This window comes from Rhizobium sp. RHZ01, assembly GCF_014851595.1.
Classification (GTDB): Bacteria; Pseudomonadota; Alphaproteobacteria; order Rhizobiales; family Rhizobiaceae; genus Rhizobium; species Rhizobium altiplani.
Genome location: NZ_JACUZZ010000027.1, coordinates 1 through 56,831 on the forward strand (window position 1 = coordinate 1; position 56,831 = coordinate 56,831).

Below are 56,831 nucleotides of genomic sequence, written 5' to 3' on the forward strand. Positions count from 1 at the left end.
CGAGCTTGGTGATAGCGGCTTCGAGCTGAAGCTCCCGCCGTGCGACCTGCAGCTTCTGCACGAGGTCGGTGGTGCGGGTGTACAATACCCGCCAGCCGTTCTCGATCAGGGCAAGGCCGATGGCTGCAGCGAGATGGCTCTTTCCGCCACCTGGCGGGCCGAACATGAGGATGTTGGCACCTTTTGCGAGCCAGCTATCACCGGCGGCGATAGCCATCACCTGGGCTTTCGAGATCATGGGGACGGCGTCGAACGCGAAGCTGTCGAGCGTCTTTCCCGGCGGCAAATGCGCTTCGGCGAGGTGACGTTCGATCCTGCGATGCGCCCGTTCGGCCAGTTCATGTTCGGCAATGGCCGAGAGGAAGCGGGCCGCTGGCCATCCTTCACGATCGGCCTGCTCGGCAAATTGCGGCCACAGCGTTTTGATCGTCGGCAGCCTCAGGTCATTGAGCATGATGCCGAGGCGGGCTTCGTCTATGGTGTTTGAACCATTCCTCATGCGACCTCTCCCGCATAGGCCGCACCGATCAGAGCTTCGTAGCCATTGAGCGATGCGAGTTGCACATGAACGGTCGGTAGCCTGGCCGGGTCGGGCGCGAAGAGAGCTCTCAGGACGGCAAGGTCAGGCAAGTCGCCGGCGTCGAGCGTTCTGGCAAGCTCCTCGGCCAGTTCTCGCTCGCATCCGCGATCATGAGCGAGTGACAGAAGCTCGACGGTGATCTTGCATGCCTGTCGCTCAGGCAGTCGATCGAGGAGAGTGTCGAAGGTCCTTCGGTATTCCGGCCGAGGGAACAGCTTGTCGCGATAGACGAGGTTGAGAAGTGCCATCGGCTTTTTGCGCAGCGAGTGGATGACATGGTGATAATTGACAACCTGATCGTGTTTGCCACTCGCATGGGCGCGACCTCGCGGCAACGTCAGTAGATGCGTGCCGCCGATGAAGACGTCGAGGCGATCGTCAAACAAACGCACCCGCAGCCGGTGGCCGATCAAGCGGGAGGGGACGGTGTAAAAGACCTTGCGCAAGGCGAAGCCGCCGGTGCGGGACACGGTGACGACCACCTCTTCGAAGTCCGTGGTGCGGCGATCGGGAAGCGCCTGCAGATGCGGGCGCTCGGTATCGATGCGCTTACCATGCGCGGCGTTGCGGCGGCTGACGATCTCATCAACGAAGGTTCGATAAGAGCCAAGATCGTCAAAGTCCCTGGTGCCGCGCATCAGGAGAGCATCGCGGACAGCTCTCTTGAGATGGCCGTGTGAACTTTCGATCGAGCCGTTCTCGTGGGCGACGCCCTTGTTGTTGCGCGTCGGCGTCATCCGGTAATGAGCGCACAGGTCTCCGTAGCGGTTTGTGAGATCGACCTTGGCATCAGCATCGAGGTTGCGGAAGGCGGCCGACAGGCTGTCGCTGCGGTGATAGAGCGGCGAGCCGCCAATGGACCACAGGGCGTTCTGCAGGCCCTCCGCCAAGGCGACGAAGCTTTCGCCGCCGAGAATGACATGGGCGTGCTCAAAACCCGACCAGACCAGCCGGAAGTGATACAGCAGATGGTCGAGCGGTTGACCTGCGATGGTCACACCAAGGCTTCCCATGTCGGTAAAATCCGACAGACCAAGTCGGCCAGGTTCATGTGTCTGGCGGAAGATCACATCCTGCTCCTGGCCATGAATGGCTCGCCACGACCGAATGCGTCGCTCCAATGTGCGGCGAATGCCCTCGGGCAGTTCCGGGTGGCGACGCAGCATCTCGTCATAAACGGCAACCGGCCGAATGCCGGGTGCGGCTTTGAGGAGCGGAACGACCTCCGCGTCGAAGATATGTTCAAGCGGATCAGGCCGACGGCGGCTGCGTGGCGGTTTGCTCTGCGACGGAAGGCGCTGTTCTTTCTCTATGCGAAAGGCCGTCGCCCGGCTGATCGACGCCTTTGCGGCGGCGACCTCAACAGAATGTGTTTGTCGGTACTTCATGAATAATCTCATCTGATGATCGGTTACATGACGACCCGGCACAAAGGTGGTTCTCCATTCCAGAAAACCGTCATCGTATCGGGCCGACCGCGATCATGAGACGTCAAAATTTGCGCCGCGGCGGTGGGTATAACTCCGGTCGGGCTACGCCCTCCCTTCGTCACACCCACCGCCGCCGAGTCTCATCTTGATTGACGCTGAATCTCACCTTGTTTGCCGCTACGCACCTGACCTTCCTGGCGGTGCATCTGCCGATCACCCTGCTGGCCGGAGCCGCGGGCATATGGCTTTTCTACGTCCAGCACCAGTTCGAGGAAACCCATTGGTCGAAAAAGCCCGAATGGCAGTTTTCACATGCAGCCCTTCATGGCGCGTCGCACTACGATCTGCCGCTCGCACTTCGCTGGATCAGCGGTAATATCGGCATCCATCACGTTCATCATCTGTCGAGCAGGGTGCCTTACTACAGGCTGCCGGAAGTGCTGCAGGATCACCCCGAACTGGCCGGCGTCGGCCGTATTACGCTGATGGAGAGCCTGCACTGCGTAAAACTGGTTCTCTGGGATGAGCAAAGCCGGCGCCTGATCTCGTTCCGCGATGCCGCAAAGTTGCGGTACGCGTAACAGTAGGCGATTTAACAGGCCATCGTGGATGAACCACGTTATTCCGTGGCGGGACTTTTTGCAGAGCTGCGGGAGCGTCCTCTCTTTGCTCTTTCCTCCGCGTTCGGCTTCTGCCTGATGCGAATCCTGAGAGGACTGCCTTCGGTTCGTTCGATGTCGAACTGGCCCGTCTTGCGGACGAGGTCGCTCAATTTCTTGAAGCCGAATGTCCGCGGATCGAAATCCGGTGCCAGATTGAGAAGCTGCTTGCCGACCGTGCCGAGGCTGATCCAGCCGTCATCAGTATCTTCCTGAGCCAGGACCCGCTTTATCAGAAGGCTGGCCGTATCCGGTGACTGCAGGGGCTTGCTGCTTGTGGCGGTATCGCCTTCCTCCTTGATCTTTCCCGGCAAGAGGTTTTCGGTATAGATGAAACGTCGGCATGCTTGGCGAAAACTCTCCGGAGTTTTCTGCTCCCCGAACCCGAAAACATCGATGCCCTGTTCGCGGATGCGTGCCGCTAGCCTCGTGAAATCGCTGTCGGACGAAACCAGGCAGAAGCCGTCGAAACGCCCGCTGTGCAGCAGGTCCATCGCATCGATGACAAGCGTGATGTCGGACGCATTCTTGCCTGTCGAATAGGCGAATTGCTGCTGGGGAATAATCGCGTGCTTTGCCAGGATCTCAGCCCAGCCCCGCGAACGCGTCCCCGAAAAATCGCCGTAGATGCGGCGCACGCTTGCCTCGCCGATCTTGGCGACCTCTTCAAAAAGACCGTCGGCAATTCTCGCTGAGGTGTTATCTGCGTCGATCAGAACCGCCAGACGCGGTGATCGTGGTTCAGATGGCATCTATTGCCTCCCCCTTGCTTCAGTTCAGCCTTGCTACATTTCTTCGGTGATTACCTCGAGACGGGCACTCCGAAGACCGTCGACAGGGCGACATCCGCCGCATCATGACCGACCGCCCTCTCCGATGCTTGAAGAAGGCGCGGTTGGATGAGGGCACCACCTTGAGCAATCGATGTAAGCAATCTGGTCGCGGGCCGCCACATTAACTTTGTGCAACGCAGCAACCTCTAGCGTTCTCGCTCGTTGAGGTAACAATCATCGCCGTCATGGCCGTGATCTTAGGAGCCAAGATGCGACCATTATCCGACACCATAGCTCGTCTGTCACGGTTAAACCGCCGTCCCCCTTTCCCAAGCGATGCCCTCCCCACACGGCTGAGCGACCTTGCAAATTTCGGTTCCAACCCTGGAGCCCTCTCCGCCAAATTCTATGCCCCGTCAGAGCCCCCGAAATCGCCAGCCCTTGCCGTCGTCCTTCACGGCTGCACGCAAACAGCGGCGGGCTACGACGGTTGCGCCGGTTGGTCCAAGCTTGCAGAGGAGTATGGCTTCTACGTCCTTTTTCCGCAGCAGAGGCGCGAGAACAACGCCAACCTTTGCTTCAACTGGTTTGAGAAAGGCGACACGGTCAGAGATCACGGCGAAGCGATGTCCATACGGCAGATGATTGAAACTCTGGCCGCGAAATGGAAAATCGATAGAAAGCGCATTTTCATAACGGGCCTGTCAGCTGGCGGAGCAATGGCGAACGTTATGCTTGCTACCTACCCTGAAGTGTTCGCAGGCGGGGCAATTATCGCGGGACTGCCCTATGGCGTAGCATCAACGGTCCCGGAGGCTTTCGACAGAATGCGTGGCCACGGAGTGCCTGACGGGAACAAGCTGCAAAACCTGCTACGTGGAGCGGCTCCGACATTGACGACGTGGCCGTCAATCTCGGTTTGGCATGGTACAGCAGACCAGACGGTGTCTGCCGTCAATGCCACCGCGATCGTTGACCAATGGCGTGGCGCCCATGGAGTTGAAGGATATCCGCCGACAGTTACAAAGGACGAAGATATGGTGCGCCAGGATTGGCATAACGAAAGCGGCCAGGTCGTACTATCTTATCATTCGATCGATGGAATGGGGCACGGAACGCCTGTCGATGCTTCAAACGATCGAGAAAACAGCGGCCCATTCATGTTAGACGTGGGCCTTTCCTCGACTTCAAAAATTGCTGCCGACTGGGGTCTCACACCGTCGTTTGAACCGAGGCCGCAGTCTACCCAAGCACAGACGGCGCATCTTGCGCCGCCGATAGCTCCCAATTTGTCATCCGGGATAAAGCAAACGATTGAGAACGCCCTGCGAGCTGCTGGGCTGATGAAATAAAGCCATTCGCACAAGCGCACGGACACATTGGGCTGTTGGCTTTTGCTGTCGAATCGACTCGTTGGCAATCCTGATTAACCCGTCAACCGTAAGGTCGCCGCCACTGGAACCAATAACGTCATCGCTCGCGCTGTTGGCGCTCTCCCACAGATTTGATGGTGCCCCTCGAACAATTCTGGTGGAAACCGGAACCATGGGGCGTTGGCGTGTTGGACTACGCCAACCTTATGCAGGGCTGGCAGTTACTTCCTCAAGCAAAGCTATGGGAACACTCTTCAAGCCGTTCTTCCGAGGCGAAGTGCGCGGCAGCCAGCAAGGACTGGGTCTGGGTCTCTACATCAGCCAGCGAGATCGCACGGGTCCACGGTGGGGCACTTTCCGTGAGATCGGATGAAAACGAGACGCGCTTCACTTTCGCTATGCCGCTCTAACCGCATGTCAACGGCCATCTTCCCGCGCGAGACGGACGTTGACATGCCGGGATGTCGATGAATGGGTGGCGGTCGTGCAATGGCTGCCCATCGAGATCATCACGTCGGCGACCACGACTCACAGCCGTCATCCCCTCCGGCGCGTGCGATTGCCTCGCCAAGCCATGGCATGAGCTGGTCATCGCCGAGATAAGGAAGGCGGTCTGATCAGCGTTTGCGGCGGGGGCCGTTCGGAAAGTGCTCCAACAGCGCTCCGAGAACCGTCTCAGCGGAGAACGGCTTTTGAATGAAACTTGCGTTGTCCGGCAGGTCGCAATCGTTCGGCAGCCGCGCCCCGGAGGCGACGACGACCTCGATGCCCGGCCAGCGTTCGGCCACCTTCCTGGCCAGTTGGAATCCATCCATATCCCCTCCCGTATACACATCCGTGAAGAGAAGCTGGAGCGAATTGTATTTGATCAGGAACGCAAAGGCATCATCGGCCGACGACGCCTCGACGACATAGTATCCCGCGCCGGAGATGATGTCCGCGGTGTCCATGCGGATCAGTGGTTCGTCGTCCACGACAAGGGCGATTGGTTGGGAGATTTCGTCGAATTGCTTGCTGCTCATGCCGGGTAACCTTCGCGCCGCGCGGTTGTTCCACGCAGCGCGAAAGCAATTCGGCGACACGTCGCGCGCAGCGCCAAACGGCAGGCCGGCAATGATCGCCACCCCCGCGAACGATTCGGGATAGTTGGCGACCAGCGCGGAGGTCATCCCCCCGTCGAAGGCGCGAACCACATGGAGCCTTACGACAGTTCATCAAACGACCCTCGACGGAGCCGGGCCACGAAGCAGCAGAGTAAACCCGTCCCGGCGCCATGCCTTCATAGGAGCTCTCACGAGGAGGGACGGCTTACCTGACTCTCTCAATCATGCTCTACCAAGCTTCTCCCGGACGTGAATCTAGAGGATTGCGGCTAGTTGCCCAGCAGACCCTGTATCTCGTAGCGATGCCGACAGGGACCTAGTCCCGGTCGCTTCCCGATTAAGCACGCACGCCATCTCCTCAGCATCGATTTTCGAAAGGTTTAATAGGGGAATGAATCGCGGCTTGGCGACACTGCTGGAGTGCGTGTCAAACACCGCCCAACTGCCGTTCACCTCGCGCCGATACGTGTAGGGCATTTCGGTCGTCTCGCTCATTTCACCATCTCCGGCATTGCGCCCTCTATAGACCGCAGCAACACGGACTTTGAGGGGACATGCAGAGGACCGGCGAGAGGCCGCATCTTGGAGGTCAAGTAGTGTGCTCGCTTGAGCAGCGTCTGAAGGATTTGTGCGTCACGTGCACGAAAGTCGACGTGCTGAATGTTGGAAGACACAGGGGTCCTCCTTTCAAATAAGGCCAGGGTTGGTGGCCCTGAAGTAGCAGCGCCTGTAAAAATTGCTGCTGAAGTGGCGACAATGGGCGCATGCCTATGTAATGGCAAGCGATCAATTGAGGTCACTTCGGCCTGACCCTCACAAGAAGGCCATCTCGCCGATCCGTTCCAGGCAGAACGAAACAGCATTGATTGGACGAGAATCTCGGCGTGATCGACATCGACCTTTCGACTGCCGAACGTCTCGAACAGAATATGCACTTGCCGGGATTGAGGTTCAGCGCGAGCGCTCCCCTATCGCCTGAGAGGACTGTAGAAAGTCGCGGCATCGCTGCTTAAGAACTACGCCGATTTCTTTAGCTTGGATGTGACTGCTCTGGGTCGGTGGCAGAAGAATGGCTCTCGTTTGTGCTCGCTTTCGAGAATTGCCGTCAGCCTCATCTTGTAATTGTGGTTGGCATCCCCATATTTGCTAAGGTAGCAGCCACAGCACGGGCGCTGCTTTCAAGGGCGCTTAGAAACGCTCTAGCCCCAATCAAGGAGGACACGATGTCTTCCACCCAATCCCTACACCGCGCAACTCGCTACCTCAGCCGGTTTCGGTATGTCGAATTCATCATCAAGTCGACACCAATAATATGCATGGCTTTCGTTCTTTACCTCATACTCCACGGCACGTTCGGGTAGCGGTAGCAGCGCGCATATTCACGGGCCGCAAGGCGCTTGCGGCATGACCAACCCAACAGACATGAGGTTTTCCCATGACCGAACGCACCACAGCATCTGAAATCACCTTTTCTCACCCGTTCATCCTAGGTTCGCTGGTCGTACCGCTTGATGCCGGCACCTACCGGCTGATAGTGGATGAGGAGTTGATCGAGGAACTCTCTTTTCCCGCCTACAGAAGAACCGGAACGCATCTCGAAATTCCGGCGGTGGGGGTCGAGATTGGCACCAGGCAATTGCTGCAGGTTCCTCGACAGGAACTGGAGGCGGCAATGCAGAGGGATGCAGAAGACGGTGAGGAAAGCCTTGCTTCCCAAGTATGAGGTCCCCGACGGGCGTCGATGAGGCGAAGCCTCTCAGGACGTTTGACGATGTTTAGTTTTCAGTTCGCACCGGATCGTAGTGCAGTGAATTCCCGCTTTCGCAGTGGGTAATGGTGGCCACCATGGCTGTCGGGCTAGCTCTCTCGATTCGTTGTGGATTGAGCAGCCCCAACAATTCTCGCGGAATAAACCAGCATGCCACCGCCGTCAGCTCGCACCAAACAGCGTCGCCGACCTCCTCTTGCATCAGCAACGTGAACATCGCGAAACCACACCTGGAGATCAACATCATGACCGCTGACAATACCCACAAATATGCGCCTGCAAAATTCGCAAGGGTTTGGAATATCCGTGATTACGCCAAGCGTTTCAGGCTTGATCGATTTGAAGAAAAGCGGCTGCTGAAGCTCCTGGGACCAACGGCGACAGAGCGCCAGCTTCTAATGAACGCGGGCCGCCGGCCGCTCTAGAACGCCGAGCGCGGCAGGAGATCCATAATCAAGAAAGCACCAGCAAACATTGAAAGTTAAGAGCGGGAAAGCCAACGCACTTGGGTCTGCCGAAGAAAGGAAGCCAATCCGCGTCCATTCCAAAGCGCCAAGCCCGGACCTGGAAGCATGTAGAAGCCTTAGACCAACCGCAGTGGAGCTCAGTCTCGTAAACGCGCAACGCTACACCTTCCAGATCAAGGATTGAAACAATGTGCCACAGCTCTGAGGAACCACGATCGACGCTCCGGCGCGTTCTTAGACGCGCCAACTACAAAACGTCGGAAATGCAAGCCGCCGAGGGTGATTTGCATCAGGCTGAAACTGTCATCATTCGCAGAATTGAAGCTGCGACCATTCCCACGAAGAACTATTCTCCGTTCAAACGGCAGCGACAGAGCCGCAATTCTGATGCTATTGCTACGTGGGAGAACGAGGGCGGCTCTGTGCAGGCGTCGAAACAGAAGCGATAGCAACCGCTCCAAAATGCCCTTCTCTAGCGCCATTGGCCGCGACGCACTTCGCCCTTTGCCTGCGTTCAATTGGAGCAATAAGCATAGACCGCAAACGTCGGTTGACCCTTCAAGGAGGGAGGCCTGCGAAGCCTCGTCAGAGATGAACGAACACGTTCTTCGTACATTCACCAACAACGTCCCGGCGCCAAACATCCCTGCCATAGAAAGTGAACGTCGCGCGCTATCGCCGGAGAGCCTGCTTTTTTGGAATGGTCGAGGCGGCTTCACCAAAGACGGACTCGAATACATTATCGCAGCCGATGCACCTCCGACGCCGTGGTGCAATGTTCTCTCCAATGAGGTGTTTGGCTGTCTGACAACTGACAGCGGCCTTGGATACACCTGGGCAGGCAATAGCCAGCTGAACCGGCTGACACCTTGGTCAAACGACCCGGGGTGCAATCGATGGCCAATCTTGCGCTCGATCCGCATTCGCAGCGTCGCCACCGTGGCACGCGCACACGGCAAAGGCCGAAGAGCGAATGGATCGTACGGGATCTGTAATCGTGAACCTGGCGAGAGCAATCGCAGTGCGGGCACTTCCGATCACGCTGGACGGCCTGATCCGTCTGAAACTGCATCAGCTCCTTCTGCAGCTGCAGCTGAATTTCTTTGGCTTCCTCGAGGGAAAGGCCAAAATCGTCGAGACGGGCATCATCGACACTTCGCTCAACGTTGGCAATTTCGCGACGCTGTCGAACGCCGTCCACCCCCACAAGCTCGACGGAGATGATCATCTTCAATTGTGCGGTCAACGAGTACCCTTTCCAAAAAGCACTCGATTACCTGGATATCCTTACCCCCACGTTTTTCCCACTCTCCCGGGCGATGCGCTCGTCGAGACGCGCCAGGACGAGACCCGCTTCAAAAGCCGGTCCCATTGCAGCGGTATTGCCGACCTGGCGGCATTTCGGCTAGCGGCGCGCGCCGGTTAATCCTCAAAGGCTCGCTAAGCGACTTGAGAAGCGAACTGGATGGTTGCCCGCACTGCTGCCTTCCACCCTCGAACCAACTGGAAATTCTGGTCAGCGTCCACGTATGGATGAAAGCCTTGTCCGATTTCCCGTTCGGCGGCGAACTGCTCCGGGCCTGGCCAGCACCCGGCGCCATGACCAGCCAGCCATGCAGCTCCGAGTGCTGTCACTTCGCTTGAATTTGATCGCTGGACAGTAAGACCGACGATGTCTGAAAGGCGCTGCATTGCCCAAGCGTTCTTCGACACACCGCCATCGACGCGAAGCAGCGATATGGAGGCATCCGGCCAATCGCTCCGCATTGCCTGCATCAAATCATGCGTCTGGAGACAGATCGAATCCAGGGCTGCACGTGCAAGCTCCGCCGGACCTGAATTCCTGGTCATGCCGAAGAGCGAGGCCCGGGCGCTCGGATCCCACCAGGGGGCGCCGAGGCCAGTAAATGCTGGAACAAGATAGAGCTGCTGCTCAAGGTCTGCCTGCTGGGCAAGGTCGGCGGTCTGATCGGCGCTGCCGATAATGCCGAGACCATCCCGCAACCACTGAACCGCAGCCCCCGCAATGAAGATGGAGCCTTCCAGTGCATAGGTCATCTGCCGCCCGATCTTGTAGCCTACAGTCGTCAGAAGACGGTTCTTTGAGACAACTCGATCGCTGCCGGTATTGAGCAACGCAAAACATCCCGTGCCATAGGTCGCCTTCATCCTGCCCGGCTCGAAGCACGCCTGGCCGACGAGGGAAGCGTGCTGATCGCCTGCCATCCCCCGTATGGGGACCGTGGCTCCGAGGATGTCGCGTTGCGCCACCCCGAAATCATCTATGTTATCAAGGATTTCCGGAAGAATGGAGCGAGGAATGTTGAAGCAACGCAGCAGCTCATCGTCCCACTGACCCAAGCCAATGTCGCACAGCATTGTCCGAGCGGCGTTGGTGATATCGGTTACATGTCGCTGACCGCCGGTCAGCCGGTAGACCAGCCAGCTGTCGACGGTCCCGAATGCCAGGTGACCTGCATCAGCTGCCTCTCGCGCGCCGCTGACGTGGTCGAGAATCCAGGCGATCTTGCTTGCCGAGAAATAGGCATCAATCAGCAAGCCTGTACGTGAGGCGATGAGGTCACTTGCTCCTTCAGCCCGAAGGCGGGCGCATGCATCGGCCGTACGACGATCCTGCCAGACAAGGGCGTTGTATATTGCCTTGCCGGTGCGACGATCCCACAGGATCGTTGTCTCCCGCTGATTGGTGATACCGATCGCGGCAATCTCCTGCGCTCCGACGGAGGCAGCTGCGATCGCATAGCGGGCCGTCTCGACAGTCGTACGCCAGAGGTCCTCAGGATCGTGCTCGACCCAACCCGAACGGGGAAAGTGTTGCGCAAACTCCTGTTGGCCGAACCCTTTTGCACTGTAGCTCTTGTCGAAGACGATGGATCGTGTCGACGTTGTGCCCTGGTCAATTGCAAGGATGTAATCGCTCATTGTGCCCTCAATCGTCAGGTTCAGCCGGCTGCTGCCTGGCTTGCAGACTGTTGGAGAAATGCCTCCAGTGCCTTGACGTCATCTGTGCCAAACCGGAGGCCGAGCTTGGTGCGCCGCCAAAGAATGTCATCGGTGGAGACGGCCCATTCTCGCCTGACGAGGTGGTCAATTTCATTGACGCCGAGATCCCCGGCTATGATCCTGCCGAGTTCACCCCGGGCACCGAGGATGTCAAAGGCCGACGTTCCATAGAGGCGGGCAAGACGACGGAGCGTCGCCTTCTCCACGCCCGGAGCATGACGGACGAGCCTGGCAACGAGTGCATCGAACCCATCGACGGGAAAGTCGCCTCCGGGCAGAGGTGCGGTTGCCGTCCAGCTCGGCTTGCGGGCGCCGAGAAGCTGCTCGATCTCGGACAGCACGGACTCCGCCAGGCGACGGTACGTGGTGATCTTGCCGCCAAACACGTTGATCATCGCCCCACGTGCCTTATCGCCATCGACCTTCAGGACGTAGTCGCGTGTCGCTTCCTGAGCGCTTGACGCGCCCTGTTCGAAGAGCGGGCGTATTCCCGAATAGGACCAGACGACATCCGTGGGAACGATCTGCTGCTTGAAGTAGGCACCAGCCGACGCACAAAGGTACTCGGTTTCCTCGGCGCTGATCTTGACGGTTTCGGGGGCGCAAATATGGTCGCGATCCGTCGTGCCGATCAAGGTAAAGTCATCCTCGTAGGGAATGGCGAAGATGATCCGCTTGTCGTCGTTCTGGAATATATACGCCTTGTCATGTGCAAAGAGTTTGCGAACGACAATATGACTGCCTTGAACAAGGCGAACATTGCGCGCTCCTTTTCCTTGCGCGGCCATTGACAGGACGCGGTCGACCCAGGGACCAGCCGCGTTGACGACGAGGCGCGCCGTGACCGAGCGGCTCGACTTCGTGATGCGGTTGACCAGGGAAACGGCAAATCCTTGCGCCTTGCGCGTCACCTCTGTGACCTCGGTGCGCGTGAGTATCTCCGCACCTCGTTCGGCCGCATCCCTTGCATTGAGCACGACCATGCGCGCATCCTGCACCGATGCGTCCGAGTACTCGAAGCCTTTCCTGAACTGATCTTTAAGCGGTGCGCCAGCAGCGTCCTTCTGCAAGTCGAGGACCTTGGTGGGCGGCAGCTTCTTGCGCCCGCCAATGTGATCATAGATGAACAGTCCAAGGCGCAGCATCCAGGCAGGCCGAAGCGCCGAATGATGAGGAAGGACGAAGCGCAGTGGCCAGATGATGTGGGGCGCGAGGCTCCAGAGCACTTCCCGTTCCATGAGCGCTTCGCGAACCAGCCTGAACTCGTGATGTTCGAGATAGCGCAGTCCGCCATGGATAAGTTTGGTGGAGGCAGACGACGTGCCGCTGGCAAGGTCGTTCATCTCGGCCAGCAATACCTTGTACCCGCGGCCTGCCGCATCGCGTGCGACGCCGCAGCCATTGATGCCGCCGCCGATGATGATCACATCATAGTCGAACGGCATCTCAGATCCCCGCGACGCAGACATACTTCAGCTCGAGGAAACCCTCGATGCCATACTTCGACCCTTCCCGGCCCATGCCAGACTGCTTGATCCCGCCGAAGGGTGCCATTTCGTTGGCGATCATGCCGGTATTGACGCCCACCATGCCGGCCTCAAGGGCTTCGGAAACGCGCCACACGCGCGCCATGTCGCGGGCGTAGAAGTAGGATGCGAGCCCGAACTCGCTGGCGTTTGCCATCGCGATGACATCCTCCTCGTCCTTGAAGGAGATGATCGGGGCGAGTGGCGCAAACGTCTCTTCCTTGGCAACCTTCATGGCCTGCGTGACGCCTGTGATGACGGTCGGCTGGTAGAAGTTGCCCCCAAGATCGCTCTTGCTGCCACCGGCAAGAAGCTTGCCGCCATTGGCGAGCGCGTCTGCAACATGCTCCTCCATCTTGGCCACGGCGCGCTCGTCGATGAGAGGCCCCTGACTGACGCCCTCCTCGGTCCCGCGGCCAAGCCGCAGCTCGGACACCTTGGCGAGCAGCTTCTCCGTGAAGCTCTCCACGACGCCCTCCTGCACATAGATGCGGTTGGCGCAGACGCAGGTCTGTCCCGCGTTGCGGAACTTGGAAATCATGGCGCCAGCCACTGCGGCGTCGATGTCGGCATCGTCGAAGACGATGAATGGCGCGTTGCCGCCAAGCTCCAGCGACAGACGCTTGATGCCGTCGGCTGCCTCCTTCATCAACCACCGGCCAACCCCTGTCGATCCGGTGAAGGTGATCTTGGCAATCTTCGGATTATGGCAGAACTCGAGGCCGATCGGCTTGGCTTCCCCCGTGACGACGGAGAAGACACCTTTTGGCACGCCGGCGCGTTCTGCAAGCACGGCAAGCGCCAGCGCCGATAGCGGCGTCTGTGACGCGGGCTTCAGGATCATGCTGCAGCCAGCTGCAAGCGCAGGCCCGGCCTTGCGGGTGATCATGCCGTTTGGAAAGTTCCATGGCGTAATGGCGGCGCAGACACCAACGGGTTGCTTCAGAACCATGATGCGCTGGCCGGGATTGGCACCCGGGATGATGTCGCCCTCGATGCGCTTTGCCTCTTCGGCAAACCATTCGAGATAGGCCGCGTTCGAGACGACCTCGCCCTTGGCTTCAGAAAGAGGCTTGCCCTGTTCCGTCGTCAGGATGAGAGCCAGGTCGTCGGCATTTGCGACGATCAGATCATACCAGCGCTTCAAGACCTGAGCGCGTTCCTTCGCGGTTTTCCGCGCCCACAATTTTTGCGCAGTATCGGCGACATCGATTGCCTTTTGGACAGTCTCGCGATCGAGGTCGGGGACCTTTGCGATCACCGTGCCATCGAACGGGTCGGTCACTGCGAATGTCTTGCCGGTTGGCGAGGAAATCCATTCACCGGCAACAAATGCCTTGTCGGTCAGAAGGGTCGAATCCTTGAGCGAGAGAGTGGATGCAGTCATGACAGACCTCCGATGATCTTGAAGAGAGCGGGTAAGGCGAGCGACAGGCCCGACAGGAAAAGCAGGCCGAAGGCCACCCTGCGAAGTGACAGGTTGGAAATCGGCGGCGGCCAACGCTTTGCAGCGAAGGTAAACAGGATGACCACGGGTATTGCGAGCAGCCCCCACCAGAAGCCGGCCTGCGGCATGTCTCCGGCCAAGGCGACGACGGCAAGTCGAATGACGGCATTGATGGCAAAGACGGCAACAAGGGTCTCGCGGATCGTCGGCTGTGGCAACGGCTGACGATAGAGGTGATAGACGAGCGGCGGTCCGGCTGTTGAAAACAGCCCTCCCATCAATCCCGCAATGGCGCCGAAGAATGCAAAGGATCCGGTGGATGAAAGTCGGGCAAGCGGCTGGGGTTTCATCGCCAATTGTATGCTCGAGACCACGATCACCAGACCGAGCACGATCTTCAGCCAATCGATCGAGTGAGCCGCCATCAGGCCGAGAAGCCAGTAGCCGACAAAAAGCAAGAGAATACTGGCGACAATGATCGGCACGAATTCACGCGCGGCAATGTCGCGCCAGCCTTTCACAAGAACCTGCGCGGCATTGACGAATGTGAGACAGCTGACGAGGACGGCGGCGTCGGGTACGGCGATAACGCCGGTGAGCCCGACACCACCCATCATGACGAGGCCGAATGCAAATCCGGTCAGCGTCTGCAGATAAGCAGCGACCGCTGAAAGAAGCAGCAGAATGGCCAACCCGTGAAGATCCATCCCTAGAGAGCCCGCAGCTCTGCGAAATGGTCGGCAAATGGCGAGTCCGAGCGATAAAAGACCGGTGGCTCACCAAGCGGCGAGGCAACCGTGATCTCGTTGCCACCACGATATTGCTCGCCACTCCAGGCGTGCGTCCAGTTCGAACCCTCAGGGAGGTACACGGTGCGCTCGTTTTGAGCGGCCTGCCAGACCGGTGCGACAAGCATGTCGGAGCCGTAGAGGTAGCTGTCCTGGATCCCGTAGGTCTTGCGGTCGTGTTCATAGTGCAGGAACAGCGGCCGCTGTACTGGCAGCCCCTTGTCCGAGGCTACCTGCGACAGCGATTTCAGGTAGGGCGCCATGTGGACATAGACGCCGGTCATGCGGGCGAAGTGCGCAAGGACGGCCGGATCCTGATCGATCTGGACGTTGTCGCGAGGACGATTGCCTTCATGGCTGCGCATGACGGGCGTGAAGGCTGCCATTTCAGCCCAGCGCATCAGCAGCTCGGGAGTGCGGACGTTACCAAAGAGGCTGGTATATCCACCGATGTCGGAGTGGTGATAGGCATTCCCCAGGAGACCGGCAGAAAGGGCCGCGCAGATGACGGTTACCAGGCCATCGTGTCGAGAAAAATCGACAGACTGGTCACCGCCCCACAAAAGCGGGCAGTGCTTCTGTACGCCGGTAAAGCCGGCACGCATGAAGAACAGCGCCTCGCCGGTTTTGCCACGGCTTGCAACCGCCTTGGCATTCACCTCGGCCCAGAGCGTCGGCCATTGATTGTGCATGATCTTCGCGTCGATGCCATTGGCCAGCTCGACGTCGATGGGCAGGTATTCGCCGAAGTCTGCCATCCATCCGGACAGACCGTAATCCAGCATCTTGCCGCCGATGACCACGTCGGCAAACCAGTCGGCCGCCTCCGGGTTGGTGAAGTCGACGACGCCGCAGTCAAATTCGCCGAAGTCGACAAGCGCGGTGCGGCCAAATTCGTCCTTTGCGAAGTAACCGGCTTGGTCGGCTTCCTCAAACAGCGGCCCGTCAACGCAGAGATAGGGATTGACGTAGCCCAGGAAGCGAACGCCCTCGTCGTGGAGCTGTGCAATGCGCTGACGAAGACTGGGGTAACGTTCCTCGTTTGCCTGCCAGTCCCAGAACAGTCGGGCGCCGAAGGAGGTATGACGAAGGCCAACCCAGTCTTCGCACCAGAGACCGGAAACCTTGACGCCGGCTTCCTTCATCTTCTCCAGGCGGGTAAATGAATTCGTCCCGTCCTTGAGGCCGATGATCGCACCGTTGTAGATCCATTCCGGTAGCTGCGGCTGCCTGCCAAAGCGTGCGGAGAGAATTTCCACGAGTTCGACGAAGGTCGCTGCTGCGTATAGCTCGATGCGCTCGGGCACCGCCCAAGCCTCGATCTCATGAAATGTCTTGCGCCGGAAGTCGAACACCGAATAGGCGCTCGTCTCGACGTGAAGCGCATATCGGTTGGAGGAGATGAAGGTCGGCTGCGGGTAGTTGGTGTTGTAATAGTCTCCACCTGCCTTGCCCTCGACGTTCGACTTGAAGGTGATTTCGCTCATCTTGTCGCGACCGACACCCGGTTCGGATGTCCAGAGCGGGAAGCGGCGCCCGCGCATGTCGAAATAGGACATCTGCTCGCCACCGCCCCAGACATGCTCGTCATGATCGGCAACGACGCGCATCCAGAAGCGGTTGATCGAAGGATCCTCCGCCGATAGCTCCAGTGCATTGTCCGTCAGCCTGAGCACCAGGCGGGCGGGCTGGCCTTCGCGCTCGCACAGTGTGACCGTATTACCGTCGACCACGGCGTAGCGGAGTGCACTGCGTTCGATCACGTAATCTTCGATCTCGAAGTTGCCGCGATACATGTCCATGCGCTCATCGCCATGGCCGACATAGATTGCCGGCGTCGATGCACTGTGGCGCAGGATTGCGTGGCCGTTCAGCGAAATGGTGAAACCGTTGGGTGTTGTTTCGAGTATCATGTCCGTCATGCTCAGTTTTGTGTGAGGCCAGCGTCGACGACGAAGTTCGCGCCCGTGCAGCCGGCGCTCTCGTCGGAACCAAGGAAGAGTGCCATGCGGGCGACATGGGTCGCGTCGAGCCGGAATTTCAGCGCCTGCAGATCGATGAACTGTTGGTTCTGTTCAGGCGAGGTCCAGAGCTTCAGCTGCCGCTCGGTGACGATCGCACCAGGCACGATGCAGTTGACGCGAATTCCGGATGGCCCAAGTTCGCGCGCCAATGTCCTGGTCATGCCGTTGATGGCCGCCTTCGCCGTCGTATAGCCGACCATCCCCGGGCGGCCGCGCATCCATGAAATCGACCCCAGCATGATCACCGAGCCGCGAGCCTGTTTGGCCATGCGGCGGCTTGCTGCCTGGGTTGCAAAGAATTGATGATCAAGATTGAGCGCCAGCGCATGACGCCAGTAGTCGGGCTCGACCTCACCGATCGGGTGACGATCGTCCTTGCCGGCGTTGTTGATCAGCACGTCGATGGCGCCATGCTTGTCTTCGACGGCGCTGATCGCGCTCCGCAGCCGATCGATATCTGTTATATCGCAGCTCAGGAAGTCTGCCCCAGCCGCTGCGGCCGTGCGCGCACCGGTCTCGGCATCGATGTCGATGAACGACACTCTCGCGCCCTGCTCGGCAAAGGCTTTCACCATTTCTTCGCCGATGCCCGACGCACCGCCGGTGATCAGCACATTGCGGCCATTGAGCGAGGCGTAGCGGACGGAATCGTAAGGCGACGACATGAGTGGATCTCACACTTCGGGATCAAACAGGTTTTTTGGAAGACCGACGACGTCGGTGCGCATGGAAAACAACGCGCCCGACAACGGGTATCTGGAAAGCTCGGCATCAGACCGCCCGACCCGCGCGCTGGTGCAATAGAGCGTTTTCATATCCGGGCCGCCGAAGGTCACCATGGTCGGGCACAGGGCCGGAACCGGATATTCCGCCAACAGCTTGCCGTTTTGATCGTAGCGCTGGACGCGTCCGCCCTCGAAAAGCGCCGTCCAGTAGCAGCCCTCCACGTCGACTGCACCACCATCTGGCCGCCCCTTGTCTGCATCGCTTCCGAACCGGGCGAAGACCTGCCGATTGCTGACCGAGCCGCGTGTCGGGTCATAATCGAAGGTGTAAAGCGTGTAGCGAAGCGTGTCGGAGTGATAGAGCCGCTTTGCACCCGGCGAGAATGCAACGCCGTTCGATGTCAGTAGGCCTGAAGCAAGCTCGGCAAGCCCGTCGCGATCGAACCTATAGAGGCTGGCGATCCCCCGTTCCCGCGTCTCATCGACGGTGCCGGCGACAAAGCGCCCGGCCGGATCGACCATGCCGTCGTTGAAGCGACTAATCGACTGGTCCTCGGGATTGTCGGCGAGCTTGCGCAGGAGCGCGCCCTTTTCGTCAAGCAGCCACAAGCCGGATCGGAGACCTGCAATGAACCCGCCACCCTTTGCAAGCCCGATGCATCCGACCTCTTCAGGCAGTTCCATGGCCGTCAGGTGCCGCGACAATGGATCGAAGCGGTGGATCCGGCAGGCTTTGATATCGACGAAGTAAAGCACCTGTTCGGCAGATGACCATAGAGGGCACTCGCCAAGAAGGGTGTTCGCCTCGAGAACGGGTGTGAAGCCGGTGCTCACCGTCGCCACCTCAATAGGCAGCTGCCGGCAATGCCGGCGTAGCAGCACTACCGTTCAGGACACCCAGCCATTCGTTGGCGCGGCCGGTCATCATGGCAACGTCGGAGGCGATTGCCGCAAAGCTGTAGCCATACCCGATAAACCTTTGAACCATCTCGGGATTGGGACCGACGATGCCGATCGGCTTGCCGGCGGAACGTGCATCTTTGGCTGCTTTCTCGATCAGCGCCTGAACCTCGGGGTGTGCGATGTTGCCGATGTGTCCCATGGCCGCCGACAGGTCGCCGGGGCCGACGAAGACGCCATCGATACCTTCGACGGCAGCGATCTCCGGCAGTCGCTCGATTGCTTCGGGCGTTTCGAGCTGAACGATCGTGCAGATCTGGTCATTGGCCCGCTTCAGGTAGTCGGGGATCGTGCCGAACTTCGAGCCGCGGTGAACGGCAGCGACACCGCGAACACCTAGTGGCGGATAGCGCGTGTAAGAAGCAGCCGCCTTCGCCTCGTCGGCGGTCTGGACGAACGGCAGCATGACGGTGCGTGCGCCGGCATCAAGGACGCGCTTGACCAGCACCTGATCGTTCCAGGCGAGGCGAACAACCGGTTCGGCCGGCGTGCAGCCTACGGCTCTTAGAATCTGGGCAAGGTCGGAGACTTCGATTGGCACATGCTCCATGTCGACCACGAGGAAGTCGAAGCCGACGTAGCCAAGCGCCTCCGCCGTCGACGGGGCTGCGGCCATCAGCCATGTCCCAAGCGGGGTGCGTTCGCCAGCTTTGATCCAGCTCTTGAAATTGTTGGTGAGGCTCATGCTCGTTTCCTTAGAAAATGACGGGATCCGGCACGACAGCCGTACCGCTCAGGAAATCAAAATCGCACCCTTGATCTGCCTGGCTGACATGCTGCTGGTAGAGAGCGGCAAAGGAGCGCTGGTAGACGGGGGCTGCGGGCTTCCACTCGCGACGGCGCCGTTTAAGTTCCGCCTCGTCGACCCTCATGTTGATGGAGCCTGCCGCAACGTCGAGCTCAACCAGGTCACCGGTCTTCAAGAAAGCAAGCGGGCCACCAATCGCGGCCTCGGGAGAGACATGAAGAATGCAGGTGCCGTAATGGGTACCGCTCATCCGCCCGTCGCAAATGCGCACCATGTCGCGCACGCCCTGCTTGAGGAGTTTCTTCGGGATCGGCAGATTGCCCCACTCCGGCATGCCGGGCGCGCCGACAGGACCGGCGTTGCGAAGGACGATGACCGTATCCTCGTTGATGTCGAGATCGGGATCATCGAGGGTCTTGTTCATGACGGCAGGATTGTCGAAGACGATTGCCGGGCCGACATGCTTCAAGAACTTCGGATTGGCGGCCGATGATTTCATGACGGCGCCATTCGGAGCGAGGTTGCCGCGCAACACCTCGAGCGTCTTGCCGCGCGACAGCGGCACGACAGGATTGTCTTCGCCGCGGATGACGTCGTCGTTCCAGCATTCGGCGTCCGCGATGTTGTCACCGAGCGTGCGTCCGTTCACGGTCAGGCAATCAAGATCCAGCCGATGTGAGAACTTCTTCAGGAGGGCCAGCAATCCGCCCGCAAAATAGAAATCCTCCATCAGGAACTCGCCCGACGGGAAGACATTGGCCGCGACCGGAACCTTTGCTGCCATGGCCGCCATGTCGTCGAGCGTGAGTGAAATGCCGGCGCGCCTGGCCATGGCGATCAGGTGGACGGCGGCATTGGTCGAGCCGCCAAGCGCCATATAGGCGACAAGTCCATTCAGGAAGCTTGCGCGATTGAGGATGCTTGAAGGCTTCAAATCCTCCCAGACCATCTCGACGATGCGCACGCCGCAGGCAGATGCCATGCGCGGATGTCCAGAATCGACTGCCGGGATCGAGGAGGCGCCAGGCAGCGTTAGCCCCATGGCGTCGACGATCGAGGTCATGGTCGAAGCCGTTCCAATCGTGTTGCAGGTGCCCGCCGAGCGGGTCATGCGGCTTTCGAGGTCAACCCAGTCCGACTGAGTAATATTTCCAGCCCGCAACTCGTCCCAATATTTCTTCGTGTGGGTACCGGCGCCGGTCTTCGTTCCGCGCCATTGTCCATTCGACATCGGGCCGGCTGGACAGAAGATGACGGGAATATCCATCGAGATCGCGCCCATCAGAAGCGCCGGCGTGGATTTGTCGCAGCCGCCAAGCAGGACAGCACCGTCGATCGGATGTGATCTGAGCAGTTCCTCGCATTCCATCGCCAGGAAGTTGCGATAGAGCATGGTGGTCGGCTTTACCATGACCTCACCGACCGAAAGGGCTGGCATCTCGACCGGGTAGCCACCGGCCTGCCACACGCCACGCTTGACCGCCTCGGCGCGGTCACGCAGGTGGGCGTGGCATGGGCTCATTTCGCTCCAGGTATTGATGATGCCGATGACCGGCCGCCCCAGGAACTCGTCGCGGCGCATGCCCATCTGCTGGGTGCGCTGGCGATGCGCGAAACCGCGCATGTCGTCGGAGGCAAACCAGCGCTGGCTGCGCAGGTCGGCAAGATCACGTTTTGCTTTCACGCCGGTCATCCCTTGATACCACCCGCTGTCAGACCGGACACCACACGCTCCTGGAAGATGACGATCAGGACGGCGACCGGCACGATGCCGACCACGAGTGCCGCCGATATCACCGGCCACGGGAACGCAAACTCGCCCTGATAGAGCTGGATGCCGACGGGAAGCGTGCGAAGTTGCGGATTTGAATTGAACGAGAGGGCGAGAAGGAATTCGTCCCAGGCGTTGACGAACGCGAGGATGCCGGCGGTAAAGACGCCAGGTGCGCACAGCGGCACCACGACCTTGAAGAGCGCGCCAAGCCGCGTGCAGCCATCAATCATCGCAGCGCTCTCAAGATCGCGCGGAATTCCCTCGAAAAACGAAACCAGCATCAGCGTGCACACCGGCAGGCTCAGCACAGTGTAGGGCAGGACCAGGGCCGTCCAGGTGTTGAGGAGGTTCAGTGTCCTCATGATTTCGAACAGAGGGACGAGCAACGTTACCAGCGGGAATGTCGAGACAGCGATGATGGCGGCGAGAATGAGCCCGCGATGCTTCAGATTCAGGCGTGCAAGGGCGTAGGCCGCGAGCACCGAGACCAGCAGCGTCAGCGCGGTCGACAGGAGCGCCACCACGAAACTGTTGAACAGAAACAGGTGAAGCGGCTGGTCGGAGAAGGCCTGCATGTAGTTCTGCAGCGTCGGCGCGTGCGGAAACCAGGTGATCGGCTTGGCAGTCAGCTCGCCTTCCGTCTTCAGCGACGTGAACAGGATCCAGAGCGCTGGAAACATGCCGTTGACGAGCAGGATGATGGCGGCGATTGCGCGAAGCGGCTTGCCGGAAAGAAAGCTACCGGGACCTGATGCGGTGGTGGTGGTCATTGCGCTACTCCTTGGTGCGGATCATGCGCAGGTAGACGGCGGTGACGCACATGGAGAGCGCGAACATCACGACGGCAAGCGCAGAGCCGTAACCGAGATCGAGGAAGGAGACGGTGTTCTGGTGGATGTACATGGCAAGTGTCGCCGTCGATGTGCCGGGACCACCACCCGTCATCATGTAGGGGATATCAAAGGTTTGCAGCGACGTGATCGTCCGGAAGATCAGGGCGACGACGATCGAGGGCTTCAGCAGCGGCAACGTGATCTCGAAGAATTGGCGCAGACGTCCAGCGCCGTCGACATCGGCTGCCTCGTAGAGTGAACGCGGAATGGTCTGCAGGCCCGCCAGGATGATCAGTGCCATGAAGGACGAGGTCTTCCAGATGATTGTCAGGCAGATTGCAGCAAATGCCCAGTTCGGCGAGTTGAACCAGATGACACCAGGCAGGCCGACGCGGTTGAGAACATCATTCACAACGCCGTATTCGGAATGGAAGAACCACGCGAAGATCAGGCCCGCAAAGGACAGGGGAAGAGCCCAGGGGATCAAGAGCGACAGGCGGACGGGCCACTGGGTGCGAAACGGCAGGTTTGCCATCAGCGCAAGCCCGAGGCCGACAATGAGGGCGCCTGGGACGGTGATCACGGTGATGAGTACGGTATTCCAGGTGGTTTCCCAGAAGACCGGATCGTCGATCATCAGACGGTAGTTTTCGAGGCCGGCGAACTCGGCCGGCAGGCCCGATGTCAGCGACAGGCTGAAGAAGCTCGTATAGGCCAGCCGGCAGACGGGATAAACGATGATCAGCGCAAGCAGGAGCGCTGCCGGTGCAAGCAGGAGAATGGCCAGCGATCTGTCACTGAGATCCAGCCACCGCACCCATGCGGCCTGGCGCGGCTCGACATCGGCGCTGATCTTGAGGGAGGTTGTGGTCGCCATGACAAGTGTTCCGGTCCATCGGGTGGTTCTTTTGAAGGGCGACCAGGGGCCGCCCTTCGATTGATCAGCGAAGGATGCGCTTTAGCCGCGACTCGATCTGGCTTGCGCCCTCTTCCGGTGTCGAGACGCCGGCAAGAACAGCGTTGACGGTGGTGCGGATCGTTTCGCTCACCTCGTTGTAGCGAGGGGTAACCGGGCGCGGCTTGGCGGTTTCGACAACCTGGAGCGCATCGGCGAACCAGGGAGCGGCCTTGGTTACATCGCCATCCTTGTAGAGATCGGCGTAGGTCGGCAGCAGCGATGCGTTGATGGCCATGAATTTCGAAACCTCGGGGCTCGAAAGGTAGGCAACGAGCTTCTTGGCATCATCCTGATGAGCGGAGAAGGCTGAAACGCCCCACTCCCAGCCACCGAGGCAGGTGGCGGATTCACCACCCGTCATCGCCGGCAGGCGGGCGACACCAACCTTGCCCGCAACAGCCGATTCCGGTCCCTGTGACTGTGCCCAGGCATAGGACCAGTTTACTGCGAAGACCACGTTGCCGGCCTGGAACTCCTTGCGGGTGTCGTCGGTTGCCACTTCCGCAACGTTCTTCTTGGCAACACCGTCATCGGCAAAGCTCTTCCACAGTGCAAGCGACTTGACGGCCGCATCATGATCAAAGGACAGGCGACCGTTGTTCGTCAGCGCCTTGCCCTGGCTCCAGTACGGCAGCAGGAAGGTGCACACGGCGCCCTCAATGGCTTTTCCCTGGAACGACAGCCCCTGGAGCTCAGGGTTTTTCTCACCGTCGGTGATGGTCTTTGCGGCAGTCTTCAACTCGTCCCAGCTCTTCGGCGGCTGGATGCCGTATTTATCGAGCAGATCCTTGCGATAGTAGAGGAACTGGGCGTCGGCAAAGGCCGGCAGGGCAACGGTCTTGCCACCAACGGTGTTGGCTTCGGCATAGGCCGGCAGGTAGGCGGAAAGATCCTTGCCTTCGACGTCGCTGGTCCAACCGGCGGCGGCAAACTGGGCAGGACGGATGACGTCAAGGATGAGCACGTCTAGGGACGAATCCTTGGCCGACATCACCGTGTTGAGGTATTGCGCCTGCGCTTCCGACGTGTTGCCGCCGGTTTCGATCGTCACCTTGACGCCCGGCGTCTTGGCTTCGTACTGATCGAGCGCCTTGCGCCAGACGTTCGGCTGGTGCTGGCTCGAAATGTAGATTTTCAGCTCCGTATCGGCGAGTGCCGGTGCCGCGAAACTAAAGATCGTGGCGCAGGCGAGAGCGGCAGCTCTAATATTGCAGTTCATGTTTTCCTCCCATTGAAATTCGTAAGGACCAGGTGCGCAAACGCCTGAACGTCAGTGAATGGCGCGCTCGCTGGCGGCGTCGAAAAGGTGGATTTTCGTTGGATCGATGCCGACCGTCAGGGTCTCGCCGACGGTTGGACGAACCTCAGGCGGCATTCGCGCCGTTAAGGTGGCATCCCCCATGGAGAAGTGAACGAGCGTATCGGATCCGAGCGGCTCGACGACCTGAACACGACAGTTCAGGCTCGAACCACCAGACTGGGATTTGATGAAATGCTCGGGTCGGATACCGACGACAAACTCGCGGCCGTCGACGGCGGACAGTCCATTGCCCGATATCGCCGAAAGCGGAAGCTGGTCGCCATTCGGCAGATGCAGGCTGGAGCCCTGCGCCTTCGCCCTGGTGAAGTTCATCGCCGGAGAGCCAACAAAGCCTCCAACAAAGACGCTTGCCGGACGGTTATAGACCTCGTCTGGGGTGCCCACCTGCTCGATATCACCGCCCTTGAGAATGACGATGCGATCGGCGAGCGTCATGGCCTCGACCTGATCATGGGTGACGTAGATGATCGTGGTGCCAATGGTCTGGTGCAGCCGCTTGATCTCGGTGCGCACCTGCCCGCGCAGCTTTGCGTCAAGGTTGGAGAGGGGCTCATCGAACAGGAAAACCTGCGGACGACGGACGATTGCGCGACCCATGGCGACGCGCTGGCGCTGACCGCCTGACAGTTGTCCTGGGCGCCGGTCGAGCAGGTGACCAATTCCGAGCATCTCGGCCGCCTGACCGATCCGCTTGTCGGTCTCCGCCTTGCTCATGCCGCGGACCTTGAGGCTGAAGCCCATGTTTTCACGGACGGTCTTGTGGGGATAGAGCGCGTAGTCCTGAAACACCATCGCGATATCACGCTCGCGTGGCGCCAGCTTGTTGACGACCCGGTCGCCAATTCGAACCTCGCCGCCGGTGATCGATTCAAGACCGGCAACCATTCTGAGTGTCGTCGACTTCCCGCATCCCGACGGGCCGACGAAAACGACGAACTCGCCGTCCTGGATTTCCAGGTCTATACCTTTGACGATGCGCAGCGCGCCGTAGCTCTTGTCGAGCTTGCGTAAACTTACCGAGGCCAAGATTTCCTCCCTAACGCGATGTCAATCGAGCGCACCGCTGTCTCAAAAAGATGGAGCAATCATAGCGCTACGATTTAAGAAGATCAAGAGGCAGCAGCACAGACAGGCCTCACGCAACAAATCCTGTGAATAAAGCCGCGCTATTAAGTGCCTTAACCTACTGTATAAACGTACATTTACTCATTTAATCGCTTGCCACATGTTGCAAGCATCACCGTTCCAACATACAATGTATTTTAGTTTGCAGCGCTACGATTTTGCGAGAGGCAGTCCATGGAAGCCATAAAGCGGCAACGCCGCAAGATGCAAAGCGTCACGATGATGGACGTCGCCGGAAGGGCCGACGTGTCGCCGTCGACGGTCTCGCTTTATCTGCGCAAGCCTGATGCGGTCTCGGCTGCCGCAGGCAGAGCCATCGCAGAGGCGATCGATGCGCTGAAATATGTCCCCAACCTCATGGCAGGCGGGCTTGCCGCAGCATCGTCGCGCGCCGTGAGCGTGATCGTGCCCTCGGTGCGCAATGCATTCTTTGCTGAAACGGTCGCAAGCATGCAGACCGAGCTTGGCAAGGAACGCCTGCAGGTCATGCTTGGCCACTCCGAATACAGCGAGCGCGAGGAGGAAAACCTCGTCAAGATGGCGCTGTCGTGGAAGCCTGCAGCGATTGTCCTCACCGGTCTCTCGCACACCGCCACGACGCGCCGGCTGTTGAAGGATAGCAACGTGCCTGTTGTCGAGCTGTGGGAGCTTGGCGGTGAGCCGATCGACATGGCCGTAGGCTTCTATCATGAACAGGTTGGAAGTACTGCAGCGACGCACCTTGTCCAGCGTGGGCGAAAGCGATTGATCTATATCGGCGCCCGTCTCCAGGAAGACCGCAGGGCCGCATTGCGCGCAGACGGCTTTATCAAGGCCGCCCGCGAGGCAGAGGGTGTCAGCGCCGAGATCGTGGAGCACCCGGCGCCCGCCAGTGCCGCCATTGGAGCAATGCTGCTTGCTGAAGCAATCAAGCGATATCCTGATGCAGATGCCATCGCCTGCTCGAACGACCATATTGCGCTTGGTGTCATATTCGAATGCCAGCGCATCGGCATTGCGATTCCCGAGCGGCTTTCCGTCATTGGCTTTGGGGACCTGAGTTTCAGTTCGGCATGTAACCCGGCACTGACGACGATCAGGCCACCCGGCGACCTGATCGGCACTGAAGCTGCCAGGCTTATCCTGGAAAAGATGAACGGCTCGAGCCGCCCCAAATCACATGTGATTGATACGCGCTTCACCCTGCTGCAAAGACAGAGTAGCTGACCGCTACTCATCTACTCCGCGGGCGGTGGGCTGCCCGATCGCCGATTATGACCAAACCGGCGATCACATGCGCCGTCTCGCCAGCCGACGTCATCTCGCCGATGGTCGACCTGTTGCCATCGACTTCAGCGCGTCAAATGCCGCCTGCCCGCCAGCTTTCCTAACCGTTCTTTGACTGGCTGCGAACGCGCACGGACGATAAGCTCCCCCCGATCAAGAACGCTCCCTTTGCTGCATTGTTTTGCCAATCGTTTTCCTGGCGGCAAATCTGATGGAGAGGAAACATGACGCGCACCAATCCCGGAAAGATCGCCCTCATGCTTGCCACAGGTACAGTGATCGGGTTGACGACCATCCACAACGCCAATGCTGCGGACAGGGTCCGCGTCCACGGGACTGTCGAAAACCTCGATGGCGACAGGCTGACGATCAAGGGCTCGGATGGCCAGGACATTGTGGTCACGATAAGATCTGGATTGAAAGTGCTGGGCGTCAAAAATGCATCCGCCGCCGATGTAAGGACCGGCGACTTCGTCGGGATCGGCTCGCAACCGACAGCCGGTGGCATCAATGGCGCGGTCCTTGGCGGGTTAATACACACATATATACAATTCCTCACCCTCGCAAATGCAGTCCGCGGATAGTCGTTGGTGGCAGTCGCGCCCGGCACCTTGGCCAGATTGCCGGAGAACCATCGCCGCAAGTCTATCGACGGCGACGCTGTTTTGGTTCAGGATCGCGATCGAACTTCCAGGCGTGTTTCTCGGGCGTTTGCCCATTGGTTGGGGCGCGACATGGATCGTCTCGATGCAATGCGTGTCATACTTGCGGTCGTCGATGCCGGCAGCCTGTCGGCAGCCAGCCGCAAGCTCAACGCGCCGCTTCCCAGCGTCAGTCGCAAGGTGGCCGAGCTGGAACGGCATCTCGGCACCAGCCTCATCGTCCGCACCAGCCGGAATATCCAGCTTACCAATGCCGGGCGGGACTATGTCGATGCGGCACGACGGATCATTGCTGATCTTGAGGAGGCCGAGCGGCGCGCCTCGGGCGAGTACGAGACACCACGCGGCGAATTGGCAATTACAACTGCGGTCGAATTCGGCACGGGCATAGCGTTACCGATCGCGCTTGCTTTCATGGACCAATATCCAGACGTCACGGTTCGCTTTCTCGCCGTAGACCGAATGGTCCACCTGATTGAGGAGCAGGTAGACATCGCCATTCGCCTCGGACCACTCGCCGACAGCGCGCTCTACGCCGTCCGGGTCGGTGACTATCGAATGCTGACCTGCGCCAGCCCCCGCTATCTCGACCGACGTGGAACGCCGCGACACCCGCTCGATCTAGCTGACCATGACTGTATCCTCTTTGGCAATCCCTCCAAATTCTGGACCTATCACGTCAGCGGCGAGGAACTGATCGCAGCACCGCGTACCAGGCTTTCTGTCAGCACGGCAGCCAGCAATCTTAAGGCGGCGTTGGGCGGTGTCGGGATCGCGCGTCTTTTCGACTATCAGCTCCAGGACGAATTCCGGTCAGGCGCGCTTGTCCCAATCCTGACCGAATATGATGGCGCGGCGCGGCCCGTACACATCGTCTATCCGCGCCAGGGGCTGCTCCCACTGAAGGTGAGAGCGTTCATAGATTTTGCCGCGCCAAGGCTGCGCGCCGCCTGCTGCGGCAAGCTGCCCGAGTCAACGGGCTTATCGGATTTGAGAGGCTGACTCTCACAATCCCATTCTACCGGCTGATAGCCCGGCGGTGCATATCTTGAACATCCAAACGCCGGCCAGCGGGCAAACGCAATGGCCGCCCAGTCAGCAATTGTCGAAAAACGGGAATGATGACATGTCGCATCACGCAAAACGACTGCCGACCGATATCGGGACCATCCCGATCGATACTGACATTACGCTCCGAAGGATGGTTGTCCATCGTGCGGATCCGAAGGGGACGGTGCTCCTCCTGCACGGATTTCCCGAAACCATCTATGCGTGGAAGGACGTCGCGCCGGCGCTCGCAGACGACTTTGAAGTCCACGCTTTCGACTGGCCGGGCTTCGGCCTCTCATCGCGTCCCCAAGTCGATCGGTTCAGCTATGCGCCCCGCGACTATGCGCGCGTTCTGAAGAATTACATCGATCGCTCCGGTATCGATCGGTCGCAGCTCACTATCTACGCGACCGACATCAGTGCTCTGCCCACCCTCCTTCTGGCGCTGGAGGAGCCTGATGTCGCAAAGTCGCTCATTGTCGGCGACTTCGCGCCATTCAATCGGCCAGCCTATATGTGGGAAAGCTTGCAGGCGCTTAAGTCGAAGCCCTCCTCCGACCAGGTTCGGGCTTTCATGAATGCAAATCGCGAGGAGATCCTGGCAAATACCTTTTTCCGCGGCCTTCCGGAGGAAGCCCGCTACGAAGTATCGCGCGAATTCCGGGAGGATATCGCGGTCGGCTGGGGTCACGGCGATATGACCTCGGTGGACGCCTTCTACCACTACTACTCACAGTTCACGCGCGACCAGGACTATTTCGAGGCGAATCTGGCGAGGCTCAGGACACCGGCAACCGTGGTCTGGGGTAGCGAAGACCTCTACATCAAGAAGGAAATGGGGATCGAACTTGCACATCGAATCCAGGCCGACCTCAAGCTTCTTCCCGACATCGGCCACTACCCGCATCTACAGGCCCCCAGCCAAACAATCGCGGAGATCCGCGGCTCGTTCCAATGACATCATCGTGGGCAGCAAGACACTCGCGCAAACCCGGACTGAAAGTGAACATCATGAATACCATCGTCAAAGCCGCGGCCGTTCAGATTAGCCCGGTGCTCTATAGCCGCGAAGCAACAGTCGAAAAGGTCGTCCAGAAAATCCATCAGCTCGCTCGGAAAGGCGTGCAGTTCGCCACCTTCCCAGAGACCTTGGTGCCCTACTATCCCTATTTTGCCGCCGTGCAAACGCCTTGGCAGCAGCTTTACGGCAACGAATTTCTACGGTTGCTGGAGCAAGCGGTGACGGTGCCCTCACCGACCACAGACGCGCTCGCCGACGCGGCGCGGGAGGCGGGTATGGTTGTGGCGATCGGCGTCAACGAGCGCGATGGCGGCACCCTCTATAACACGCAATTGCTCTTCGATGCCGACGGCACATTAATCCAGCGCCGACGCAAGATTACGCCCACCCATTATGAACGCATGATCTGGGGCCAGGGAGATGGTTCGGGCCTGCGTGCCATCGACAGCAAGGTCGGCCGCATCGGACAGCTCGCATGCATGGAACATAACAATCCGCTCGCGCGCTACGCCTTGATCGCCGACGGCGAGCAGATCCATTCGGCCATGTATCCTGGGTCCTGCTTTGGCGAACCCTTCGCGCAGAAGATGGAGATCAATATCCGTCAGCATGCGCTGGAGTCCGGCTGCTTCGTTGTGAACGCGACTGCCTGGCTCGACGCTGAACAACAGGCACAGATCATGAAGGATACTGGCTGCGAGATCGAGCCGATCTCGGGTGGTTGCTTCACGGCCATCGTCGCACCCGATGGCAGCTTGTTGGCCGAACCCCTCCGCCAAGGCGAGGGCGAGATTGTCATCGACCTCGACTTTTCGCGAATCGACAGGCGTAAGCAAGTGGTCGATGCGCGCGGCCACTATGCCCGGCCAGAGCTGCTCAGCCTGCTGATCGACCGCACCCCTACGGGCTATACCCATGAGCGGCCCACGCATCCGACGATCGACGCCGTCCGCGATACGGCCGGGTCCTGACCCGGTGGTGGTTAACCACCGCGCCTGATTGCCCCACCAACAACAGAGGAGTTCGACATGACCCCGACGTTTCTATTCGGCCTCACCGCCTCGCTACTGGTGATCGCGACTATCGGGCACTTCTTACCGGGGGAAGCTCCGGACGAGTTCGCGGCTGCGGTTGTTGCCTTCTAGAAGAAGAACCCCTGACCGGGTTGGAACGGGGCGACTAGCGTCAAGAATGGCTAGCGCTCAGCCACGTTGGAGTTTTCTCGTCTCATGTGGGAAAAGTTTGGCGATCGATTTGGCGATCTTTACCTGAGCACCACACAAGCGGATGGAGTAGCCAGGGCGCCCACCACGTGATCGTCTGAGCCGAAGAATTGCGGGGCAACGTCGCCGCGTATTGCGGCATTTCAGCCCAGGTTCACGGCGAGATCGTCGGCAAGATCGGCGACCGGTTCTTTGATGGAGCCGGACGTTACCTAAAGAACCCTGTCTCGCCCGGTCCACGTGGCATTGGCCGGATGCGCTGCAGAGCATATTGCCGCTGCCCGAATGTTCCGCGATCGCTGACGGGTCGAAAGCAATTTCGATGCCTTCGACATGCGTCCGTGATTGCGCTAGGTGGCTTTCGGCAGTTCCCCGTCAGCTAGCCCACCGGTCGCGATAACCCCAGGGAGTGTGCGGATCAAATTCTGCATCGCCCAGAAGCAGGGGCCCGAACAAGATGGGGTGGTTGCCGTCCTCCCCTAGCGGCATCGCCCGTCGGCGTTGGTCGACAGATTGCCGCCGACCTGGCAGCTGCCGCGCGAGCCGAGATCGATCGGCAGAAGGAAGCCCGCTCCCATGGCGGCGCGTTGCGCCACCTGGAGCGGCGTTCCGGCCCTGACCGTCATCGTGGCCGCGGCCGCATCGATCTCTTCCACGCCGGAAAAACGCTCCATGGAGACGGCGACGTCTCCCTCAGCCGCGTTGCCGCCGCCGGCAAGGCCGGTCAGCCCACCTTGAGGCACGACGCTCTGACGATGGCGGTTGCAGATGGCAAGGACGGTTGAGACCGCCTCCACGCTTGCCGGACGTAGCACCGTTTTTGGCAGCACGCGGCCGGAGAGAGACACGCGGCTGCTGAAGGCGTGTGCCGTTTCGACATCGGAGACGCCGTGACGCCACTTTCAGACTCTCAATGGACGACGCAGTGGCAAAGGCGCACACCAAGGCGAGCCCTAAGCCTCATCCGGGCAATGAACCGTCTTCACTTCCAGAAAGTCCTCCAGCCCGAACATGCCGCCTTCGCGGCCGTTGCCCGATTGCTTGTAGCCTCCGAAGGGGCTGCCGTAGCGGTGCGGGCCGCCGTTGATGTGGACCATGCCGGCACGGAGGCGCGAGGCGACGCGTTCCCGGTTACCGGTCTGGACGTAGGCAGCAAGACCATAGTTGGTGTCGTTAGCGATCGCGATCGCTTCTTCTTCCGTCTCGAACGGCATGATGGCGAGCACCGGTCCGAAGACCTCCTCGCGGGCGATGCGCATGCCGTTGTTGACGTCGGCGAAGATCGTCGGTTTGACGAAATAACCCTTCTCGAAGCCCGCGGGCTTGCCGGCGCCACCGACGAGAACGCGCGCCCTCGGCAATGCCGGCCTTGATCAGGGTCTGAACGCGGCCGTACTGGATGTCGCTGACGAGCGCCCCGATGTGGCCGCCCTCCTCCGCCGGATTGACGACCGAAGCCTTGCGCCCAACGCGCGCGGCGATCTGCACCACCTTGTCATGGACCGACTCCTGCACATTGCGACGATGGTCATGAGGATCGTAAAGCCCAGGCCGATGAACGTGGTCGATGCGAACAAGTATTCCCGCACAACCGACCAATCGATCGCCGCACGGGCGAATGCGTTGGTGATAAAAGCAAGGAAGGTGACCGCCAGAACCAACTGGATCAGACGGAGCGGCCGAAGCCGACGGATCTTTGTGGCGGTCGCAACATTGAGCCGCGGCAACGTGGCCGCGGGTATTCCGATCCGCGGTTCATTCAAGGTTTCGACGGCCACTGGCGTTACTCCGCCGTATTGATCGTGGGCTGCGGACAGGCCGCAGATCGGCGCGAAGCTTGCCTGCCCTGACCGGCCGGTCATTTCGTTGATGGGCGACGGCGGGCTTCAGTTCAGTCTTCCCGAAATGGGATCGGCCACAGAGGCCGGTGTTCCTGTCATCCTGATCCTATGGAACAATCGGGGCTACGGCGAGATTGAGAAGGCTATGGTGTCCAACAAGGTCGAGCCGATCGGCGTCCGGATCTTTACGCCCGATTTTTCGAAGTTGGCCGCTGTCTATGAATGGGACTACGTGCAAGCCTCCAATCTTGACGCGCACAGGCGGCGTTCCATTCGCCGCCGATAAAATCCGGCAGGACTCCCGTACGAGAACCACCGGCTCGACGATACCGTGTGAATACTTTTCCGGCGAGAAATAGCGCGGCTCCCGGAATGGGCGCGACGACCAGTCCCGCTTCGTCTATGAACGCATCATCAAGTTCCTCGATCCGCTCATAGCGAACCGCAAGTTCGGCATGAACTACATCATTGATCAACAATGGACCGGCAAGATGGCCGTCTCAAGTTGCTCGACCGCCCAGTCTCCCCAGGTCGAGTCATTGGTCACAAGGTCGAGCAAGGCATTCGTGTCGACAAGCTTCACGCTTCACCACGCGTGAGTGCCATGATCGCATCCGTATCGAGCCCTTCTCCGGCATGCCCCCGAAGCTTTTGAAAGCGGCTGGCAGGTTGCTGTCCATCAGCCCTTGTCAGCACTATGCTACCATCCACAGCTCGACGGAAGTCGACCTCGCTTCCGGGCACAATGCCAAGCAGTTCTCGCACCGCTTTCGGGATTGTCACCTGCTCCTTGGCTGTTACTGTCGTTGTCATGCTGTGCGCCTCGTTACACGTTGCGAACATGGAATGTGCGTTCGCAATCCTTACCTATACTCGCACGCCGTGCCCGTTCCCCAAACGACCGGCGGAGGTCGGCTTCCCCGACATTTTTGGGCGAGCCCACCGCCCTAGTCCGCCGGACTTTCCTCATCAGACAAACGGTGGGGTCGCGGCGGCGGGAGCCCCTCCGAAGCCGCGTTGCGACAAAGTCATTGCGGTACGCTATCCAAACCGAAATTGCTCCTAGATAGTTCCACTGTATCTGGACGAATGGAAAAGCACCTATGGCAACTGGACTTCTCGCACTGCTCGATGACGTGGCGGCAATAGCGAAACTTGCGGCTGCGTCGCTGGATGATGTCGCAGCTCAAACAGCAAAAGCAGGTGCGAAAGCGGCGGGAGTCGTGATCGACGATGCAGCGGTAACACCGAGATACGCGGTTGGCCTGTCGCCAGCGCGAGAATTGCCAATTATCGCTAAGATCGCCCTCGGATCCTTGAAGAACAAGCTTCTCTTTCTTCTGCCGGCGTGTATTTTTCTCGGCTACTTTGCGCCTTGGGCAATCACGCCGCTACTGATGGTCGGGGGCGTTTATCTTTGCTACGAGGGAGCCGAAAAGCTCTATGAAGCGATTGCCCCACACGACGCGCACAAGCATGAGGCGGAAGAGATGGGAACACCCGACCCGGTCGCGTTGGAGAACCAGAAGGTTGCGGGCGCAATCAGAACGGACTTTATACTCTCAGCAGAAATCATGGCACTAACCCTCGCGAACGTCGCCGCTTCCAATATCTACACGCAAGCTGCTGTCCTGGCGTCCGTCGGCATCCTCATCACCTTGGCCGTCTACGGCGTTGTCGCCCTCATTGTGAAGGCGGACGACATAGGGCTCGCGCTCGCTACTTCCTCAGTCGGCTTGGTCAGAGCGTTCGGCCGCGGCCTCGTTATCGGCGTGCCCTTGTTTCTCAGCATCCTCGCAATGATTGGGACCGCCGCCATGCTCTGGGTGGGCGGCAGCATTCTCGTCCACGGAATGACCCACCTGGGCTTCCATGGACCTGAACATTTCATTGACACGATTGCAGTCGGCGTCGGTGCCGTGTCGGCATATCTCACGGGGGTTCTGCACTGGACGACCACATCCGCGCTTCAGGCAGTGCTGGCGATTTTGATCGGCGGCATGACCATTGTGTTGGTGCATGCGTCGGCCCGGTTGATCAGGCGGCTCCGACCTCAAAATCCGTGAATGGGTGTCACTTAATTCTCTCTGGGTGAACTCTGACGAACCGCGATCGGTTTCGGGCGCGCCGTTCGAGCTCCGTCGAGACAGAGGCCCACCCGTAATCGCTGTCGCTGGCGACGTCGCTTTCGAGAAGCGGCCAAGTGGGTCTCTACGGCCGACATGGAGGCGCAAAGCCGTTATAGCCCGAGACACCTTGGTCTTGAAGGGACCAGAACCTTCGACCCACCATTTCATTGCGGGCTCCAGCGGCCCGGGCTTCGGTTTTTAATGAATCAAGATTCACTTCACAAAGTACGCTTGACACGCACGATCAGCAGCGCGACGGCGCCAACTAGAATCGGAATCGACAGGAGTAATCAAAGGGCTGACCCGAAGACCAACATGCTCGGACGACTACCTTCAAAACTCCGAGGAGATAATAGCCAATCGCGATGACGGAGAAGCCCTCCACCTCCCGCTGGATCTTACCTGAGTGGCAGCACGCTAGGCCGGCAACCACTACGCCGGCCCAGTCTTCGGCCGCGCCGTACTGTTCATGTCTTTGTACTGTTCTATCGCAACACGTACATTGAACAAAAGACGGTGTGGGCCAAGTTGCTTGTCCAATCCGGACTTGCGAACTATCTCGAGCACGCCCGGGTTCAATCCCACGAGCCAAACCGTCACACCCTCTCTCACCGCGCGCTCATCATTTTCGATCATCATCTGAAGAGCTGAATATTCGATGTCGGAAACGCGGCTCATGTCGATGGCCAGCACACGAGGCTTGTGCTCTGTGACCAAGGCCCCGATCGGTCACGTCCTGCGCATTGATAAAGAAAAGACGACCTTCCGGACGCACGATTAGCAGTCCCTCGAAGGCTTCGTCGTCGGGATGCTCGAGAGAGACGGGGCGAAGCACGTCAGCCCCGCGCTTTTTTCCGATCACTGAGACGCGCGGATGCGCCGCCTGGTAAGCGAGGGTGATGAGCGACAGGATGATTGCGACGATGATGCCCTGCAATGTACCGAATGTCAGGAGACCGACCGCCGCATGCCCACCAGAACTCCATCGCTCGGATCCGCCGAATTTGTACAAACTCTGCCGGCTTGGACGATCGCCGCCAGGACGGCATTCGGCAGGAGTCCGAGGATCGGCGCGAACAACAACATCGTGGCCAAGGCCGCAAGCCTAGTCTCTGATCAGCGACGCGGTCAATGCCCGAAGAGCGGGGCTTGGGTCGGGCGCAGGCGCACCGGAGGGGCGGCTGCTATTGCTGGCGCGCGTTACAGTTTGCCGATCCTAGCGTAGGGTCGGCCGCTCGCCGGCATCCACACCAGCGATCGTATCTGGATGCTTCGGGGCAACCTTGGTATAGTGTGTACCTCCTGAGCCAACGGTAGGGTCGCTCTTCTGTGGAAAATCCCGTTACTGCGATCTCATCCCGTAGCGCGCTTTTGCGAACCCTGATGCCGGCACACGCAGCGCTGTCGCTGGCGGAATCGTCCCTGGACCGTCGCGATCTGGTCAAGTGCATTGGCAGGATCCGCGCGGGAGCCGCGACGATGGGTGATCCCATGCCTTCGACGGTTTCTCTGACGGGAGACCAAGATGCCCGATGATACGACTCCTGCCGGCGGCACCCACCGTCAGCTCGGGCTTGGCACAGCCGGCCTGATTGAGCGCAGCATCACTTTGCTGATGGTCATGGTCCTGCTTGTCGGCGTGCTCGCGATATTGAAGCCCTTCGCCGCCGCCATTCTTTTCGGGGCGACGTTGGCGATTGCCGCCTGGCCCTTGCGCCAATGGATGATCGGCCGGGGTGTCGGGCCTCGCCTGACTGCAGCGCTGCTTCTCCTGCTTTCGCTTCTGGTGATCGTGTTGCCGGCACTGATCATGGCTCCGGTCCTCACCGACGAACTGAAGGCGTTCACGGAGAGCGTCGAGAACTACTTCGCGGCAACACCACAACGTCCCGGCTGGATCGAGAACGTCCCCCTGATCGGTGGCAAACTTGCTTCTGCATGGGATGGTCTACTAGAAGCGAAGGGTGACGTCGCCACTGCACTTGCACCCCAATCCGAGATTTTGCAGCGGTGGCTAATCACGGCGGCGCGTGCGCTTGGCGACAGCGTCGTCCAGATGATCCTGGCGCTGATCGTGGCAACCATGTTTTGTATCAACGGGAGCAAGCTGGTTGAAGAACTGGATAGCATCGTCGTCCGGCTGGGCGGGGCAACGGCGCATACCAGCCTTCTTGCAGCCGCCGGCGCGGTTCGCAGCGTCTCCTATGGCGTGATCGGCACAGCTCTCGCGCAGGCAGCGCTACTGGTGCTCGGCCTGGCACTCGCAGGTGTGCCTGGTGCGACCACGCTCGGCTTCGTCGGCCTACTGCTCTCCATCAGCCAGATCGGAGCCCCCCTCCTGGTGCTGATCTGGGGTGGTGCGGCGTGGTGGCTGTTCGGACAGGGCCAGGTCGGATGGGGGAGCTTCATGGTCGCATGGGGAGTTTTGGTCAGTATGGTCGACAACGTTCTCAAACCATGGCTGATCGGTCGCGGCATTCGAATGCCTATGCCTCTGACGATCCTGGGCGTCTTTGGTGGCTTTATCGCCTTTGGCTTCCTTGGTCTGTTTATTGGACCGACGCTGCTTGCTGTCGCTTTCGTCCTGCTGCAAGCATGGCGGACGAGCCCGCCCGGCTAACAACTGGCTTCCAATTGGATCGCGGCAAAGGCGAGTTACCGAGGATTACCGCGTAAACTTCCAGAAGATGTCGTCGGACTTCGTCTCCTTGGAGCAAAGCGGAATCGGAGGCGTCGATGCAAGTGCTCTAGACATCAACATGGACGCAGAAACGCGCAAGAGGCGCGGCGCCTTGCCCGCATCTGGGACAGCGGTGGGTCAAATGCGTTGGCCGGCGAAATATGATATACTCTTGCATATTACGAGGAGGTCAACCTGCCAGATGTAGCCGAAAAGGCGAGGTCGACAACAATGATGGGGGGTGAAAAAGGTAAGTGGCTGACGCAACCCAAAACCAATTGGCGCGCTGGCTGCCGGGGTTTCAATTTCTTCGTCAATACAAGGCTGACTGGCTTTTCCATGATTTTGTTGCAGGGATCGTGCTGACCACCATGCTGGTGCCGGTCGGCATCGCCCATGCCGCAGCGTCGGGGATACCTGGAATTTACGGGCTCTAGGCGACGATTGTCCCTTGTTAGCCTATGCGGTGTTTGGCGTATCGCCGTCGACCGAGCCGGCTCCATCAGGCGCAGTTCGGGCCGACAGCGAGGGCCGGTGATTCCTCGGAGCAACGCCGGCTGGCACTTGCAACAGGAAATTGCGGAATGTCCACGCCGCTGCACGAATGCGTGAATGCTGACACAACAAGGATGTCGACTTCGGTTACCAAAATGGGAGCATGTCATGGCAGAGGACAAGATGAAACTGGATGTGGATTTTGACCAGAAGCGTGAGATCCCTGTGGGGGACAGCGGCCGCGTACGCTTTCGTTTCCGCGACATTGCCGTGGAGCCCGGAAAGTCGGTTTCGCTTAAGGATTTCGACCCGGATTTTACCGGCGGCTATGACGACAAGGCCGGGGCGCTCGAAAAAGTGGCGGCAAACGTCGACCGCCTGTCTGCGATGCAGGAAGTTCTCTATGCCCAGGATAACTACGCCCTATTGATCATTTTTCAGGCCATGGACGCGGCGGGCAAGGATGGCGCGATCCGCCATGTCATGTCCGGGATCAATCCACAGGGCTGCCAGGTCACAAGCTTTAAGGCGCCGTCGGCGGAGGATCTAGATTATGGCTATCTTTGGCGCGCATCAAAGGCGCTGCCAGGGCGCGGCATGATCGGCATTTTCAACCGATCCTACTACGAGGATGTTCTGGTTGTCAGGGTTCACCCGGAACTGCTTGAAAAGCAAAAGCTTCCGGCACGCGCTCGCAAAGGAGATATCTGGCAACGCCGGTTTAAGGAAATAAACAATTTTGAAAAATATCTTCGGCAAAACGGCACAATCGTTTTGAAGTTTTTTCTCAATGTCTCCAAGAAGGAGCAGAAGAATCGCTTCCTGGCGCGGATAGACGAGCCAGAAAAGAACTGGAAGTTTTCACCGGCGGATTATGCAGAGCGAAAACACTGGGACGACTACCAAAAGGCGTTCGAGGATATGCTGGAAAACACCAGCACGGAGTGGGCTCCCTGGTTCGTCATTCCGGCCGACAACAAATGGTTTGCCCGGCTGGCGATTTCGGAGGTGATCTCCGAGGCCTTCGAGAGGATCGATCTGCAGATGCCTGTGGTCAGTGAAGCGCGAAAGAAGGAACTGAGGCAGATACGAAGCCAGCTTCTCGACGAAGAGGACTGATGGCGCGGCTCTGTCGCTGGCATGTTGTCCGTCGCCACCCCGTGCCTGTCGCTTCAGGGCAGCGCGGTGATTTGAAACACGTGGTAGCCCCACGGCGGCAGATCGAGATAGAGCCCCCTTGAGACGAGGGCGCTCCCGTCGCGGTCATAGCTGGCGAGACCCATCAGATCCTTGAGCCGCACCGCTCGACCGGCCAGGTCGGGGAACGGGAGCTGGACAAAACACTGGCTCTGGTTTGGAGCATAGTTGACGACGATCATCTGCCGCTGGCCGTCATTCTTCTCCCAGGACCAGGAGATGAAGCAATCCGACGTCCAGTTGCCCTCCCAGGCCGGCACGCAGTCGAGCAGACGCCACTGGCCGTCGCGGACGATCGGCTCCCGGAGCACTGCCAGAAGGTCTTCGTAGAACTGCTGGCAGGCCTCACTCACCGGCTCCAATGGCGCACGGATCAAATGCGGCGAGATGCGCTTCTTCCGCCCCTCGAACTGGCCCTGATGAAAGAACCGCAGTCCAGGCGAAAGGAAGGTCACAATCGCCGCGGCTTGGTGCATCTCGGGCGTGAAGGTCGCAGCGACCCGGGGCTCGTCGTGGTTCTCCAAAAACCGAGCAAGCTTCTGCTGGTAGTCGAGCCCCGCGTACAGATGCTCGCGCACCGGCCGCGCGTGGCCCTCCCGCAGGCGATCGTAAAGCCGCTTGTCGTAGGCGTAGTCGAAGCCCTGCTGCTGCAGCGTCCATTCCATGTCCCAGTACACCTCGGCCATGAAGGTAAACCCCGGGAATTGTTTGCGGACGCGTTGCGTCGCTTGCGGCCAGAACGGCTCGGCGTGGATGTGCCACGTCCGTTCGAATATCTCCGGCAACACCAGCATCGCCATGTCGCAGCGGACCCCGTCGCACTGCTTGGCGATGCGCAACAGCTCGCCGATCATCGCGTGCTGCAAGTTCGGATTGCCGTAGTTGAGCTGCAGCGTGTCGGGCCAGCCGTCGAAATACGGGTCGCGGCCGTAGGCTAGCACCAGCGGCCCTTTCGACGTTCGCACGCGGCAATAGTTCTGCGGTGCCTTTGCGAAATCGGCGTCGCTGCCGTGGACGAAATAATCGGGATGCTGTTCGACCCACGGGTGATCCGGCGCCATGTGATTTGGCACGAAGTCGAGCAGCAGCCGCAGGCCACGCTGCTTGAGCCGTTCGCGCAGGCGCGCCAGCGCAGCATCGCCACCCAGACTGGAGTGCACGGTGTAATCGGCTATGGCGAACCCCGATCCTGCGATGTCTGTCTCGCGCAGGTCGGGCAATGTCTCCTCAAACTGGTGGCGCCAGTCCAGGTTGGTGCGAGATACACTTTGTGCCGCTGGACCGGTCTGCCAGACGCTTAGCAGCCAGATCCAGTCGAACCCCATCTCGGCAAGGCGCTCCAGCTCAGTGTCGGGAATGTCATCAAGCGTGGCCGGCCGGCCGAGCCCTTGGGATAGCTCGGTAAGCCAGACGCGCGTGTTGATCTGAAAGAGCGAGGGATGGAATCCCGTGTTCATCTCAGTTCCCTCTCCGCAATGGCTGCTCCTCTATCCGCTGCCTCGCGAGGCAGCTCCATACGCCCGTTCCCGGACGAGGCGGTCCACGAACCGCCGTTTCTCCTTCTCCTCCAGAATGTCGGCGGCGCTGGTACGGCCGAAGAGGTCGAGCAGGCGCGCGATCACGCCCGTCCAACCAGTCTGGTGACTCGCCCCGAGGCCCGCCCCATTGTCCCCGTTGAAATACTCGTAGAAGAGGATGAGGTCGCGCCAGTGCGGGTCCTCCTGAAACTTCGCGGTCCCTCCATAGACCGGTCGACGGCCGTTCGCGTCCCTCAGGAAAGTGCTCGTGAGCCGCTGCTTTATCTCCTGAGCCACCTCGAAGAGCGTCATGCGGCGACCGGAGCCGGTCGGACACTCGACCGTGAAGTCGTCGCCATAGAAACCGTAGAGATTGAGGAGCCCACGCACGATTAGCGCGTTGACCGGCATCCAGACGGGGCCCCGCCAGTTCGAGTTCCCGCCGAACATCCCCGTGTCCGATTCGGCCGGTAGGTAGGAGACGCGGTGGGCGTCACCCCCGACATGAAGAACGAACGGGTGGTCCTGGTGGTAGCGGGAGAGAGAGCGGATACCGTACGGGCTCAGGAACTCCCTCTCGTCGAGCATATAGCCGAGCACCCTCTCGAGGCGTTTCCTGGACAGCGGCGAGAGTAGGCGGCGCCCGGCGTAGCCGACAAAGCCGTGCTCGGTTGGAGCGACCTGCGCCACGACGTCGGGATGGCGCTCCCTGAAAAGGTTGACGAGTTCGCGAAGCTTTGGAAATCGCTCGAAATCGTCTGGGCCGAAGATTGTGGAGGCGCAAAGCGGGATCAGCCCTACCATCGACCGGACCTTGAGGCGGGTCGCCGATCCGTCCGGCAGCCGCAGCACGTCGTAGAAGAATCCATCCGTCTCATCCCACATCTCGTCATTGTGCTCGCCGATGCGGTCCATTGCGTAGGCGATCCACATGAAGTGCTCAATGAACTTGAACGCCGCCTCCTCGTAGACGGGATCGTGGTCGGCGAGTATGAGAGCGATCTCGATCATGCTCTGGCAGTAGAACGCCATCCAAGCGGTGCCGTCGGCCTGTTCGAGCGACCCGCCGGTCGGGAGCGGCGCGCTGCGGTCGAAGACACCGATGTTGTCGAGGCCGAGGAACCCGCCGGCGAAAACGTTCCGGCCATCGGGGTCCTTGCGGTTCACCCACCAGTTGAAGTTGAGCATGAGACCCTGGAACGAGCGCTCCAGGAAGTCGATATCCTCCCGCCCGAGGGCTTGCTCCGTCCTGTAGAGAAAAAGCGTCGCCCACGCATGCACGGGCGGATTGACGTCGCTGAAGTTCCACTCGTAGGCCGGGATCTGCCCATTCGGATGCACATACAGGCTTCGCAGCATGAGGAGGAGTTGCGCTTTTGCGAAGTCCAAATCGACGAGCGCGAGCGCGAGCGTGTGGAACGCGAGGTCCCATGCAGCGTACCACGGGTATTCCCACTTGTCGGGCATGGAGATGATATCGCCATTGAACATGTGGAACCACTCGGCGTTGCGCATCCGCCGCCTGGAGGTTCCGACGAGAGGATGCGCCTCGTGCTCCTTGAGCCAGGTGTCCACGTCGTAGAAGTAGTACTGTTTCGACCAGAGCATCCCCGCAAGCGCCTGGCGGTGGACCCGCCGCTCGTCCTCGTTCAGCGACCCGGGGGTAATCCGCTGGTAGAACTCGTCGGCATCCTTTTTGCGGGCGGCCACCGTCGCATCGAAGCTCTTCGCGAACGGCCTCGCCGGCAGCCTTGCTGACAATCGCAACCGGACGATCGAGGCACCGCCCGCCGGCACGTCGAGGATGTAACGCGCCGCGGCCTTCGTGCCGGTCTTTTCCGGGTTGATGGCCCCGGTGTCACCAGAAACGACGTATCGGTGGAACGCGTCCTTGACGAACGGCGTCGGGTTCGGCTGCCCCCAGAGGAAGGAAACATTGCTCTCGTTCTCTGTGAAGAGAAATTCCGGACGTCCGTCGCACGCGAGCGTATAGTCGCCGACCTCGGGGTGCGAGGCGCAGATGGTCCCACAGGCTTCCCGCAGGAGCGGCTTGGCCCCATTTTTCCCCCACGACCACGTGTTGCGGAACCAGAGCGTCGGCAGCACGTGGAGCCGCGCGGCCTCGGGCCCCCGGTTATGCACCGTCACCTGGATCAGCATGTCCTCCGGGTCTTCCTTGGCATACTCGAGGAAAACGTCGAAGTAGCGGTCGTCGTCGAAGACAGCGGTATCGAGCAGTTCGTACTCGAACTCCTCCCTCGACCGGTGCCGGCTGGTCTCGACGAGGTCCCGATAGGGGAACTCCCGCTGGGGGTATTTGTAGAGGTACTTCATGTAGGAGTGCGTAGGAGTCGAGTCGAGGTAGAAGTAGTATTCCTTGACGTCCTCGCCGTGATTTGACTCGCTGTTCGTGAGCCCGAACAAGCGCTCTTTCAGGATCGGATCGCGCTCGTTCCAGAGCGCGAGCGCAAAGCACAGCCGCTGGCCGTCGTCCGAGATGCCGCCAAGGCCATCTTCGCCCCAGCGATAGGCCCGCGAGCGCGCCTGGTCGTGAGTGAAATAGTTCCAGGCGTCGCCCGACTCGCTGTAGTCCTCGCGTACCGTGCCCCACTGCCTCTCGCTCAGATAGGGGCCCCATTTCTTCCAGGCGCCCCCCGCCTCTCTGTCCTCCTCGAGGCGACGTTGTTCCGCGACAAGGACGGACCGCGACGGCTGCGCCGGCTCGGCTTGCGCCCTTGCGCCCGATGGACCATTCGACATAGTTCGGCCCCCTCATTTTCCGTGGTACGCATGCGCGGTGTTCTGGCTCGCGGCATGTGTTCATTGTAGCGGAAATGCTGGGGGTCATGTTGACATTTAGCGGAGAGCTTTGGCCGGCAACGCAAAGCGAAGAATTTCAAGGCCCCAGAGGACTGGTCTTGAGCGGAATCGAACTCGCGCCCCCATGGATCAGAACACCACGTCGCTATTAGGCATCGATTTTAGCACCAAATGGTGCTATGTATTCAATAAGGCGCGGGAGATGGAAATGCGATCCACCATAAATCTTGACGACAACCTCCTGGAGCGAGCCAAATCGCTGACAGGCACGAAGGAAACGGCGGCTCTTGTCCGTCTGGCGCTGGAGACGCTTGTGCGCGTTGAATCTGGCAAGCGGTTGATCGCTCTTGGCGGCTCTATGCCGAACGCCGAGGCTGCCCCTCGTCGCCGGAGCGAAGTGGCCAAGTGATCCTTGTAGATACCTCAATCTGGATCGACCATTTTCGGTATGGAGACGCCGACCTGAAAAAAATCATCGAGGATGACCGTCTGCTCTGCCACCCTTTTGTCGTTGGCGAATTGGCTCTAGGCAGTCTGCGAGAACGAGATGCCGTTATCGCGTTTCTCTCGGCTCAACGGGAAGCCGTGATCGCAACTCATGCAGAGGTAATGACTGTCATTGAGCGCCACTCAATATTCTGTATGGGGATTGGCTACACTGATGCGCATCTGCTGACTTCAACACTCCTTGACCGAAGAACCAGCTTGTGGACGCGAGACAAGCGCCTAGCGGCCGCAGCGCAGAAGGTTGGTGCGCCGGTTTTTCTATCCGCGCAAATGCCCAACTAGTATTGAAGCGATGCACTCCCTCAGCATTTTTACAATTGATGGGAATCGAACCGCTGGCGCATTCTGCGCTTTCTCGTTTCGCCACTTGGTCCAAAGGATAGAAAGGGGAGTAGCGCGTACCTTCTCCCCAAACGGCGACCGATGCATTCTTCCCAGACAGCATGATATGAACTCAGCCGGCAGGCGGAGGAACGATACGCAAGCCTTGCCAACAATCTGGCCGAGCCGCTGGCCGTCTTCCGAGATGCCGCCAAGGCCATCTTCGCCCCAGCGATAGGCCCGCGCGCGCCTGGTCGTGCGTGAAAATAGTTCCACTCGTCGCCCTGCGGATGTGTCAGCTGGCATTTGAAAGGCTGCTTTTCCATTGACCACTTAATGATCTATATTCTGGTCAATAGGGAGTAAGTGCATGAAGCTTTCAGAGCGGGTCAAGCCAATCAGTTATCTCAAGGCGCATGCGCCCGAGATTATCCGGACGCTAAAGGACAATACGCAGCCGGTCGTCATTACGCTTCATGGAGAGGCGAAAGCCATTCTTCAGGACGTCGGCCAATACGAAGAAACACAAGAGACGGTGGCGCTCCTGAAGGTACTGGCGCTCACCAACCGGCAAGTGGAGGAAGGCAAAGTGCGCCCCGTTGCGTACGCCTTTTCGCGCATCCGCAAGCGTCTAGCCGACAGCCAATCCTGATGCCATATCGTGTCGTTTTGCTGAGGAAGCGGAACGCGACATCGAGGAGCTCTATCGCATCATCGCTAGCCGCTATGGGACCGAGGCGGCAGAGCGCATCCTGACGGAAATTGAAAGCACCTGCGCCGAGCTTGAAGCACTCCCCGCCGGCGGAAATGTACCGAAGGAGTTGGCGGGTATCGGAATCTCCGAATATCGGGAACTGCACCATAAGCCGTGACGCATGATCTATCGCAGGCCACTGATGTCGTTGTCTACTGCGTCGTGGACGGACGCCGTGACATGCAGGCGTTTCTGGAGCGAAGGCTGCTGCGCTGATGTTAGGGCGGCGCGGTTTTTGGTTGTTATATCATCGACTACGACGGGATCCCGGCGGGCGTCGCTGAATGGAACCGACCAGCCTCAATGAACAGCAGCCGACGTCGGCGCGTTTACCCTGGTGGCCTCTTGGCCAACATAAGTGGATATCAGCATTGCGGCAATCTCGTCCAAGGACCGGTAACCCTCGTTGTATAGTTCTATCGCGGCCAGGCAGAGTACGCTTGTCGACTGCTCATTGGGGATAATGCCATAATGGCGATGCCAGGCCTGTACAGCTTCGGACATCGTTCGAAAATCAGGTTCCGGCTTCTGCAGCACAGGCTGTTCCTTAGTTACTTATTCTCGGAGGCCAGTTCACCCGGCTTGAACGAACCAGGCCCGCCTTCTGACGAAATGGCATCTGAACTCGCCTTTTCGTCTCCAGGTATCGTTGTCGCGCTGTGATGCGAAGGCGAAGACGTCTGGGGCAAGTCGTCGTCTTCGGCCAGTTCGCGCTCAGCCTCATACCAACGTCGATCCTGGCCTTCCGGACGACCCTCCGGCTCCCGCTTCTCGAACGCCCGGCGTCTCACGTGCTCCGTGTCCATGAAAGCCTCCATTGTTGGCAATCATAAACGTTCGCTGCACGGAGTGGTTCCTCGATTGCCGGTGGGGTCGCAATGACATTTTTGTGCACGCCGCCTCGAAATTCGGAATGATGCCGAGCACCGCGGCAAAGGTGTCGAGCAGCGACGCATCGAATGTCGCCTTCACCGCCTCGAAACCCGACTCGAGCTCCATCTCGGACGGGATTGCACAGCTGGAACCTATCAAACCCACACGTATTTGTTGCGTCCGATAACTTTATCTAACTTGACCGATTATAATTTTTTGATACCTGTGAGGAAACAGGCAAAATGAGCGAGGATACCATCTTGAGATCCAACCTTATCTAAATCTGCAAAAGCGACTTTCTGACTGTCGTTTTGTTCTCTATGCGAATATCTCTTTAGTGGGACATTTGCTTTGGAGTCAGCAGGTAAATTTCGCTGGCGTAGATAACTGCTGGCTCAGATGAGGCGAGGGATACCTCAGCCATCTGAGCACCACGCATGTGATCTATCCTCGAAAAGAGGTAGGTTGTTCCATGTATTCTAAATCTAAAGATTCTTCATCTGATAACATAACGGAACTAGCGGCAAACATCGTTACCGCCTACGTAAGCAGACACGATGTTCCCGTGCAGGACTTGCCTTCACTTATCGCAAGCGTTCAAGCCGCGTTAGGACAGGGGCATAAGGTTCCTGAAGGTGTACCGGAAACAAGGCCTTCGTTCGCCTCGCATCAGCGCCCAGCTGTGCCTATCGAACAATCGATAGAAAAGGATCACTTAATTTGCTTGGAAGACGGCCGGAAGTTCCGCTCATTGAAACGGCATTTGAAAACTCAGTACAATCTAAACCCTGACGAATATCGAATTAAGTGGGGTCTTCCGCCCGAATACCCGATGGTTGCCCCCTCTTATGCCGCTCGGCGCTCATCAATTGCCAAGGGTATCGGTTTGGGCGTCAACGTATCAAGGCGGTCAAACAAGCAGGAAGAGTAGGCTTCAAAGAGGTTAAAGCGGGAAATCTCGCTTTAACCTCATGAAAAAGGCATTGCCTCCAAACGCTTCATTTCATCTGTACAAAACAGGCTTATCCACTTGTTATCATTATTATTATGATCGCCCGGGTTCATATGGATAAAGAAATCCGGCGATACGATTCGGCAAAAGTGTAGCTGGGTTCCAGGCAGGTTGATAGCGCGAGAGTATACATAGATGTTGCTGGAGACAGATAGAATATTTTCTTTGAGCCTCTCGATATTCCTGTCTGGCATGCTCGTTCCTATCTCCAGTGGAGCGACTTCGACGCCAAGCTCAAATCCTGCTTTGTTCGCAGCTTGGAAATTTTCTTTGAGAGACGTGCTGCCGTAGTCTCGACTGTTGAAGAATTCCATTTGAGGAAGCAATAGAGACGTTTGCCAAGCTTCTGTAAAAGCCTTCGTTGTTGCCATTTCGGGAATGAGATCGGCAGAGCAGCCGCAGGAGAAATTGACCAATGCATCTGCATCGTTCGAGCGATACTCGCAAAACTTAACGCTGACCCCCGCCAGGAAAGAAATGTCGATTAATCTCAGGCTGCCATTGGAAGACATTTGATCGTGAATTTTCTGGGCTTTCCCATCTGTGAGGCTGCCCCTCAGACTGTTCCCCTCGATAGCGTTGCAGCGTCGGGAAACCCACATAGCCGTTGTGCACTGCCTTTCAACGAACTCCAACAGCGCGCCCCGAAACGCGTCGAGTTCATTGCGATGTATTGCCGAACCGGACGTATCACGTATCGGTGCGAATAGAGCGTCGCGCTGTGCGTCAAAACTGTGCAATGACAGAAGAACTGCCGGGTAGAGAGCTTTGCTATCGGAGCCCAAGCGGCTAACGTCTACAAGACGGAAGTTCGTGCCGTGCACGTCGTCGCGAACATCATCGTGGCAGGTTTGCTGGAGCGCAAACGCCAATGCGGCCTGTTCATCGACGTTAAGTCGCATGTCTGCAATGGCACCTGATTGTGTAGAGGTTACAGCTCGGAACGCCGTATAGCGTTCAAAATATTCTCCCATGGCTTTGACCGCCACGCCTGGGCCAAAACCAAACCCGTGACCGTTGAGATCGTTGGTGTCATCTGCTGAGAAGACAGTAGGTTCACAGATGCAAGCCGGATATGCTGGTGTTAGCCGATATCTCGGTGTGCTGGAGGCGAAACTGCGATATGAATGGTGCATTAGTCGTCCTCCGGATAGGCAAAAGCCTGAATGATTCCCGGCAACAGAATGCGGCTATCCAGCCCGCATCTCTTCGCCAGAGCGTACTCAGAAAAGCCAGATAGAACGCGGGACCGAATTTCTTGCTGTTGGGCAATTTGAAGCATCTGTTGGTACATCGATCCGACTTCCATCAGTGCGAGCCGATAACCGCGAGAGCGATACTTGAATATCGCCTTTTTAAGGCTGATGAGGTACACTACGTAGAACGCAGCGCGATCGATCTTATAGATGTCATTATATGAGGCGCTATCATATTCTCCTTGAAGCACCTCGAAAGCGTTGCTTACCGGCAGGTAATGCAAAACATCAAAGTCTGCGTCTCGTCCTGAGACGTTCCCCAGGATAACGACTGTTTCAACACTGTAGAGGGCGCCGCCAGAGGGATAAGGCCGCCGTCGGGCCTGGTCAGCGCCAAGAGCTTGTGAGAAGATTTGGCAAATAGTCTGGAAGTCGACAGACCTTGTTCCACCCTTTTCAAGGGACGGTAGTCGCCAGATCGATTCAGGGATATTTTTCCCGAGTGAAATCGTTCGAGTGATATGGGAAAACCTTGTTTCGAAGGCCTCCGCCCGCTTTAGGTCTTCGACCGACAGATATGGCTGGCTCAGAGCGCTTTCCAGTGGGGAGCCGGCAACGGAGATACAGTGCTGGTGAAAAGTGCGGATTTCGCTTTCAACTTCTGGGTCAACAAACTGGCTTGCGTGTGCGATTTGGTTGACCGACGATATTTTTGCGTGTCGCATCTACGGTCTCTCCCTAAATATCACGTGGTGATGAACTGAAATTTGAATGGACGCCCCTGTGTCGTTCAATGCGGCCAGTGTCGAGATTCAATTCGATCACGGTGCTGAGGTCATCAGGGAAGAGCGGAGAAACACCATCTGCGATGAGTGGGCGAAGCCGCATGTAAGCAAGGTGGAGTGCGGTTGCGGTCTCGATTTGCGAGGCGGGAAATGTTGGTACCGCTAGCGTTTCGATCGCATAGGGATCAGAAAAGAAATAGTCTGCCCAACTAGAAGGCTTAAATTTTGAAGATCGATCAAGGCCAGCGAGATTATGGATACCGCTGAAATGATCGGGTAGGTCGATCGCCGGCGAATAGAATCCATCGACGATGAAATGTCGGAAAACAAAATATGAATGAAGCAAGATCGATTCTTTTCTCGATTTGCACGCAGCGTATATTTTCCTGGCGAGCTCAGGCTCGTAACGATCTTGAATAGCCAGGATAAGATCGGCGCCCTCGATATCTGCAATGTTTGCAGAAGAGCGGCATGACACAGCGTCACGATCGAGTATCAACTGCGCAACGTCATCGGCGAGTTTTCGGGACGGAGAAAAAACCATTACGGTTTTCATATCTTCGACTTTTCGGAGCACTCTCAGGCGCTCTAGGAACTGCCGAGCGGCCGTGACTGGGAGCGTCTGGCTCTCTAAAATTTTTTCAATTTCCCGTTCGTGAACGCGAGATTGAAGCCGTTTAATTTCGCCAAGAGCAGCCACAAGATTTGCGTCGGTAACGCGCGCTGCGCCTACCGGCGTGAAAAGCTGCCATGCGCCATCTGTCGGCGCGGAACTGATTACGAACGGGGAAACCGAAAGCATCTTGCAACCCTCCTTGTGAAAGTGGCGGCCCCGATGTGGGGCCGCCGTTGCTCTTTAAGTCGAAACCGAGTTTGCCGAGCCGGAAGACTTGCCGGAAGCGCCGCAGCGGCTGCTGCTGTCGCACCGGGCGCACGTTGCAGCGGTTTGAACCTTAGCATCGCCACCATCGACGAACTCGATTTCGGTTCCAAACTGCGGCGGATTCAGAATCTGCGTAGTCATCACATACCTCCTATTTGCGGGTTGAAGGTGCAGCGAAATGCTGCAAAAGCAAAATTATTCCTATATTCACCTTAGTCAAGCATAAAAATAGTGATAGTATGTATTCAATGGCAATATCGAAGAATAATATTCTCAGCTATTGCTCGGTAATATTGTGCAATGGAGCGATATTCATGGGTAACTCGCAAAACGCATTTTTGGTAATAAGCAATATGCTTCTGAATAACAGCAAACAGCGCGCTCTGTTTCTGTTGGTATTATGCACTATAACGCTCACCGCAATTGGTTCAGCGTTGTTTCCAATATTCTTCTCCCTAGGTATTGATGCGCTGGCCGAGGGAGGTGCGAGTGTCAATGTAGGTACTCGCTATATAATCGCTTTCGGAATTGGCCTGACAGTTGTCGGGGCTCTAGAGCAGGCCCAATGGCTTACATTCGGACCAATGAACCTGCGTCTTCAAAGACACCTAACGAGGCATGTATTCGAACATGCTCTTTCCCTGCCGTATCGTAAGCTGAAGGAATATACGACTTACGAGATTGGCCGAACCGTAGAGCGTGGCCTCGATGCGGTCCGCGAAATCACGTCAAATCTGACCTTCTTCCTGATACCTACATTTATTGAGCTGATCATTGCGGCGTCGGTTATAGCCTTCATGATCGACGTATGGATCGCGTTGCTACTATTTTCCGCGCTGCTCCTGTACGCGATCATCGCCAACGTATCGGCAGCCAAAATCAGAAGATCCACTGAAAGTGCGATGGAGACCGGGATCGACGCTTGGAATTTCGGTCTTGATGGCGTCGCTAATGCAGAACTTGTTCAGCAGGCCAACAGGGTCAATGAATTCGCTGAGCGTTTAAACCGCAAGCTCAAAGTCAACGATCAAGCGTGGGCTTTGACATTCCAACAGAGAGCTTTTTTTGGCGTTCTCCAGGCGCTTGTGTTCGGCGCTGTCGTGACGGGTGTACTCTGGCGTGGGGCCTCGGATGTTGCCGATGGGACGATGACCATCGGCAATTTAGTACTGCTGAACACTTACATTATCCGGCTGCTGCAGCCAGTCGAAACCTTTGCAAGGGTTTATCGGGAGGTGAACTCCTCCTTGGGAGAAGCCAGATTGCTTATGGAGCTTCTCTCGACGCCTGTACCTGAAATGCTGACGCAGCCTGTTGGCTGTGATCGATTGCCGATGACCCTGGAACTGTCTGATATAGCGATCTCGATGAATGAACGGGACTTATTGGCCGACCTTTCCCTTATGGTGCCGGCTAGGGGGAAGCTGTTCATAGTCGGCCCATCGGGCGTTGGAAAATCATCTTTGTTGAAGGTGATCTCGTGCCTGTCCATGGCTGATCGTGGCAAATACCTCATCGATGGCGCGTTGGTCACTGAAGGAAATGCGGGTGGTTTTAGGTCGAGTATCAGCGTCGTGCAGCAGGACTGCCTTCTATTCGATTGGTCGATATCTGAAAATATTGCATTTGGCGTAGAGGCGCCTCAGGAGGAAATAGAAAAGGTCATTCTAAGGCTTGGCCTGCATGACGTGGTGCAACGTCACCAAGAATTGGGAGAGCCAACCGTCGGCGAGCGCGGCAGCCGTTTGTCGGGCGGAGAAAAGCAGCGGGTATCGCTCGCGCGTGCACTTCTTGCCAAACCCCTGCTGCTTATTCTTGATGAGCCTACGGCAGCACTGGATGAAATAAATCGGAAGGGTGTTTTAGATGCAATCGCGGAGTTGCAGCAGACATGCACCACGGTTTTTGTCACTCATGATCTCTCCATAGTGGACGCTGAAAGCGAAGTTTTGTTCCTCGGACCAAATCACCGCTATTGGACGGGAACTCATGCGGATCTCCAAAGGGAGAGCGGGGAATACCAGGCATTTGTGGACGGCAAAGTAATCGGGCAATTTTCTGACATGTCGCAGAAATCCTGAGTTTCTCGACAAGATTGTCGGCCCTGGAAAATCAGGGAATTCTGTCGCAAAACTCGCTTGCAAGAGTCACGGTTTCCCGACAGATATATGCGACAGGATTACGCCGCTGGTGACATCCCCTCGGCCTTGCCTCCGACCAGCGCCCAGATATGGCCAAGAGGAGCGAAGATCAGGCCACGCGGCGGCCGATCATGTCAGTTTGGATTTCGTTACGCATCACAGCTCCGCCGTGACGGCTCACTGCATTACGACAGGCAGGACGAGACAGCCGAGGCTGCCCCGAATTTCGTTCGCTAGAGCGATCCAAGTTTTGCGAGAGCGTCGGCGACACCCTTGTCATATGCAGGATCGGTCTCGTGCAATTTTCATATGACGTTGCTTCACCTCGCTCCGGGCGTCGCCCATCGCGCGCCTGCCAATTGAAGCGCTTCAAGCGTATGGGCTCGTTTCGCGAACTACAAAGAAACGGCATTCCAAAGTTTGTCTAACTTTATGCGGCAAACTCGGATTGTCGATCAATCCTTGGAAGTAATCCTTCAAATTGGCCGAATTGAAAATATTTCAATCCAAACTCATGAGCGCCGATTTTCGCCCTCGCAGGCAATTGCAAGCGTCGCCTGTGCCAGCACATCACAGCCGATGACGGCATGTGCAGGCTCGACATACTCGGCCTCGTTGTGACTGAGCCCATCGCGGCACGGAACGAAGATCATCGCTGCCGGCGCAACGCGATTAACGAACAGCGCATCGTGAAAGGCCCCTGATAGCATTACCGCGCTTTTGACCCCGCGCGCAGCTGCTGCCTGCTCGATTACCCGCTGCAATGCGTCGGAAAAGACGCAGGGCGCCATATCGAACGATCGGGCGATCTCAGTCGTGCATCCCTGCCGCTTCGCTTCCTCCGCTATGCGCGATGTCACGAGCCGTTCGATATCATCCAGCCGCGATGGCTCTGGATGACGCATATCGACTGTGCAGTGGACCTTGTCCGGGATCGCATTGACCGAGCCAGGCTCGGCTGAAATCCGCCCAACCGTAAACCGCGCGTCCGGATCGGCTGGCATCACCGCCTCGTAGAGGCCCGACAGCGCGGCGGTCAGCGCGCGCAGTGGGTCACGGCGGTACGACAGTCCCGTCGTGCCGGCATGGGCCGTCTGCCCCGTAACCGACACATCAAGCCAACGCGTGCCCTGGATACCCTTCACCACGCCAACCGGAATGTCGTTCGCCTCGAGAGAGGGCCCCTGCTCGATATGGACTTCGATATAGGCGTGAACCGGAAAGCCGAGCGGCAGCATCTCGGCCTCCGGCAGGCTCGCAATCGTCAGCGCCAGTTCCTCGGCAAAGCCTGCGCCATCGGTGGCGATCTTGCCCTGCCAGGCGGCTGGAATCTCACCCGCCGAAAAGGCCATGGATCCCATGCATCCCGGCGCAAAGCGACACCCCTCCTCGTTGGTCCAGGAGACGACGACAACGGGACGCTCCGTCTCGATCCCCGCGTCCTCCAGGCTCTCCAGCACCTCGAAAGCAGAGAGGGTGCCAAGCGCGCCGTCGAACCGGCCGCCGGCCGGCTGGCTGTCGAGATGACTGCCGATGATCACCGGCGCGAGCGTATCGTCCCGGCCCTTGCGTCGGATGAAGAGGTTGGCCATCGGGTCCTGAAAGACGAGGAATCCCCTCGCCCAGGCAAGCTCGGCCAGAAGCCGCCGCGCCCGGCGGTCGCCTTCTGTCAGCGCCTGGCGATTGACGCCGCCCTTCGCCGTGCCGCCGATGGCGGCGAAGGTTTCGAGCCGGGCGTTGAGACGATCGCCGTCTATATCGAGCATGGTTTCACCTCAGAGATAAGGAGCGTCGTGGAAGGCGATCTCCAGCGCCTGCGCGCGGCCGAAGATGCCGCTGAGCCGGGAACGTTCCTCCAGGCTCATGCCCTCGCCGGCGTCATCGAGCTCTGCCTTCAGCCACATCGCCTGGGCCGCGAAGTCCTCATGCGCGTGCAGGTCCACCCACTCCTTGAGTAGCGGATCGCTCACCTCGTAACGGGTGGCCTTCTTCGACCAGGTCCAGTACATCCACTCGGCGGCAAACATGGCGGCGACCGTGTCGAGGTAGCCACCATCCCGAGAGATCGCCAGCATGTCGTGGCGGAACGCCGCCACTTCGGGGACCGCCGTGTTGTAGGCCGCGGGATCAATACCGCGCTCGGCGAAGGTCTTTTCGAAATAGGCGATCTGCTGGTTGGCCAGCGCATCGAGAACGCCGATCAGCCAGCGCTTCTGGGCGATCGTCTCTGCCTTGGCGGCTGCAAAGGCAAAGATCGAGATGGCGGTATCGACGAAGGCGCCCTCGAAAACGAGGTAGCGTTCGAAGACTTCCTTCGAGAGCCGGTTTGCCTCGATGTCCTTGACGAAACGATGGGTTACCATCGCATCGAAGACGGCGGCATTTTCACGCAGGATCTGCTCGGACAGTGTCTCGCTCATATCAGCCTTCCAGACCGGGACGCGCGGCTTCGACGAAGGCCTTGACGCGGGAGAGCTCCACAGGATTCCACCAGACGCCGCCTTCCTTGAGCGAGGACGCGACGATGACGCCGTTCGTCCGCTTCAGGATCTCGACGATATTTTCCTTCGTAACGCCAGAGCCGACGAGCAGCGGCAGATGGGTCGCGGCGCCGATCGTCTCGATCTCCTCCACGGTCGCCGAATTGCCGGTGCGCTGGCCGGTGGCAATCACCACATCAGCGTCGAAGAAGGCGAGATCGCGGGTCAGTTCTTCGATCGTCCGGTCGGCGGTGATCGCGTGCGCGCCATGCTTCACATGGCTGTCGGCGAAGACCTTGATGTGCTCGGCACGCAGAGCCGAGCGGTAGCGCATCGCTTCGGCCGCGCGACCTTCCATAAAGCCCTCGTTGGCGACATAGGCGTTGGCCCACTGGTTTACACGGATAAACCTGGCGCCGCCGGCCATGGCGATGGCGAAGGCCGGGATTGGGGCGTTTGCAAGCACGTTGATGCCCATCGGGATGCCGGTCGCCCGTCTGATCCGGTCGGTGACGACGGACATGAAGGCGGATGTCTCGGGGCCGATATCCTCGGGCTTCGAGAAGGGAATATCGCCGTGGTTTTCGATGATCAGGCCATGCAGGCCGCCCTCGATCAGTGCCTCGGCATCGCGCATCGCGACATCGTAGATCGCATCGACAGTCGCGCCGCGGTAGCGCGGGGCGCCGGGAAAGGGCGAGCAATGGATCATCCCGATCAGCGCCTTGTCAGTGCCGAATATTTCCCTTATGGCGCTTGAATTGTTATCCGAAATCGTCTGCATTTTCATTTCCTTTCGAAGGCCAGCCATGCCTGCCAATGTTCGTGCTCATGTCATCGGTAACGTCGCCGTCGACGAAACCATATCCGTGTCGACCATGCCGGAAGCCGGGGCTTCGATCCTTGGCCGCGAAGAAACGCGCGACCTTGGCGGCAAGGGTGCGAACCAGGCCGTGGTCATGGCCCGCACAGGCCTCCCCACCACCCTCGTTGCGGCCGTGGGCGAGGATTTCCGCGCCCAGACCATTCGCGATCAACTGGCGCCGGAACCGGTCGAGGCCAAGCTGATTGCGCTTGCCGGCCGTTCCAGCGACTTCTCCATCATCTTCACCACGCCTGATGGCGAAAACGCCATCGTCACCACCACCGATTCAGCCGGATCGCTGACGCCGGGAGAGGCCATCGCCGCGCTCGACACCGCCGTGTCAGGCGACCTCATGGTCCTGCAGGGCAATCTCAGCGCGGCAACCACGCTTGGCCTGCTCCAGGAAGCCCGCCGCCGCGACCTCGTTACCGCCTTCAACCCCTCGCCCCTCAGGCCCTATTTCGGAAACTTCTGGCCGCTGGTCGACATCGCATTCCTGAACCGAGGCGAGGCGGAGAGCCTCACCGGTTCATCCGACACGGCCGCGACCGAAAAGCTGCTGCAATCGGGCGTGCGCCACGTCGTTCTGACGCTCGGCGGCGACGGCGCCCTGCTGGCAAGCCGTGGGGCCGCTATCGCCACCATTCCGGCCGTGTCCACCAAGGCGATCGACACAACAGGCGCCGGTGACACCTTCATGGCGGTGGCGCTGGCTTCCGCCGCGTTGCGCGGCGTCGAGCTCGACCCCCGCGCCATCGGCCACGCCGCCTCCGCCTCCGCCCTGACAGTCAGCCGTCGCGGTACACGCTCGGCCTTCCCGACCACCGAGGAGCTGCAGGCGATCCTGGCGCGCTGAAGCGCGCCAAGGACCATCGACGCCTCAGCGCTTGTCGCTCAGCCAGCCGAGGATATTCTTCCACAGGCGGCCGTAGCCTTCCCATTCGCAGAAGGCGGGCGACAGCCAGTGCGGGCCGATATCGGATGTCCACGCCGCGCTGCGCCCCTTTCCGAACGTTCCGGTGACGAGCAGCGGATGGCTGCCCTGATCATCCGGCAGGCGGGCGACGACTTCGACGTCGGCGCGGTCGCGCACCTCCACCTCGTTGACGCCGAGCAGCAGCGGCCATTCACCGCCCATGCCGGCAACCGTCGGGTGGTCCGCCTTGGTGATGACAGCTCCCGTGCCTTCTGGAATCTCGACGCGGTCGTCATATGGCAGGCAGGTGACGGGGAGCACATCCTCGACCGGCGTGCGGCGCCAACGCGCCTTGCCGTCGATGCCTTGGAAGGAGAAATAGCCGCCGACCATCAACAGGCCGCCGCCCTTTTCCACCCAGGCCTTGATGAGCTTCAACCGGTTCGGCACCGTCTTCGAATGCAGCCAGACAGCGGGCGGCAGCAGCAGCGAGTTCGCGCCGATATCCGACAGGATGATCACGTCATAGACGTCGAGCCCCGCCATATCGAAGGGGAATTTTTCAACTGCCTCATGGGCCGGCATGTAGGTCAGCTCGTACTCACTGCCTTCGAGCGCCTTTACCAGCGGCTCGGCGCCGAGATGGAAGGTGACGCTTCCGAACTGGTCGAAGCCTTTGTAATGGGTGGCGGAGCTGACCCAGCTCTCGCCGACGAGGAGGACTTTTTTTGTCATGGTCTTTCCATTTCTATAAACGTTCTGCGGTCAGGCCTTGGCCTCGAATACCGATC

51 protein-coding genes and 10 pseudogenes (1 of these 61 running past the window's edge) are annotated in these 56,831 nt (G+C 59.0%); 24 read left to right on the top strand and 37 right to left on the bottom strand.

Annotated features, from left to right (window positions below; translation table 11 throughout):
• On the bottom strand, positions 1-499 hold a 499-nt coding region (locus tag IB248_RS23835; protein ID WP_192241773.1), incomplete at its 3' end, for an ATP-binding protein.
• Positions 496-1,980 carry an IS21 family transposase gene (gene istA / locus IB248_RS23840; RefSeq protein WP_192241774.1) on the bottom strand — a complete coding sequence of 495 codons (1,485 nt, stop codon included), beginning with the start codon at positions 1,978-1,980 and terminating at the stop codon, positions 496-498. The genes IB248_RS23835 and istA, both read right to left, overlap by 4 nt.
• 179 nt (positions 1,981-2,159) lie before the next feature.
• On the opposite strand from istA, the gene IB248_RS23845 reads away from it, so the two are divergent.
• Positions 2,160-2,591, top strand: coding sequence for a fatty acid desaturase (locus tag IB248_RS23845; RefSeq protein ID WP_281419723.1), 432 nt, complete (start codon positions 2,160-2,162; stop codon positions 2,589-2,591).
• A gap of 38 nt (positions 2,592-2,629) precedes the next feature.
• Here the strand turns inward: IB248_RS23845 and IB248_RS23850 are convergent, their stop codons facing one another.
• Positions 2,630-3,421 carry an NYN domain-containing protein gene (locus tag IB248_RS23850; protein ID WP_192241775.1) on the bottom strand — a complete coding sequence of 264 codons (792 nt, stop codon included), beginning with the start codon at positions 3,419-3,421 and terminating at the stop codon, positions 2,630-2,632.
• 290 nt (positions 3,422-3,711) lie between these two features.
• On the opposite strand from IB248_RS23850, the gene IB248_RS23855 reads away from it, so the two are divergent.
• Complete coding sequence (locus tag IB248_RS23855; RefSeq protein ID WP_192241806.1) at positions 3,712-4,794, top strand: PHB depolymerase family esterase; 1,083 nt, start codon at positions 3,712-3,714, stop codon at positions 4,792-4,794.
• Between the two features lie 259 nt (positions 4,795-5,053).
• Positions 5,054-5,225, top strand: a pseudogene (locus IB248_RS31900) (sensor histidine kinase); the annotation flags it as partial.
• Between the two features lie 207 nt (positions 5,226-5,432).
• Here IB248_RS31900 and IB248_RS23860 read toward each other — a convergent pair.
• Positions 5,433-6,008, bottom strand: a complete 576-nt coding sequence (locus tag IB248_RS23860; RefSeq protein WP_348648619.1) for a response regulator — start codon at positions 6,006-6,008, stop codon at positions 5,433-5,435.
• A gap of 1,345 nt (positions 6,009-7,353) precedes the next feature.
• Between IB248_RS23860 and IB248_RS23865 the strand changes: the two genes are divergently transcribed.
• The 3 genes and pseudogenes from IB248_RS23865 to IB248_RS31905 all read left to right on the top strand — a co-directional run.
• Complete coding sequence (locus IB248_RS23865) at positions 7,354-7,641, top strand: hypothetical protein (RefSeq protein WP_192241776.1); 288 nt, start codon at positions 7,354-7,356, stop codon at positions 7,639-7,641.
• A gap of 110 nt (positions 7,642-7,751) precedes the next feature.
• Positions 7,752-8,111: a hypothetical protein gene (locus IB248_RS32400; RefSeq protein ID WP_348648620.1), complete on the top strand. Its 360-nt coding sequence runs from the start codon at positions 7,752-7,754 to the stop codon at positions 8,109-8,111.
• A gap of 723 nt (positions 8,112-8,834) precedes the next feature.
• Positions 8,835-9,041 (top strand): annotated as a pseudogene (locus tag IB248_RS31905) (hypothetical protein); the annotation flags it as partial.
• A 13-nt stretch (positions 9,042-9,054) separates the two neighbouring features.
• Here the strand turns inward: IB248_RS31905 and IB248_RS23880 are convergent.
• The 14 genes and pseudogenes from IB248_RS23880 to ugpC form a co-directional block, all read right to left on the bottom strand.
• Positions 9,055-9,399, bottom strand: a pseudogene (locus IB248_RS23880) (ISKra4 family transposase); the annotation flags it as partial.
• Positions 9,400-9,593: 194 nt separating this feature from the next.
• A complete protein-coding gene (gene glpK, locus IB248_RS23885; protein ID WP_192241777.1) occupies positions 9,594-11,096 on the bottom strand; it encodes a glycerol kinase GlpK in 1,503 nt (500 codons plus the stop codon).
• A 20-nt stretch (positions 11,097-11,116) separates the two neighbouring features.
• Positions 11,117-12,622, bottom strand: a complete 1,506-nt coding sequence (glpD, locus tag IB248_RS23890) for a glycerol-3-phosphate dehydrogenase (RefSeq protein WP_192241778.1) — start codon at positions 12,620-12,622, stop codon at positions 11,117-11,119.
• Between the two features lies 1 nt (position 12,623).
• The gene (locus tag IB248_RS23895) at positions 12,624-14,090 is read right to left on the bottom strand and encodes an NAD-dependent succinate-semialdehyde dehydrogenase (protein ID WP_192241779.1); all 1,467 of its coding nucleotides are present in this window, start codon (positions 14,088-14,090) and stop codon (positions 12,624-12,626) included.
• Complete coding sequence (locus IB248_RS23900; protein WP_246779291.1) at positions 14,087-14,842, bottom strand: TSUP family transporter; 756 nt, start codon at positions 14,840-14,842, stop codon at positions 14,087-14,089. Before IB248_RS23900 ends, IB248_RS23895 begins: the two co-directional genes overlap by 4 nt.
• Positions 14,843-14,859: 17 nt before the next feature.
• Complete coding sequence (locus IB248_RS23905) at positions 14,860-16,851, bottom strand: alpha-glucosidase (protein ID WP_192241809.1); 1,992 nt, start codon at positions 16,849-16,851, stop codon at positions 14,860-14,862.
• Between the two features lie 11 nt (positions 16,852-16,862).
• Entirely contained in the window at positions 16,863-17,627 is a 765-nt protein-coding gene (locus IB248_RS23910; protein ID WP_169681651.1) for an SDR family oxidoreductase, read from the bottom strand.
• A 9-nt stretch (positions 17,628-17,636) separates the two neighbouring features.
• A complete protein-coding gene (locus IB248_RS23915; RefSeq protein ID WP_169681653.1) occupies positions 17,637-18,521 on the bottom strand; it encodes an SMP-30/gluconolactonase/LRE family protein in 885 nt (294 codons plus the stop codon).
• 10 nt (positions 18,522-18,531) lie between these two features.
• Positions 18,532-19,332 (bottom strand): HpcH/HpaI aldolase/citrate lyase family protein, encoded by an 801-nt coding sequence (locus tag IB248_RS23920; RefSeq protein WP_169681655.1) that lies wholly within the window; start codon positions 19,330-19,332, stop codon positions 18,532-18,534.
• 10 nt (positions 19,333-19,342) lie between these two features.
• Complete coding sequence (gene araD / locus IB248_RS23925; RefSeq protein ID WP_169681656.1) at positions 19,343-21,088, bottom strand: L-arabinonate dehydratase; 1,746 nt, start codon at positions 21,086-21,088, stop codon at positions 19,343-19,345.
• On the bottom strand, positions 21,085-21,939 hold the full coding sequence (locus IB248_RS23930) for a carbohydrate ABC transporter permease (RefSeq protein WP_192241781.1): 855 nt from the start codon (positions 21,937-21,939) through the stop codon (positions 21,085-21,087). The genes araD and IB248_RS23930 overlap by 4 nt, the downstream gene beginning before the upstream one ends.
• Before the next feature lie 4 nt (positions 21,940-21,943).
• On the bottom strand, positions 21,944-22,879 hold the full coding sequence (locus tag IB248_RS23935) for a sugar ABC transporter permease (protein ID WP_246733644.1): 936 nt from the start codon (positions 22,877-22,879) through the stop codon (positions 21,944-21,946).
• Between the two features lie 64 nt (positions 22,880-22,943).
• A complete protein-coding gene (locus IB248_RS23940) occupies positions 22,944-24,179 on the bottom strand; it encodes an ABC transporter substrate-binding protein (RefSeq protein WP_169681661.1) in 1,236 nt (411 codons plus the stop codon).
• A gap of 51 nt (positions 24,180-24,230) precedes the next feature.
• A complete protein-coding gene (gene ugpC / locus IB248_RS23945) occupies positions 24,231-25,307 on the bottom strand; it encodes a sn-glycerol-3-phosphate ABC transporter ATP-binding protein UgpC (RefSeq protein ID WP_169681662.1) in 1,077 nt (358 codons plus the stop codon).
• A 273-nt stretch (positions 25,308-25,580) separates the two neighbouring features.
• Here ugpC and IB248_RS23950 point away from each other — a divergent pair, with 273 nt between their 5' ends.
• The 6 genes and pseudogenes from IB248_RS23950 to IB248_RS31910 form a co-directional block, all read left to right on the top strand.
• On the top strand, positions 25,581-26,612 hold the full coding sequence (locus IB248_RS23950) for a LacI family DNA-binding transcriptional regulator (RefSeq protein WP_246733645.1): 1,032 nt from the start codon (positions 25,581-25,583) through the stop codon (positions 26,610-26,612).
• A gap of 284 nt (positions 26,613-26,896) precedes the next feature.
• Positions 26,897-27,256 (top strand): hypothetical protein, encoded by a 360-nt coding sequence (locus IB248_RS23955; protein WP_169681664.1) that lies wholly within the window; start codon positions 26,897-26,899, stop codon positions 27,254-27,256.
• A gap of 150 nt (positions 27,257-27,406) precedes the next feature.
• Positions 27,407-28,336, top strand: a complete 930-nt coding sequence (locus IB248_RS23960) for a LysR family transcriptional regulator (protein WP_169681667.1) — start codon at positions 27,407-27,409, stop codon at positions 28,334-28,336.
• 124 nt (positions 28,337-28,460) lie between these two features.
• Positions 28,461-29,342 (top strand): alpha/beta hydrolase, encoded by an 882-nt coding sequence (locus IB248_RS23965; RefSeq protein WP_169681669.1) that lies wholly within the window; start codon positions 28,461-28,463, stop codon positions 29,340-29,342.
• Positions 29,343-29,395: 53 nt separating this feature from the next.
• Complete coding sequence (locus IB248_RS23970) at positions 29,396-30,376, top strand: carbon-nitrogen hydrolase family protein (protein WP_169681671.1); 981 nt, start codon at positions 29,396-29,398, stop codon at positions 30,374-30,376.
• 386 nt (positions 30,377-30,762) lie between these two features.
• Positions 30,763-30,929 (top strand): annotated as a pseudogene (locus IB248_RS31910) (adenylate/guanylate cyclase domain-containing protein); the annotation flags it as partial.
• Positions 30,930-31,125: 196 nt separating this feature from the next.
• Here IB248_RS31910 and IB248_RS23975 read toward each other — a convergent pair.
• A pseudogene (locus IB248_RS23975) lies at positions 31,126-31,476 on the bottom strand (FAD-binding oxidoreductase); the annotation flags it as partial.
• A gap of 105 nt (positions 31,477-31,581) precedes the next feature.
• A pseudogene (locus tag IB248_RS23980) lies at positions 31,582-32,143 on the bottom strand (aldehyde dehydrogenase family protein); the annotation flags it as partial.
• 309 nt (positions 32,144-32,452) lie between these two features.
• Here IB248_RS23980 and IB248_RS23985 point away from each other — a divergent pair.
• On the top strand, positions 32,453-32,755 hold the full coding sequence (locus IB248_RS23985; RefSeq protein WP_348644133.1) for a thiamine pyrophosphate-dependent enzyme: 303 nt from the start codon (positions 32,453-32,455) through the stop codon (positions 32,753-32,755).
• Here IB248_RS23985 and IB248_RS31915 read toward each other — a convergent pair.
• Positions 32,754-33,052: pseudogene (locus tag IB248_RS31915) on the bottom strand (PIN domain-containing protein); the annotation flags it as partial. The gene IB248_RS23985 and the pseudogene IB248_RS31915 sit on opposite strands and share 2 nt — an antisense overlap.
• The gene (locus tag IB248_RS23990) at positions 33,049-33,282 is read right to left on the bottom strand and encodes an AbrB/MazE/SpoVT family DNA-binding domain-containing protein (protein WP_169681677.1); all 234 of its coding nucleotides are present in this window, start codon (positions 33,280-33,282) and stop codon (positions 33,049-33,051) included. The gene IB248_RS23990 and the pseudogene IB248_RS31915, both read right to left, overlap by 4 nt.
• 290 nt (positions 33,283-33,572) lie before the next feature.
• Between IB248_RS23990 and IB248_RS23995 the strand changes: the two genes are divergently transcribed.
• On the top strand, positions 33,573-34,535 hold the full coding sequence (locus tag IB248_RS23995) for a DUF808 domain-containing protein (RefSeq protein WP_169681678.1): 963 nt from the start codon (positions 33,573-33,575) through the stop codon (positions 34,533-34,535).
• A 328-nt stretch (positions 34,536-34,863) separates the two neighbouring features.
• Here the strand turns inward: IB248_RS23995 and IB248_RS32405 are convergent, their stop codons facing one another.
• Positions 34,864-35,031 (bottom strand): DUF3422 family protein, encoded by a 168-nt coding sequence (locus IB248_RS32405; protein ID WP_348644130.1) that lies wholly within the window; start codon positions 35,029-35,031, stop codon positions 34,864-34,866.
• A pseudogene (locus IB248_RS24005) lies at positions 35,031-35,708 on the bottom strand (STAS domain-containing protein); the annotation flags it as partial. The gene IB248_RS32405 and the pseudogene IB248_RS24005, both read right to left, overlap by 1 nt.
• Before the next feature lie 415 nt (positions 35,709-36,123).
• Between IB248_RS24005 and IB248_RS24010 the strand changes: the two are divergent.
• The 3 genes and pseudogenes from IB248_RS24010 to IB248_RS24020 all read left to right on the top strand — a co-directional run bounded on the left by IB248_RS24010 (position 36,124) and on the right by IB248_RS24020 (position 38,892).
• The gene (locus IB248_RS24010; RefSeq protein ID WP_169681679.1) at positions 36,124-37,218 is read left to right on the top strand and encodes an AI-2E family transporter; all 1,095 of its coding nucleotides are present in this window, start codon (positions 36,124-36,126) and stop codon (positions 37,216-37,218) included.
• Between the two features lie 338 nt (positions 37,219-37,556).
• A pseudogene (locus IB248_RS24015) lies at positions 37,557-37,712 on the top strand (SulP family inorganic anion transporter); the annotation flags it as partial.
• 229 nt (positions 37,713-37,941) lie between these two features.
• On the top strand, positions 37,942-38,892 hold the full coding sequence (locus IB248_RS24020) for a polyphosphate kinase 2 family protein (protein WP_192241782.1): 951 nt from the start codon (positions 37,942-37,944) through the stop codon (positions 38,890-38,892).
• Positions 38,893-38,945: 53 nt separating this feature from the next.
• Here IB248_RS24020 and IB248_RS24025 read toward each other — a convergent pair whose 3' ends face one another.
• Complete coding sequence (locus IB248_RS24025) at positions 38,946-40,427, bottom strand: alpha-amylase family glycosyl hydrolase (RefSeq protein ID WP_169681681.1); 1,482 nt, start codon at positions 40,425-40,427, stop codon at positions 38,946-38,948.
• A gap of 30 nt (positions 40,428-40,457) precedes the next feature.
• A complete protein-coding gene (locus tag IB248_RS24030) occupies positions 40,458-43,247 on the bottom strand; it encodes a glucosidase (protein ID WP_169681683.1) in 2,790 nt (929 codons plus the stop codon).
• A gap of 268 nt (positions 43,248-43,515) precedes the next feature.
• Between IB248_RS24030 and IB248_RS24035 the strand changes: the two genes are divergently transcribed.
• From IB248_RS24035 to IB248_RS24050, 4 genes and pseudogenes are all read left to right on the top strand, one after another.
• Complete coding sequence (locus IB248_RS24035; protein ID WP_169681686.1) at positions 43,516-43,716, top strand: type II toxin-antitoxin system VapB family antitoxin; 201 nt, start codon at positions 43,516-43,518, stop codon at positions 43,714-43,716.
• Positions 43,713-44,096 carry a type II toxin-antitoxin system VapC family toxin gene (locus IB248_RS24040; protein ID WP_169681688.1) on the top strand — a complete coding sequence of 128 codons (384 nt, stop codon included), beginning with the start codon at positions 43,713-43,715 and terminating at the stop codon, positions 44,094-44,096. Before IB248_RS24035 ends, IB248_RS24040 begins: the two co-directional genes overlap by 4 nt.
• Before the next feature lie 409 nt (positions 44,097-44,505).
• Positions 44,506-44,787: a type II toxin-antitoxin system Phd/YefM family antitoxin gene (locus IB248_RS24045; RefSeq protein ID WP_169681689.1), complete on the top strand. Its 282-nt coding sequence runs from the start codon at positions 44,506-44,508 to the stop codon at positions 44,785-44,787.
• Positions 44,787-45,105: pseudogene (locus tag IB248_RS24050) on the top strand (type II toxin-antitoxin system RelE/ParE family toxin). The gene IB248_RS24045 and the pseudogene IB248_RS24050 overlap by 1 nt, the downstream one beginning before the upstream one ends.
• An 84-nt stretch (positions 45,106-45,189) precedes the next feature.
• Here the strand turns inward: IB248_RS24050 and IB248_RS31925 are convergent.
• Positions 45,190-45,393, bottom strand: a complete 204-nt coding sequence (locus IB248_RS31925) for a hypothetical protein (protein WP_113164165.1) — start codon at positions 45,391-45,393, stop codon at positions 45,190-45,192.
• Positions 45,394-45,440: 47 nt separating this feature from the next.
• Positions 45,441-45,695 carry a DUF2934 domain-containing protein gene (locus IB248_RS24055; protein ID WP_169681690.1) on the bottom strand — a complete coding sequence of 85 codons (255 nt, stop codon included), beginning with the start codon at positions 45,693-45,695 and terminating at the stop codon, positions 45,441-45,443.
• A 539-nt stretch (positions 45,696-46,234) separates the two neighbouring features.
• Between IB248_RS24055 and IB248_RS24060 the strand changes: the two genes are divergently transcribed.
• Entirely contained in the window at positions 46,235-46,693 is a 459-nt protein-coding gene (locus tag IB248_RS24060; RefSeq protein WP_169681692.1) for a MucR family transcriptional regulator, read from the top strand.
• Positions 46,694-46,731: 38 nt separating this feature from the next.
• On the opposite strand, the gene IB248_RS24065 is transcribed toward IB248_RS24060, so the two are convergent.
• Genes IB248_RS24065 through IB248_RS24080 form a run of 4 tightly spaced genes read right to left on the bottom strand, consistent with a single transcriptional unit; the run spans position 46,732 to position 49,779 of the window.
• A complete protein-coding gene (locus IB248_RS24065; protein ID WP_029792827.1) occupies positions 46,732-47,910 on the bottom strand; it encodes a YcaO-like family protein in 1,179 nt (392 codons plus the stop codon).
• Entirely contained in the window at positions 47,910-48,695 is a 786-nt protein-coding gene (locus IB248_RS24070) for a nitroreductase family protein (protein WP_169681694.1), read from the bottom strand. The genes IB248_RS24065 and IB248_RS24070 overlap by 1 nt, the downstream gene beginning before the upstream one ends.
• A 13-nt stretch (positions 48,696-48,708) precedes the next feature.
• Entirely contained in the window at positions 48,709-49,557 is an 849-nt protein-coding gene (locus tag IB248_RS24075) for an McbB family protein (RefSeq protein ID WP_029792528.1), read from the bottom strand.
• Between the two features lie 54 nt (positions 49,558-49,611).
• The gene (locus IB248_RS24080; protein WP_169681695.1) at positions 49,612-49,779 is read right to left on the bottom strand and encodes a phazolicin family TOMM bacteriocin; all 168 of its coding nucleotides are present in this window, start codon (positions 49,777-49,779) and stop codon (positions 49,612-49,614) included.
• A gap of 173 nt (positions 49,780-49,952) precedes the next feature.
• Between IB248_RS24080 and IB248_RS24085 the strand changes: the two genes are divergently transcribed.
• Positions 49,953-51,719: an ABC transporter ATP-binding protein gene (locus IB248_RS24085; RefSeq protein ID WP_169681696.1), complete on the top strand. Its 1,767-nt coding sequence runs from the start codon at positions 49,953-49,955 to the stop codon at positions 51,717-51,719.
• A gap of 572 nt (positions 51,720-52,291) precedes the next feature.
• Here the strand turns inward: IB248_RS24085 and IB248_RS24090 are convergent.
• The 3 genes from IB248_RS24090 to IB248_RS24100 are packed head-to-tail and all read right to left on the bottom strand — an operon-like array spanning position 52,292 to position 55,043.
• A complete protein-coding gene (locus IB248_RS24090) occupies positions 52,292-53,545 on the bottom strand; it encodes a Zn-dependent hydrolase (protein ID WP_169681697.1) in 1,254 nt (417 codons plus the stop codon).
• 9 nt (positions 53,546-53,554) lie between these two features.
• Complete coding sequence (locus IB248_RS24095; RefSeq protein ID WP_169681698.1) at positions 53,555-54,199, bottom strand: TenA family protein; 645 nt, start codon at positions 54,197-54,199, stop codon at positions 53,555-53,557.
• A gap of 1 nt (position 54,200) precedes the next feature.
• Complete coding sequence (locus tag IB248_RS24100) at positions 54,201-55,043, bottom strand: BtpA/SgcQ family protein (protein ID WP_025661805.1); 843 nt, start codon at positions 55,041-55,043, stop codon at positions 54,201-54,203.
• 25 nt (positions 55,044-55,068) lie between these two features.
• Between IB248_RS24100 and IB248_RS24105 the strand changes: the two genes are divergently transcribed.
• Positions 55,069-55,980, top strand: coding sequence for a ribokinase (locus IB248_RS24105; RefSeq protein WP_029792522.1), 912 nt, complete (start codon positions 55,069-55,071; stop codon positions 55,978-55,980).
• 24 nt (positions 55,981-56,004) lie between these two features.
• Here the strand turns inward: IB248_RS24105 and IB248_RS24110 are convergent, their stop codons facing one another.
• Both IB248_RS24110 and IB248_RS24115 read right to left on the bottom strand, forming a co-directional pair.
• A complete protein-coding gene (locus tag IB248_RS24110) occupies positions 56,005-56,775 on the bottom strand; it encodes a glutamine amidotransferase (protein WP_029792521.1) in 771 nt (256 codons plus the stop codon).
• Between the two features lie 30 nt (positions 56,776-56,805).
• Positions 56,806-56,831, bottom strand: the 3' end of a protein-coding gene (locus IB248_RS24115) for a phosphotriesterase (RefSeq protein WP_192241783.1). The gene runs 1,039 nt beyond the window's last position; only the last 26 of its 1,065 coding nucleotides appear in the window; its start codon lies beyond the right edge, outside the window; its stop codon occupies positions 56,806-56,808.

Bases quoted from the DNA above. Each gene is read 5' to 3' on its own strand.
- IB248_RS31925 (WP_113164165.1), bottom strand. From the start codon at position 45,393: ATGTCCGAAGCTGTACAGGCCTGGCATCGCCATTATGGCATTATCCCC.
- IB248_RS24090 (WP_169681697.1), bottom strand. From the start codon at position 53,545: ATGCTCGATATAGACGGCGATCGTCTCAACGCCCGGCTCGAAACCTTC.
- IB248_RS24085 (WP_169681696.1), top strand. From the start codon at position 49,953: ATGGGTAACTCGCAAAACGCATTTTTGGTAATAAGCAATATGCTTCTG.
- glpK (WP_192241777.1), bottom strand. From the start codon at position 11,096: ATGAGCGATTACATCCTTGCAATTGACCAGGGCACAACGTCGACACGA.
- IB248_RS24080 (WP_169681695.1), bottom strand. From the start codon at position 49,779: ATGACTACGCAGATTCTGAATCCGCCGCAGTTTGGAACCGAAATCGAG.
- IB248_RS23990 (WP_169681677.1), bottom strand. From the start codon at position 33,282: ATGACAACGACAGTAACAGCCAAGGAGCAGGTGACAATCCCGAAAGCG.
- araD (WP_169681656.1), bottom strand. From the start codon at position 21,088: ATGACCGGCGTGAAAGCAAAACGTGATCTTGCCGACCTGCGCAGCCAG.
- glpD (WP_192241778.1), bottom strand. From the start codon at position 12,622: ATGCCGTTCGACTATGATGTGATCATCATCGGCGGCGGCATCAATGGC.
- IB248_RS23965 (WP_169681669.1), top strand. From the start codon at position 28,461: ATGTCGCATCACGCAAAACGACTGCCGACCGATATCGGGACCATCCCG.
- IB248_RS24095 (WP_169681698.1), bottom strand. From the start codon at position 54,199: ATGAGCGAGACACTGTCCGAGCAGATCCTGCGTGAAAATGCCGCCGTC.
- IB248_RS24035 (WP_169681686.1), top strand. From the start codon at position 43,516: ATGCGATCCACCATAAATCTTGACGACAACCTCCTGGAGCGAGCCAAA.
- IB248_RS24105 (WP_029792522.1), top strand. From the start codon at position 55,069: ATGCCTGCCAATGTTCGTGCTCATGTCATCGGTAACGTCGCCGTCGAC.
- IB248_RS24065 (WP_029792827.1), bottom strand. From the start codon at position 47,910: ATGCACCATTCATATCGCAGTTTCGCCTCCAGCACACCGAGATATCGG.
- IB248_RS24060 (WP_169681692.1), top strand. From the start codon at position 46,235: ATGTATTCTAAATCTAAAGATTCTTCATCTGATAACATAACGGAACTA.
- IB248_RS23995 (WP_169681678.1), top strand. From the start codon at position 33,573: ATGGCAACTGGACTTCTCGCACTGCTCGATGACGTGGCGGCAATAGCG.
- IB248_RS24045 (WP_169681689.1), top strand. From the start codon at position 44,506: ATGAAGCTTTCAGAGCGGGTCAAGCCAATCAGTTATCTCAAGGCGCAT.
- IB248_RS23865 (WP_192241776.1), top strand. From the start codon at position 7,354: ATGACCGAACGCACCACAGCATCTGAAATCACCTTTTCTCACCCGTTC.
- istA (WP_192241774.1), bottom strand. From the start codon at position 1,980: ATGAGATTATTCATGAAGTACCGACAAACACATTCTGTTGAGGTCGCC.
- IB248_RS23905 (WP_192241809.1), bottom strand. From the start codon at position 16,851: ATGATACTCGAAACAACACCCAACGGTTTCACCATTTCGCTGAACGGC.
- IB248_RS23895 (WP_192241779.1), bottom strand. From the start codon at position 14,090: ATGACTGCATCCACTCTCTCGCTCAAGGATTCGACCCTTCTGACCGAC.
- IB248_RS24020 (WP_192241782.1), top strand. From the start codon at position 37,942: ATGGCAGAGGACAAGATGAAACTGGATGTGGATTTTGACCAGAAGCGT.
- IB248_RS24100 (WP_025661805.1), bottom strand. From the start codon at position 55,043: ATGCAGACGATTTCGGATAACAATTCAAGCGCCATAAGGGAAATATTC.
- IB248_RS24055 (WP_169681690.1), bottom strand. From the start codon at position 45,695: ATGGACACGGAGCACGTGAGACGCCGGGCGTTCGAGAAGCGGGAGCCG.
- IB248_RS24070 (WP_169681694.1), bottom strand. From the start codon at position 48,695: ATGCGACACGCAAAAATATCGTCGGTCAACCAAATCGCACACGCAAGC.
- IB248_RS23910 (WP_169681651.1), bottom strand. From the start codon at position 17,627: ATGTCGTCGCCTTACGATTCCGTCCGCTACGCCTCGCTCAATGGCCGC.
- IB248_RS23920 (WP_169681655.1), bottom strand. From the start codon at position 19,332: ATGAGCCTCACCAACAATTTCAAGAGCTGGATCAAAGCTGGCGAACGC.
- IB248_RS32400 (WP_348648620.1), top strand. From the start codon at position 7,752: ATGGTGGCCACCATGGCTGTCGGGCTAGCTCTCTCGATTCGTTGTGGA.
- IB248_RS23935 (WP_246733644.1), bottom strand. From the start codon at position 22,879: ATGGCGACCACAACCTCCCTCAAGATCAGCGCCGATGTCGAGCCGCGC.
- IB248_RS24030 (WP_169681683.1), bottom strand. From the start codon at position 43,247: ATGTCGAATGGTCCATCGGGCGCAAGGGCGCAAGCCGAGCCGGCGCAG.
- IB248_RS23950 (WP_246733645.1), top strand. From the start codon at position 25,581: ATGGAAGCCATAAAGCGGCAACGCCGCAAGATGCAAAGCGTCACGATG.
- IB248_RS23930 (WP_192241781.1), bottom strand. From the start codon at position 21,939: ATGACCACCACCACCGCATCAGGTCCCGGTAGCTTTCTTTCCGGCAAG.
- IB248_RS23970 (WP_169681671.1), top strand. From the start codon at position 29,396: ATGAATACCATCGTCAAAGCCGCGGCCGTTCAGATTAGCCCGGTGCTC.
- IB248_RS23850 (WP_192241775.1), bottom strand. From the start codon at position 3,421: ATGCCATCTGAACCACGATCACCGCGTCTGGCGGTTCTGATCGACGCA.
- IB248_RS24025 (WP_169681681.1), bottom strand. From the start codon at position 40,427: ATGAACACGGGATTCCATCCCTCGCTCTTTCAGATCAACACGCGCGTC.
- IB248_RS24075 (WP_029792528.1), bottom strand. From the start codon at position 49,557: ATGCTTTCGGTTTCCCCGTTCGTAATCAGTTCCGCGCCGACAGATGGC.
- IB248_RS24010 (WP_169681679.1), top strand. From the start codon at position 36,124: ATGCCCGATGATACGACTCCTGCCGGCGGCACCCACCGTCAGCTCGGG.
- IB248_RS24110 (WP_029792521.1), bottom strand. From the start codon at position 56,775: ATGACAAAAAAAGTCCTCCTCGTCGGCGAGAGCTGGGTCAGCTCCGCC.
- IB248_RS23955 (WP_169681664.1), top strand. From the start codon at position 26,897: ATGACGCGCACCAATCCCGGAAAGATCGCCCTCATGCTTGCCACAGGT.
- IB248_RS23960 (WP_169681667.1), top strand. From the start codon at position 27,407: ATGGATCGTCTCGATGCAATGCGTGTCATACTTGCGGTCGTCGATGCC.
- IB248_RS23940 (WP_169681661.1), bottom strand. From the start codon at position 24,179: ATGAACTGCAATATTAGAGCTGCCGCTCTCGCCTGCGCCACGATCTTT.
- IB248_RS23855 (WP_192241806.1), top strand. From the start codon at position 3,712: ATGCGACCATTATCCGACACCATAGCTCGTCTGTCACGGTTAAACCGC.